Here is a 55898-nt window from a genome sequence, read left to right as displayed (position 1 = left end):
ATTGTGATGTTCTAAATTCCGACGCCCTCATCCCTGTGCTTGTCACAGGGATCCAGCCGACGCGCATCTGCGCGACGGGGAAAGTCCTTTCAGCCCAAGGACTTGGGCTGGCCGGATTCCTGTGACAAGCACAGGAATGAGGGGGCAGGGACCAGGGACCAGGCCACTAGCCTTGGCAATTACTCCGCCACGGTCGTTTCAGTCCGCTCCGCCGCCTTCACCGTCGCCGTGATCTCCTTCGGGTCGCGGCCGGACTTCTTGTCGTAGCTTACCTTCACCGAATAGTCGCCGGGATGCAGGGTTTCCTGATGTTTCGTGCCGTAGCGGCCGGAAATCTCCTTCTGTGTTCCCTGAAGGTCTTTGGTCGTCTCAACGATATCGATCCGTTCCGCGCCGGGGGCGGTGATGGCGAGAACGCCCGCATCCAGATTGACGGTGATTTCCGTGCGTTTTCCGGGCGTCACGGTGAAGGGCTGTTCCACCGTCACCTTGCCGAGACGGGCGCGCATGACGAAGTCCCCGGCCGGCATTTCCATCATCTTGCCGGTGCCGTAAATGCCGTTGATGGTCTGGCGCGTGCCATCGAGTGTTTCCTTGGCCGACATCGCCTCGAAGCGGATATCGTCTGTTTCCACCGCCCTGCCGCCTTCCGCATAAACGGCCTTGGCGATCACCACACCGCTCGGAATGACCAGCTCATGGCTGATCTTGTCTCCGGCCTTGATGGCAAGTGTCTCCTGCGCCCGCGCCGGGCCTATGCTGCCGGTAAGGACAATCTCGCCCGCCGGCACGAAGACCGTGTTCTGCCCATAGACGCTGTCCTTGAAATCGCCCTTGGTGATTTCGGTTTTCGCCTGTGTTTCCACATCGCCGCCGGCGCTGCGTTTCGGCACGACAGTCAATTCCGCCGCGTCGAAATTCACCTTCGGCCGCGCGATGCTTCCATCCTTCACCTCGAAGGGCACGTCGCGGCTCACATTGCCGAGCGCCGCCACGCCGACATAGCGGCCTGCCGGCAGCTTCGCCTCGAAGGTCGCATCATAGGAGCCGCCGGCATTCACGTCGGTACGCGCGCCTGTCCGGTCGGCCTTGTAGAAATCCCACCGAAGCCTGTCGCTATTGCCAAGCGAGGGACCGCCATCGAAGAGCACGGCGTCGGTGACGACGTTATATTGCGGGGTCGCTTCCTGCGCCTGCGACAGCGCCGGAAGCGCCGTTGCGAAAAGAGCGGCGCAAACGACATTCACGGAAAAAGAAGCCATTTTCATCACGGACCCCATTGCGGATTACCCCCTGCCAGAACCGGTCCTCCCGCAGCCCGCAATGCGCGGAACAGGAGAACCCGTTGTGCACAACGTTTTTGCCGCACTTCGGGTTCCCCGCCTGCCGCCGTAAATCCGGCCGGCTCGCCGCAACAGCCATTTATTTCGCATTTTCCGTGACTTGTTCAGGCTTTGATAACCATCTTCGGTAACCATAAGCGTCAGTTAAAGAGTAAGCGTATGGAGCGAGTACCAATGGCAGCAGTTTTTCCGCTGGCCGATTTTCGGCGTGCCGGTTTTGATCGTGCGGGCGAGAGCGACGCCTGGAAAGACAGCATCATCAAAGGTGATTGTGTCGCTGCCTTGGATGCCCTCCCGAGCCAGTCGGTCGATGCGATTTTCGCCGATCCGCCCTATAATCTCCAGCTTGGCGGCACGCTGCACCGGCCCGATCAATCGCTGGTCGATGCCGTCGATGACGAATGGGATCAATTCGCCTCCTTCGAGGCTTATGACGCCTTCACCCGCGCCTGGCTGCTCGCCTGCCGCCGTGTCCTGAAGCCGAACGGCACCATCTGGGTCATCGGTTCCTACCACAATATCTTCCGCGTCGGCGCCATGCTCCAGAACCTCGATTTCTGGATCCTGAACGACATCGTCTGGCGCAAGACCAACCCCATGCCCAATTTCAAGGGCCGCCGTTTCCAGAACGCCCATGAGACCATGATCTGGGCGAGCCGCGATCCGAAAGCCAAGAGCTATACCTTCAACTACGACGCGCTGAAGGCCTCCAATGACGACGTGCAGATGCGTTCCGACTGGCTGTTTCCGATCTGCAGCGGTAACGAGCGGCTGAAGGGCGACGACGGCAAGAAGGTGCATCCCACCCAGAAGCCTGAAGCCCTGCTGGCGCGCATCATCATGGCATCGACCAAGCCGGGCGATATCGTGCTCGACCCGTTCTTCGGCTCCGGCACCACGGGTGCGGTTGCAAAACGCCTTGGCCGCTACTTCGTCGGCATCGAGCGCGAACAGGATTATATCGACGCGGCATCCGCCCGCATCGCCGCCGTCGAACCGCTCGGCAAGGCGGAACTGACCGTGATGACCGGCAAGAAGGCCGAGCCGCGCGTTGCCTTCAACACGCTGGTGGAAAGCGGCCTCGTCCGCCCCGGCCAGGTGCTGACGGATGTGAGGCGCCGTTATAGTGCCATTATTCGTGCCGATGGTACGCTTGCATCCGGTGGGACCGCCGGCTCCATTCACCGCCTCGGCGCGAAGGTGCAGGGTCTCGACGCATGCAACGGATGGATGTTCTGGCATTTCGAGGATGGCGACGCGCTGAAGCCGATCGATGATCTGAGAACAATCATCCGCAGTGAAATGGCAAAGGCCGAATAGTCGAAAGCCCGAAAGGCTGAAGACGGACGATCCACCGCCCGCCCTTGCCAGAATACGTCTCTGTCCGGTTTAGTACCTTCAGTCCCGGATGGAGAACGACCAACGCCCGGCACTTCGGTGTCGGGCGTTGGTATTTTCGAGTATCCTATTTTAGCCAGACAAGTTTCGCGCAAGAGATGGGCAATACTGTCTCAATCAAAGCAGTGGTTGTGAAATCCGCTCAGGACAAGTCACAAAAACATTGCGTCCGATGCCGCTTGCGGCAGGACTGGCGCAGGCCGGAGACCGCCATTTCCGCCTGCGCCAATTTCTTTTCCGGTTGCCCGCGCGGCCAGAACTGGTTTTCAATCCTTAACGATAGATGTCCTGCGAGTTACGGAAGATTAACGTGACGCTATACAAGGCCGGGAGTACATATTTCCCTAGGCTGAGTGTCGCCGGCGACCGAAAAAGATCGCGACGCGACGATGCGAGACAGCCGGATTCGCGGGCCGTTGCCTGCGATGAATAAGGAGGCGTGCCATGCGCTCGCTTTTCAAGACAGTCACAATAGCATCCTTCATTCTGGCGGCCGCCACCGGCGGTGCTTTCGCGGCCGGACATTCCCATGGCGAGCATTCCGGCTCCGGCGGAATGCATAGCGAACGATCCCATGATTTCGACCGGGGCGGCAGGCATTTCTTCCGCCATAACGATGACGACCTGTTCATGAACGACACATACATGGGCTATGCCAGCCCCGTCGTTTACGGGCAGAGACCACATCTGGTGCGTGTTCTCCATGAGCTGCGTGTCGCCGATCACAGGATCGATTTCGAACGCCAGCAGGGTAAGCTGAGCGCCAGCGCGTTCAACAGGCTTGAAAATGAATCGTCCGCAATCCGTAACCAGGCGTTGAAAACCGCCGACATGCATCGAGGCTATATTCCCATGAAGGTGTTTGCCACCCTTCAGGGAGAAGTGCGCCAGCTTGACCGGAACATCGTCCGCATGAGCTGACCGGGGCTTTCCGTCCTCACGTGGACGAGGATCGGTCATGCCGCCACAAGGTCGTGCCGGAGAGCGGTGACAGGACAACTGCCCGCCCTCCGGTCTTCAGGACAAGCATTTCCAGCAAAACCGAGGAGCGGTTTACGCCTGGATAATACGAGAAAACAAAGCGTTGGATCGTTTTGGCGATTCAGGGAAAAGCCGGAGCGGTCCAATCCCCCACGGGGTTGCGCGGATTTCGAAAGAAACGATTGGAAATTCAATAGCCATGCGCCGGGCCGGATGCATGGGGCGCGGCTGAGCCCGTTCTCCTGACGGCCGAGGCCGCAAGCATGTCCTCGAAAGGAGAAAGACCATGAGCAATATTCTTCGCAGATATCGCATCGCAGCTTTGCTTGGCGCAGCCTTCGTCGCCGCACCGCTCGCAATGCCCGTCTTTCTGCACAACACGCCCGCTTTCGCCCAGGCCGGATTATCGGCCGTTCCCGGTCCCGTAACCTCGGGCGGCTCCTTTGCCGGGATCGTCGCGGCCGACAAACCGGCAGTGGTGACCGTCACCACCGAAATGAAAACGCAGGAGCAGGCGAGCGATGACACCACGCCGTTCGACCAGCAGTTTCGCCAGTTCTTCGGTGAGCAGGGCATTCCCCTGCCGCAACAGCAGCCGCAGCAACGCCAATCCCAGACCGCGGAAGCGCTGGGTTCCGGCTTCATCATCTCGCCGGACGGCTATATCGTCACCAATAATCACGTCATCGACAACGCCACCGCCATCAAGGTGACGCTGGATGACGGCACCGAGCTTCCCGCCACGCTTGTCGGCGCTGATCCGAAATCAGACCTTGCCGTCCTCAAGATTACCTCTCCCAAGCCGCTTGCGGTGATTTCCTGGGGAGATTCCGACAAGCTGAAGGCCGGCGATCAGATATTGGCGATCGGCAATCCGTTCGGTATCGGAACCACGGTCACGGCCGGCATCGTCTCGGCCCGCGGCCGCGATCTGCACAGCGGACCCTATGACGATTTCATCCAGATCGACGCGCCGATCAATCACGGCAATTCCGGCGGTCCGCTGGTCGATGTCGAAGGCAAGGTCGTTGGCATCAACACGGCGATCTATTCGCCGAATGGCGGCAGCGTCGGTGTCGGTTTTGCCATTCCCTCCGATCAGGCCCAGAACGTCGTTGTCCGTCTCATGAAGGATGGGTCGATCCGGCACGGCTTCATCGGTGTCCAGATACAGCCGGTAACGCCTGACGTTGCCAATGCCATCGGCCTTGCCACGGCGGAAGGCGCGCTGGTCGCCAAGGTGGAAGCCGGCACTCCGGCGGGCCGCGCCGGCATCAGGACCGGCGACGTGATCACCGCGCTCGGCGGACAGGCGATCAAGTCCCCGCGCGACCTGTCGCGCATGGTCGCCGATCTGTCGCCGGGCCAGAAGGAACATGTCACGGTCTGGCGCCAGGGCGAGACGAAGGACGTGCTTCTCACCGTGGGTGGCAATGACGGCCAGAACGCGCAGACATCGTCTGACAACGGCCAGCAGAAGGGCGACGCCTCATCGCAATCCCTGCCGATGATCGGTGTCGGACTGGCGGATATCACCCCGGCGATCCGTGAAGCCCTCAATCTCCCGCAGGATGAGAAGGGCGCGATCGTCGAAAGTGTGACGCCCTCGAAGCCCGCTGCCGAGGCCGGTTTGCAGGCGGGGGATGTGATCGTTTCGGTCAATCAGACCGCGGTAAAATCGGCAGCCAATGCCAAGGCGGCCATCGCCCAGGCCGGCAAGGCCGGTCGTAAATCCGTTCTGCTGCTCGTCCAGCGCGGCGATTCGCAAACCTACGTCGCCGTGCCCTTCGCACAGGGCTGAACGCGGGTTCTCCTGTAAAACCTCAGGGAACGGGCGGCTCCATCGGGGCCGCCCGTTCCGTCATTTTTCAGACATTCACCCCATGGTCCCGCAAATCCTGCCGCAGCTTGTCCGCGCCGGTAAAATGCACCGCCTGCCAGCCGGCAGCCTTCGCGCCCTCCACATTGATGAGCGTATCATCGATGAAGAGGGTAGCGGCGGGGTTGAGGCCGAAGTCCCGGGCGTGAAGCTCGTAAATGGCCACATCGGGCTTGATCAGCTTGATGTCGCCGGAGACTGTCACGCCGCGCGGCAGGGTGAGGAAGGGGAACATCTTCTGCGCCTCGCGAAAAGTGTCGGAGGCGAAGTTCGTCAGCATCGTCACATCGTGGCCGCTGTCGATCAGGCCGGTCATGATCGCGACGCTGTCCTCATAGGAATGCGAGACCATCTCGTGCCAGAATTTGCGGAAGGAGCGGATATGGTCTTCCCGCTCGGGGAATTTCTCCACCAGCAAGGCCTCGGCATCTTCCCAGCGGCGGCCGCGATCCTGCTCGAGATTCCAGTCGTGGGTGCAGACATTCTCGAAGAACCACTTGCGCTCGTCGGCATCGGGAATGAGACGGCTATAGGGAATATGCGGATCGTAATGGATCAGCACCTTGCCGATGTCGAATACAATATGGTCAATCTTGGTCATCGAATTTTCCTGCTTTTATCGAATGCGGATGGAATAGCCGCTGCAATGACTTTTTTCATCACCGTTGGCAGCGCCTGCGCGTCAAGATTTGTAACCGGCTCCCACCATCCGTCATCCGGTCCGGTTTGAAGGCCATCCGGAACCTGCGCGCGATAGACGGTGAGCCGCAGTTCGAAATGGGTGAAGACATGCACGATCACGCCCGCCATCTGCCAGCCGGCGGCAAAGGGCGCGTGGCCCGCCTCCGTGCCGCCGTCCAAACGGGCGGTCCATGCGGTTGTCGGCACCTCGGTCATGCCGCCAAGCAACCCGCTGTCGATGCGCCGCCGCAGCAGAATCTCGCCCTCGGTATTCACCGCCACGAAGGCGGCGCCAAGCCGCACGGGCTTTGCCTTTTTCGCCGCCTTGACCGGAAAACGTTCGGGTTCGTCATGGGCAAGCGCAAGACAGGCGCCATTGAAAGGACAGAGTGCGCAGGCCGGCCGTTTGGGCGTGCAGATCGTTGCACCGAGATCCATCATCGCCTGCGCAAAATCGCCGGGTCGGTCTGCGGGCGTCAGTTCTGCCACCTTCGCTTTCATGGCGGGCTTTGAGCCGGGCAGGGGGGCGTCGATGGAAAAGAGGCGCGAAATCACGCGCTCCACATTGCCGTCCATCACCGCCGCCTGTCGGTTAAACGCGATGGCCGCCACGGCAGCGGCCGTATAATCGCCGATGCCGGGCAGTTCCTTCAGGCCTGCTTCGCTGTCCGGAAATATACCGCCATGCGCGCGCGCCACGGCTTCCGCGCATTTCTTCAGGTTGCGGGCGCGTGCATAATAACCAAGCCCCGCCCATGCCGCCATGACATCCTCGACCGGCGCCGCCGCCAGATCGCTGACGCTTGGCCATGCGGCGAGAAACTTCAGGAAATAGGGTTTGACCGCCTGCACCGTCGTCTGCTGCAGCATCACCTCGGACAGCCAGACGTGATAGGGATCGGCGCGTTTTCCCCGCGCCGCCATGGCGGGAGACGTGCGCCAGGGCAGTTCGCGATGGTGCCGGTCGTACCATGCGAGAAGCTGCTGCGCCGTCGGATGTGATATGGGTTGCCGCGTATGTGTGTTCATCGCCGCTGAACATAGACACGGCACGGCAATCTGCAACAGCAGCCTGTCGTGGCGGCGTGGAAAACCGTGTCCGGTGACGAATGCCATGACATCGAAACCCATGATCCGATTTATTTTGAAGGAAGAGCCCATGCTGAATGCGCTGCTGGATAATATACCCCAACCGCTGCTTTACGTTATCGGGGTTCTGTTGGCCCTGTGCCTGATTGGAGGCCTGTTGAACCATATTGGCCGGCTGTATTTCGGACGGCAAAACAGCGTGGCGTTTGTGGTTTCCCGCCTCATCGGCGAAGTCCGTGAACTGGAGAGGATGAGAGGCAGGCCATCGCGCCGCTTTCGAATTGTCGAAACCGGCTTCTGGGCGATTTTCTGCCATGGCCTGTGGATATATCTCTGCGTCGTGCTGACCCTCATGTTGGCGATCGCCCTTATCTCGGATAAGCCGGGAATATCGCATCTGAAGTTTTTGGCCGTGGGCTATTTCCTCTTTGGATGTTTGGCGGTGAGAATGATACGCTTGGGCGCCTGCCGCGACTGGCGACGGTTCCGCACATTGTTGCGCGGAGAAGAAGATGACGATGGCGCGACCGCTTGAGGTCGTTTGGCCTCTGTCGAGGAGAGCATGAAGAAACCTGCCGATTCATTCCGCAAAGGCGTCGTGCAGATCGCCGAAGTCGCCAATGGCATCATGGACCCCGTGCTGTCGAAGCGGGCGGGCATCAACACCGCATTGCTCGGCTCCTGGGACGAGATCGCCGGCGATGATTTCGCCGATTGCACGCGGCCGGAAAAAATCACCTGGCCGCGCCGCGACGAAGGCCCGGATCGCGGCGGTTATCAGCCCGGCGTGCTGACGATCGCCTGCGAAGGCGCGCGCGCTTTGTTTCTCACCCATGCCCAGGGCGAACTCATCGCCCGCATCAACGGCTTTTTCGGTTTTCCGGCCGTGCGCCAGATCAGGATCGTGCAGAAGCCGGTGTCGCAGACCGTCAACCGCCGGCGCAAACCCCAGCCCCTGCGCGGCGATGCGGCAAAACGTCTCGATGACATGATGGAAGGCATCGAGAGCGAGGCGTTGCGCAAGGCGGTGGAACGGCTTGGCACGGCGGTCTTGCAGAAGAAGCGCCGCTAGCCGAGCTGCATCGCTATTCGGTTCCGAAATAAATGGAAATTATACATCAACGAGATATATTGAGGCATAGTGGTATTAATTTTATATAGTTGAATATTATTAATGATAAAAAATATAAAATTAGTATCGTCGTATGTCGTGGTGATATCGGCTTGCTTGTTCACCATATTCCTTCTTGAGCCGGATCCGCATGGAAAAGACACGTTATTAGTCGATTTATTCGGCGTTACGGGTGTGAAGTGGTTCTTTCGCCTGGTCGCGCTCGCCTTTCTCGTGTTCGTCATCTGCACGATATTTTGCGGTAAGAAGGTTGATCGGATGCTTGACCGCTCAGTAGCACAGCGACACGCTCTCGATAGAGCCATTCGCTATGAGGATAAATCCCGCGAGTTGGATTAGGCGGTGCGGTTCAAGATTGTATCGTCCAGTATAGCCGCCATTTCCATGTCACGATTGTTTGACAAGGAAGTTTGAGAGCCCGCTTGTCGCGCTGCCGGTCCTGATGATATCGGGTTAGCGAATTGCGCATCAGGCAGTTTCAAACCAACACGGGTGTTTCCATGCCGATTTCCGAACTGAATATTACCAGACGCAGCCTTCTCGGCGGTGTTGCCCTTGCCGCCATTGCCACGGCCCTGCCGTTTGCCTTCACGCCCGGTATTGCCGAGGCGCAGGAATTGCCTGAATCCACCGGCGATGTGGACATGGCTGCGGTGATGAAGCCCGGCCCGCTGCCGGAAGCGGCGCTCGGCGATGCCAACGCACCCGTCAAGATCGTCGAATATATGTCGATGACCTGCCCGCACTGCGCCAACTTCCACAACAAGACCTTCGAAGAAATCAAGAAGAAGTACATCGATACCGGCAAGGTCTATTTCGTGCTGCGCGAATTCCCGTTCGATCCGCGCGCCGCTGCCGCCTTCATGCTGGCGCGCTGCGCACCGGAAGGACAGTATTTCCCCTTCGTTTCCATGCTGTTCAAGCAGCAGCAGAGCTGGGCTGTCGCCCAGGATGCGCGTGCCGCCCTGCTGCAAATGTCGAAAATGGCCGGTTTCTCACAGGAGTCTTTCGAGGCCTGCTTGACGAACCAGAAACTTCTGGATGATGTGAACGCAACCATGCAACGCGGTGCGACGGAATTCGGCGTCAACTCCACGCCGACTTTCATCATCAACGGCAAGAAATACGCAGGAGACATGTCGGTTGAAACCATGTCGGCTGTCATCGACAAGCTGCTCTGATCGCCGGACCCTGAAAGCAACGGGCGGCGGATATGTCCGCACGCCCGTTTTTTATTGCCCGTCTTCTTGCCGGGGCGTGACGGCATGAAGTTCAACAAGCTCCGCCTCATCGGTTTCAAGTCCTTCGTCGAGCCTTCCGAATTCATCATCGAGCCCGGTCTGACCGGCGTCGTTGGTCCGAATGGCTGCGGCAAGTCCAATCTGGTCGAAGCGCTGCGCTGGGTGATGGGGGAAAACTCCTACAAGAACATGCGCGCCTCCGGCATGGATGACGTCATCTTCTCCGGCTCCGGCAATCGCCCGGCCCGCAACACCGCCGAAGTCGGCCTTTATCTCGACAATTCCGACCGCACCGCGCCCGCCGCCTTCAACGATGCCGATGAAATTCAGGTGACGCGCCGCATCGAGCGTGAAAACGGCTCCGTCTACCGCATCAACGGCAAGGAAGCCCGCGCCAAGGATGTGCAGCTGCTGTTTGCCGATGCCTCCACCGGCGCCCGTTCGCCCTCCATGGTGGGGCAGGGGCGTATCGGCGAGCTCATCAACGCCAAGCCGCAGGCCCGCCGCCAGTTGCTGGAAGAGGCGGCCGGCATTTCCGGCCTGCATTCGCGCCGCCACGAGGCCGAGCTTCGCCTGCGCGCCGCCGAGACCAATCTGGAGCGGCTGGAGGATGTGACCGCCCAGCTCGAAAGCCAGATCGAAAGCCTGAAGCGCCAGGCGCGCCAGGCCAACCGCTTCAAGATGCTGTCCGCCGATATCCGCGCCCGCGAGGCCACCCTTCTGCACATCCGCTGGGTGGAGGCGAAGGAAGCGGAAGGCGAGGCGGAAAGCGCGCTCAATCAGGCCACCAACATCGTCGCCGAAAAGGCGCAAGGCCAGATGGAAGCGGCCAAGCAACAGGGCATTGCCAGCCTGAAACTGCCGGAACTGCGCGAGGACGAGGCCCGCGTTGCCGCCGCCCTGCAACGCCTGCAGATTGCCCGCACCCAGCTTGATGACGAGGCGAACCGCCTGCTGCGCCGCCGCGACGAGCTGGCGCGCCGTTTGTCGCAGCTTGGCGAGGATATCGTCCGCGAGGAACGGCTTGTATCCGACAATGCCCAGATACTCGCACGGCTCGATGAGGAAGAGGCCGAACTCCTCGAAATCCTGTCCGATTCCGGCCGCCATGCCGACGAAATGCGCGAAGCCTTCGAAGCTGCCGCCGTCAAACTGGCGGAAAGTGAAGCCATCTTCACAGCCATCACCGCCGAGCGCGCCGAAGCCGCTGCCGGCCGTCAGCAGCTGGAGCGGGCGATCCGTGATCTTTCCGATCGCAAGCTGAGGCTGGAGCGGCAGTCGCAGGAGGCATCCGCCGAGATCGAGGCCATCGACGAAAAACTCTCCGGTCTTCCAGACCCCGCAGAACGGCGTGAAGCGGTCGAGGCAGCCGAGATCGCCGTCGAGGACGCGTTGATCGTGGCGGAAGAGGCCGAGGCTGCCGTTGCCGAGGCACGTTCCGCCGAAGCACTGGCGCGCGGGCCGCTGGAAACCGCGAAGAACCGGCTGAACGCGCTGGATACGGAAGCGCGCACCATCACCAAGATTCTCGCCTCCAGCGCCGCCGCCAATGGCAGTTTCACGCCGGTGGCGGAAGAAATGACGGTGGAACGCGGTTATGAGGCCGCCCTTGGCGCGGCGCTCGGCGATGATCTCGAAAGCCCGCTCGATGCCGCAGCACCTGCCTATTGGGGCGGCAATGGTGACGGCGCTGGCGATCCCGCCCTGCCGCAAGGCGCGAAACCGCTTCTGGATTACGCGCAGGCGCCGGATGCGCTTAGACGTGCCCTTGCGCAGATCGGCGTCGTCGCCGATGTTTCGGAGGCTCGCCGCCTTCTGCCTTCACTCAAAGCCGGCCAGCGGCTGGTCACGCGCGACGGCGCCCTGTTCCGCTGGGACGGTCATATCGCCGGCGCCGATGCGCCGGGTGCTGCGGCGCTGCGCCTGTCGCAGAAGAACCGTCTTGCTGAAATCGAGACTGAACTGGATGAGGCCCGCTCCATTCTGGACGAGGCCGAAGACCAGCTTGCCGCGAAAACCGAAGACATCAGAAGCAGCGAATTGCGGCTTTCGGAAGTGCGCGACCGGAGCCGGCTCGCGACCCGTCAGCTTGCCGAGGCGCGAGAGGCTCTGACATCAGCCGAGCGCGCTTCGGGCGATCTGCTGCGCCGCCGGGATGTCGTTTCCGAAGCACTGAACCAGATCGGCGCGCAGATCGACGAGATCGCCGTTCAGGAGGAAAATGCCCGCATCGAAATGGAAGATGTGCCTGATCTATCCGTGCTTGATCTCAAGCTGCGTGAAAGCCAGCTGGAAGTCGCGACTGACCGCGGCCTTCTGGCGGAGGCCCGCGCCCGCCATGAGGGCGTGAGCCGCGAGGCGGAAAGCCGCCAGCGCCGAATTCAGGCGATAGGGCAGGAGCGCTCCACCTGGCAGTCACGGGCGGCAAGTGCGGCCGATCACATCGCCACGCTGCGCGAGCGTGAGGAAGTGGCGCGCGAGGAAATCGCTGAACTCGATATAGCGCCCGAGGAGTTCGACGAGAAACGCCGCAACCTCCTCAATGAATTGCAGAAGACCGAGGACGCCCGCCGCGCGGCCACCGACCGGCTGGCCGAGGCCGAAAACCTGCAGCGTGCCGCTGACCGGGTGGCGGCAACGGCGCTTTCCGAACTGGCCGAAGCCCGCGAAAAGCGCGGCCGCGCCGAAGAGCGGCTGGTTTCCGCCCGCGAGAAACGGCAGGAAACCGAACACCGCATCCGCGAAACGCTGAATACCGAGCCGCATATGGCGTTTCGCCTGACCGGCCTCGGCCCCGACCAGCCAAAGCCCGATATTCGCGATGTCGAGCGCGATCTCGACCGGCTGAAGATTGAGCGCGAGCGGCTTGGCGCGGTCAATCTGCGCGCCGAGGAAGAGCAGGCCGAGCTTTCCGCCAAGCTCGAAGCGCTGATCAAGGAACGCGACGACATCATCGATGCCGTGCGCAAGCTGCGCGCCGGTATCCAGAACCTCAACCGCGAAGGCCGCGAGAGGCTGATCGCCGCTTTCGACGTGGTCAATTCGCAGTTCCAGCGGTTGTTCACTCATCTTTTCGGTGGCGGTACGGCGGAATTGCAGCTGATCGAATCCGACGACCCGCTGGAAGCCGGCCTCGAAATCCTCGCCCGCCCGCCGGGCAAGAAGCCACAGACCATGACGCTGCTTTCGGGCGGCGAGCAGGCGCTGACGGCCATGGCGCTGATCTTCGCGGTCTTCCTCACCAATCCCGCGCCGATCTGCGTGCTGGACGAGGTGGACGCGCCGCTCGACGACCACAATGTCGAGCGTTATTGCAACCTGATGGATGAAATGGTGGCCTCCACCGAAACCCGCTTCGTCATCATCACCCACAATCCCATCACCATGGCGCGCATGAACCGCCTGTTCGGGGTCACCATGGCCGAACAGGGCGTGTCGCAACTCGTCTCCGTGGATTTGCAGACCGCCGAGCAGCTGCGCGAAGCCGTCTGAGGCTTCTTTTCCGCTTTGCCCCCCATTGTGAATTTATCTGGCCGTATCACCCATTCGGGTGAGCGACAATGCGCGGCATTTTGCTATCTTCTGCCCATGAGCTAGGGCTCTCTCCAGACCCCACCATCCGGTTTCCTGTACCGGATGGAATGCCTTGCGAGGCCGCTGCCGTGGCCTCGCAAGGCTTTCTTTTTAGGGGCCATGCGCCCCTTTTTCCCTTATTCCTGTTCCCCGGAACAAGCCCGAGGACGTCACAGGAATCCAGCTGGCGCGCGTCTGCGCGGCGAGAGGAGTCCTCCCAGCCCAAAGACTTGGGCTGGCTAGATTCCTGTGACGTCCTCGGGCTTGTTCCGGGGAACAGGAATAAGGGAATGCGGATGCTGTGCTTTGCGGAATTCGAACGATATGGCGCAGGCTTTCTCGGCATCTACTCGCCGCAAAATTAAAGCCTCAAACCTCACCCCGGCACAAGCCGCAGCCGGGTGCCCCAGGGGTCGATCGCCTCGACCACATCGTTCTCCATTTCCACCAGCACATAACCGGCGGCCCGCAGCCGCTCCTTCTGCGCCTCGATATCAGCGGGATTTCGAATGGTGAGTGAAAACCAGTCGAGACCGGTCTCCATGGCGTTGCGTTGCTTCGCGCCGCGGCTGTTCCATGTATTCACCGCCAGATGGTGATGATACCCGCCGGAGGAGAGGAAGGATGCATCCGAACGCGCGTCCTGCGTGGGTTGCAGGCCGACGGCCGTTTCGTAAAAGGCGCGCGCGCTGGCAATGTCGCCAACCCGCAGGTGAACATGCCCGATGCGCATCCCCGGTGGAGCGGCCTCATAATCGCTTCTTTTGGTGTCGGTCAGCGTCACCAGGTCATCGATATCGAGCGGTTCGGTGCCCATTTTCACCACGTTACCGCTCCAGACCCACGTGTCCTTCGGTCGGTCGCTGTAAACCTCGATGCCGTTGCCCTCGGGATCGTTGAGATAGATCGCCTCGCTGACATTGTGATCGGCAAAACCCGTTAGCGGCACCTGCTTCAGCGCCGCATGCACCAGCCAGCGGGCGAGATCCTTGCGGCTCGGCATCAGATAGGCGATGTGAAACAGCCCGGCGGAGGTGGGGCTTTCAAAATCCGCCGCCGGCTTGTGCACGAGATCGAGCAACGGCACGGCGCCGACGCCCAGCGTCACGCCTCTTGCCGTGCGCTCCACCTCGTTCAAACCCAGAACCGAACGGTAATACTCGATCATCGGATCAAGCTCGCGCACGCGCAGCGCGGCCTGGCCGATATGCATCGGCGTCGTCAGTGCGAAGGGAAGGGCGGAGGCGGCACCTGCGACGGGTACTGCCCCCTCGGCTCTGAGCGCCCCGGCAAGCGCGCTGGCGGCACAGGAAATTCCGGCAAATTTAAGCGTATGGCGGCGGGTAAATTGCATGAATAATCTCTTTGTCGGCGATTTGAATGGCTTAGGCAACACTCCGTTTCAGCGCACTACACGAATGCGTCAATCATGGCGTTATTCGGCCTTTGCGGCAATTCTTGCGCGCAATTTGCCGCAATTATGCTGCACTGCGATGTAAACTGCACGTTGCGGCGTTTCCAACATGCTGCCAATGCTGTAGATGATAGAAAAATGACAACGCTTCTGGGTGGAGAGCGTGGAATGAAAAAATGGGTTTATACCTTCGGCAATGGTGCTGCCGAAGGCAGGGCAGGTGACGTTGCGATATTGGGCGGCAAGGGCGCGAACCTTGCCGAAATGGCAAGTCTCGGCCTTCCCGTTCCCCCCGGCCTTACCATCATAACCGATGCCTGCGCGCTTTATCACAAGAACGGCCGCGATCTTCCCGAAGAGCTGAAGCTGCAGGTCATGGCCGGCCTGCACGGCATGGAAACCGTGACCGGCAAGACCTTTGGCGGCAGCCACTCGCCGCTGCTCATTTCCGTCCGCTCCGGCGCGCGCGCCTCCATGCCCGGCATGATGGATACCGTGCTGAACCTCGGCCTCAACGACCGAACCGTCGAGGCGCTGGGCCACGATGCGGGCGACGCCCGTTTTGCCTGGGACAGCTATCGCCGCTTCATCCAGATGTACGCCGATGTCGTCATGGGCCTCGACCACGAATTGTTCGAGGAAATTCTCGAGGACGAGAAAGGCCGTCTCGGCCACGAATACGATACCGACATGTCGGCGGTCGAATGGCAGCATGTCGTTTCGCTTTATAAGAAGCTGATCGAGGATGAGCTGGACGAAGCTTTTCCGCAGGACTGTCATGTCCAGCTCTGGGGCGCCATCGGCGCGGTCTTCGCCAGCTGGACCAACCACCGCGCTGTCACCTATCGCCACCTGCACAATATTCCGGGCGATTGGGGCACGGCCGTCAATGTGCAGGCCATGGTCTTTGGCAACCTTGGCTCTTCTTCGGCAACCGGCGTTGCCTTCACCCGCAATCCCTCCACCGGCGAGGCGGAACTGTACGGCGAATTCCTCGTCAATGCTCAAGGGGAAGACGTGGTTGCGGGCATCCGCACGCCGCAGTCGATCACCGAGGCCGCCCGGCTCGCATCGGGTTCCGACAAGCCGTCGATGGAAAAGTTGATGCCGGAGGCCTTTTCCGAATTTCTGGCGATCTGCAAGCGGCTGGAAAACCACTATCGCGACATGCAGGATCTGGAATTTACCATCGAGCGCGGCAAGCTCTGGATGCTGCAGACCCGCTCCGGCAAGCGCACCACCCGCGCCGCCATGAAGATCGCCGTCGATATGGTGGAAGAGGGGCTGATCTCGCGAGAGGAGGCCGTCTGCCGCATCGAGCCTTCGTCGCTCGACCAGCTGCTGCACCCGACCATCGATCCCGGCATTTCCCGTCCCATCATCGGCTCCGGCCTGCCGGCTTCACCGGGTGCGGCAACCGGCGAGATTGTTTTTACGGCGGAAGAGGCGGTGGCGGCGGAAGCCGAAGGCCGCCGCGTCATTCTGGTCCGCATCGAAACCAGCCCGGAAGACATTCACGGCATGCACGCTGCCGAAGGCATTCTGACCACGCGTGGCGGCATGACCAGCCACGCCGCCGTGGTGGCGCGCGGCATGGGCATTCCCTGCGTCACCGGCGCCGGCTCCATGCGCGTCGACATGCGCAACAGGGTGCTGATCGGCGTTGGTTGCATGCTGAAGCGCGGCGATGTCATTACCATCGATGGCTCTTCCGGCCGGGTGCTGAAGGGCGAAGTGCCGATGACGCAGCCGGAACTGTCAGGCGATTTCGGCAAGCTGATGGACTGGGCAGACAATCTACGCAGGATGACGGTGCGCACCAATGCCGATACGCCGGCCGACGCCCGCGCCGCCCGCGCCTTCGGTGCGGAAGGTATTGGGCTGTGCCGCACCGAACATATGTTCTTCGAGGGCGACCGTATCCATGTGATGCGCGAGATGATCCTTGCCGAAAGCGAAAAGGGCAGGCGGGCAGCGCTGGACGAGCTCCTGCCGATGCAGCGCTCGGATTTCACCGAACTGTTCCAGATCATGCATGGCCTGCCGGTAACGATCCGCCTGCTCGATCCGCCGCTGCACGAATTCCTGCCGAAGACAGACGGCGAGATTGTCGAGGTGGCGGCCGCCATGGGCATGCCGCAGACGGTGTTTCGCCAGCGGCTGGATGCGTTGCACGAGTTCAACCCCATGCTCGGCCATCGCGGCTGCCGTCTCGCCATTTCCTATCCGGAAATCGCCGAAATGCAGGCCCGCGCCATTTTCGAAGCCGCCGTTGCGGCGGCGCGCATCACCGGCGCGCCCGTCGTGCCTGAAATCATGGTGCCGCTGGTCGGGCTTCGCTCGGAACTGGATTATGTCACCGATGTCATCGACGGCGTCGCCGCCGCGGTGGCAGAGGAAACCGGCATGGAGATCGAATATCTGACCGGCACCATGATCGAGCTGCCGCGTGCGGCGCTGCGCGCCCATGTCATCGCGGAAGCGGCGGAGTTCTTCTCCTTCGGCACCAACGACCTGACACAGACCACCTTCGGCATTTCGCGTGACGATGCGGCGCGTTTCATCAATACCTATCAGCGCAAGGGCATCATCGAGCGCGACCCGTTCATCTCGCTCGATTTCGACGGTGTCGGAGAACTGATCCGCATCGCCGCCGAACGCGGGCGCCAGACACGGCCGGAACTCAAGCTCGGCATCTGCGGCGAACATGGCGGCGACCCGGCCTCGATCCACTTCTGCGAGGATGCCGATCTCGACTACGTGTCGTGCTCGCCGTTCCGCGTACCCATCGCCCGCCTCGCCGCGGCGCAGGCAACGCTTGCGGCGAAGAGGGATGAGGGCAGGGTGGCGAGCAATGTCGCCTTCATTCCCGTCAGGGGTTCTGTTGGACGATGATGCGCCGCTCCACCACCACGGGGCGGTAGAACATGTCGCGGTTCATCTGCGCCTGCCAGGCGCGGTTGTCGGCGCGGCGGTCCATTTCCAGATCGAGAAGGCAACCGGCCATCGGGTCGGTGCCGGGGCGGAAACCATAACCCCGGCATGTCGCCTCATCCCGCGCCCGGCGCTCTTCCGGCGTCAGCGTCTGGCAGGCGGTGAGCGCCGTGATGGCGGCAAGCGCACTGAAGACGATGGAAACACGCATTTTGTTTCTCCCTTAACATGACAGCCGTACGGCACTTTTATTGCCGCGATTGATACGCCTGTTTTCATACGGGGAAAAGCCGCGTTGGGGTGGAAAGTTGCGTTTGGTCCAAGAACATATAAGTCGTCAAGCCGACTTGGAGGTCGCCATTTCAGCGCGCATCCAGCTCGAATCCCCCCATGTCGAGAGCCAGATCATCAGGTCGGTGAGAAAGGCGATAATCGGCAGAAGAAGCCTGTAACCCAAGCCGCGTGCTGTCTGGTTTTTTTCGGCTTCCTGTAGATGCGCCAATTCCTGCTCCTGAATTGACGCGATAAGCTTGTGAAGCTCGGAATCTTTTGTTTGCAGGAAGGCCAATTGATCTTCCAGATGGCGGTGAACGGTGCTTTCAACGGCTTCGGTGCAAATCCATATCATGTTGCGTCCGCCGAGCGCGGTCAGAAAACCCAGCAGGAAACCTCCAAGGCTCCAAAACGCCATGACGCGACAAGGCTTTGCGTTTCTGGCTGGCATGGCTTCTTTGAACAGCCGGCAATGATCGATCTCATCCTCCCGCATCTCTTGAAGAGCGGGCACGATATCCGGAAACAGCCAGCGAGCCACCCATATCTGCGCTCCGTAGATACGAACAGCGCCAAACTCACCGGCGTGATTGACCTTGAGAATACGCCGAACGGTGAGAGCTGGATCGTCTTTACCGGAACGGCCGGACATTCGAAGCATTACCACAGCGCGTTCCAGTCCAACCGGATGTAGCAGGTTTCACCGCCGCTATGCGAGCAGTTGTCGTCGCCATTTATAAGTCGCTTCTTGTGCGCCGAAAAGGTCCGGCATGATGGAAGATGCGGGTCTGCGAGCTTCCGTCGATCACGAAACCAAATGCCCTGATTCCGTTCAATGGTTGGGAAGAAAAGAGGGTGGGAAAAAACCCTGCAGAATGAGCCAGTCGCCTAATAGAAGCGTAAGGATCGCGGCGAGAAGGATACCGCCCATGAAGGCGATGAGGCCAAGCGTGGCGTATGTCCACCGTCGCGTCTGGTAGAGATAGATGGCAAGACCGACCGGCGCGAGCATAATGGTCGCGACTTTGGCGGCAGAGCTACGCCTGGCATCCCGCTTTTCGGCATCCTCTATCTGCCACCAGGCAAACAGCGTGATGATCCCGATCATCTGCACCAGATCATTTGCGGTAAAGGAACTCGGAGGCCCGGCAGGCCAGATGGCGGCGTCTATGAGAAGACCAAGTGATATGAAGGCGAGCAGGCCGACATAAATCCAGTTACGTTTCGCCATGCACAGGTTCCGCTGAAAGATGCGCTATTGTCTGTGCCGCTATCGCTATCGATGAAATCATTGCCGTCAACTCCAAACTCTTATGGAATAACGGAAACGATTTTCGCGGGGCGTCTCCTTTCCTGGCGGAAACGCCCCGCGATCAGTGTTATCAGGCTGCGGCCACTTCCCGGTCATCGAGCGCATCGATGTCCTTGGCGTTGTTGTAGACGGCCTCATTGAGAATACCCTCGCGCTTGGCGACAAGGGTCGGCACCAGCGCCTGACCGGCAACGTTGACCGCCGTGCGGCCCATGTCGAGGATCGGATCGATGGCGAGCAACAGGCCCACACCTTCGAGTGGCAGTCCGAGCGTGGAGAGTGTCAGCGTCAGCATCACCACCGCACCCGTGAGGCCGGCCGTGGCGGCGGAACCGAGCACGGAGACGAAGACGATCAGCACATAGTCCTGAATGCCGAGCGGCACCTGGAAGAACTGCGCGATGAAGATCGCCGAAATCGCCGGATAGATGGCGGCGCAGCCGTCCATCTTGGTGGTGGCGCCGAGCGGCACAGAGAAGGCGGCATATTCGCGCGGCACGCCAAGGCTCTTTTCCGTCACGGTTTCGGTGACGGGCAGGGTGCCGATGGAGGAACGCGACACGAAGGCGAGCTGAATGGCCGGCCACGCACCCGCAAAGAACCGCGACGGCTTCAGGCCATGGGCGAGAAGCAGGGCCGGATAGACCACGAAGAGCACCAGCGCCAGACCGATATAAACGGCGGCCGCATACCAGCCGAGCTGCGACAGCGTCGTCCAGCCATATTGGTCGACGGCGCGGCCGAGCAGGCCGATGGTGCCGATGGGGGTGAGGCGGATGACCCACCACAGGATTTTGCGCACGATGGCAAGCAGCGACTGGTTGAAGGCAAGGAACGGTTCCGCCGCCTTGCCGGCCTTCAGGGCCGCGACGCCAAAGGCAATCGAGACGACGAGCAGCTGCAGAACGTTGAAGTTCAGCGAGGTGCTGGCCGCGCCATTGTTGATTTTGGTCGAGGCTTCGAGGCCGAACACATTGGCGGGAACCAGACCTTTAAGGAAATCCAGCCACGAACCGGTGGAGGATGGTGCTGCCGCTGCCGTATTGGCAATTGCCGTGTTGACGCCGGGCTGGATGACGAGACCCAGGACGATGCCGATGACGACGGCGATCAGCGCGGTGATGGCAAACCACAGAAGCGTCTGCCAGACAAGCTTTGCCGCATTGCTGAGGTTCTTCAGATTGGCGATGGAGGCGACGATGGCCGTGAAGATCAGCGGCGGCACGAGCGCGCGCAAAAGCTGCACGAAAATGCTGCCGATGGTCTGCAGCGTTACCGAAAGCCAGTTCGGGCTGCCGGCCGCATCGGGGCCGATGTTGCGCGCAAGCAGGCCGAGCAGCAGGCCGATGACCATGGCGATCAGAACCTGAAAGCCGAAATTGCGATAAAAGGGTTTAGGCCCGGAGGGGCCGGCGGACGTCGTTGCCTGTGACATGACATGTCTCTTTATTGTGCAAGAAAACGAGAATGTTGCACTTTTTACACGCATTCTCGAGGGAGATCGCCGAGGATACGCCGATTTCCTCAGCAATTAAGGGATGGACTTGCGTATTTGTTGCTTCGCCGGGGAATTATTCCCTTGATCGGTCGCGATGCGGAAAATTATTCCGCCCTCTCGTCATCGTAGCGCAGATCGCCATTGTCCTTTGTTTTCCTCGCCGCAAATCCGGTCTATGACATCATATGCAGGTGATTCCCTGCCAGAATTCGGGTGCAACGCTTTTTAGCCAATGCGATCTAACGGATATCCGCTTTCATGACTGTGCGTTTCGTCCGGCCTTTTTCGGTTGCAGCCTATCTTTCCCGTTATCTGGGTCTTGCGGCGCTGGCGCTTTTTCTCATCGCCGCCGGCATCCATCGTTTCGGGCCGCTGACGACGCCTGATCTCGTCGGCCTGCTCATCATCGCCGCCGGCATCGCGCTGGCGGCCGTGCTTCTGGCGCTGATCGGCCTTGAGCGGCTGTGGACCAGGGGCGCGCGCGGTGGCCTTTCGGCGCTTTCGGCGCTGCTTCTCTCGGCGCTGCCGCTCGGCGTCGTCGGTTACGGCGCTTTTCTTTATTGGCAGCAGCCGAAGATTTACGACATCTCCACCGATCTGGCCGATGTGCCGGAATGGCTGGTGACGCCCGTGGCCAATCAGCAATGGCTGACACGATCCGCGACCATTGCCAGGCAAGACCGCGACGCGCAGGCCGCAGCCTATGCCAGCCTCGCCGGCCGCCGTTATGAAGGCGCGATCGACCGCATCTATGCCGCCGCCAAAAAGATGGCCGCAGCCCAGAATATCCGCATCACCCATACGAAAGGTGTGATCGGGGCGGAAGATGTGCCCTCTGTCGGTGTTCCGGAGCAGGACAGGACACAGCCCGCCGAAGATGCGCCGGTGGAAGACCTGCCCTCCATCGTGCCCGTGCCCATGGCCCGCCCGGCTGAAGCGCCTTTGCCGACCTTCTTTAACGGCAGCGGCGTGGTGCTGATGCAGGGTGAGACACGCACGCGCATCTGGGGCCTGCGTTTCGATATCCTCATTCGCCTGAAGGAAGAGGCGGAAACCACCATCGTCGATGTCCGCGTCGCCTCCCGCTACGGCCCGCACGATCTCGGCATGGGTGCTGCGATTGCGGAGGCCTATCTCGATGCGCTGGATGCGGAAATGCAGGGGTTGAACGACAATTGAGGCCTTGACGCCAGAAGGCTGGGCGGCGGGCTCCGCTTCGGGGTGATTTGATCGCGACTTCGCCGCTTGTTTCTTCTCCCCGAGGGGGAGAAGGTGGCCCGAAGGGCCGGATGAGGGGGCAACCTCTCGGTCTATCGCTGACGTCGCCCCCTCATCCCGCTGCCGCGGACTTCTCCCCCTCGGGGGAGAAGAAACAAGCGGCAGACGCTCGCTCCGTCAACAGAAGAGCGATGTTCAGGTGACAGCAAGGCTTGAAATCCCGCGCCTCAAAAATCGCATCAGGCCGGAAAATATTCGCCCGAGAGCGAAGGCGCTCCATCCGTCCGCACCTCGCCCTTTTCGATCAGATCCTCGATATGCGCCAGCACGGAAAGTGCCGCCGCGCCGTGCAGGCGCTTGTCGGTGCTGGCGTAGATCACCTTCACCATGTCGGCGATCAGCCTGTCACCTTCGCGGATACGCTTCAGAACGGCCTTTTCCCGCATGCGGCGGTGGGCGCGCAAGCCCCGCATGAAGGCGGCGGGATCGGTGACCGGGCCGCCGTGGCCGGGCAGGAACAGCCGGTCGTCGCGGGTGAGCAGCCGCTCCAGCGAGGCCATGTAATCGCTCATCGCCCCATCCGGCGGCGCGACGATGGTGGTGGCCCACGCCATGACGTGATCGGCGGAAAAGACGATGCCGCTGCCATCAAGCGCGAAGGCGGCGTGATTGGCGGTGTGTCCGGGCGTATGCAGCGCGGTAAGCGCCCAGCCGTCGCCGGAAAGGCTCTGGCCGTCGCCAAGCGCGATATCGGGCACGAAAGCCGTGTCGGAGCTCTCGGCAAAGGGGTTCGTCTCGCCCGCATGCAATGGGCGCGCCGCGCGGTGCGGGCCTTCCGCCACCGTCAACGCCCCGGTCGCCTGCTTCAGCCGCCGGGCCAGCGGCGAATGATCGCGGTGGGTGTGGCTGACGAAGATATGCGTCACCTCGCGGCCCTCAAGCGCGGCCATCAGCGCCTGAAAATGTGCCTCATCCTCCGGGCCGGGATCGATCACCGCAACGGAGCGGTCGCCGACGATATAGGAGTTGGTGCCATGGAAGGTGAAGGCGGAGGGATTGTTGACGGTGATGCGCTGGATCAGCGGGGCGACAGGAACCGCCTCGCCATAGGCCGGCTGAAAATCGAGATCGAATGCCGGGTCCGCCATCGAGACCTCCTGAATAAATGCGATGCCGAAAGTGCCGGCGGTGTCCGCCGCACAATCGCCAAGCCCTATCATGACCACCCACGGCCGGGCACCCAAAAAGCTTGGATTTTGTGAAAAAATTGCTCGCCGGGTCATTGCCGCGTCGGGCAGGCTTTGATAATCAGGCGCGGTTCGGGCAGCGGCGTTTCGCTTTCACTGCCCTGTTGGGGCGTCGCCAAGCGGTAAGGCACCGGTTTTTGGTACCGGCATTCCCAGGTTCGAATCCTGGCGCCCCAGCCATTTTGTTTCACAAACAAATAATCTGCTGCTCCACGTTTGGAAAGTAAAGTGTATCGATGCGATATCCGCTCGCGAACCGTTTGTGAGGTGCCCATAGAGCGTGCTGGAATTTATCCATCATAGGATGCGCTAGCATCTTGCAAATTTGACGTGATTTGCCAAAGTGTATTCCCGCAATAAGTGCGGATGGGAGGACTGTAATGGCAAATGGTTATGAATTTGAGCTTAGCGATGGGCGAACACTGGCACTGGTCCCGAGTAATGATAAGGACTGCGCGATAAGTCACGGCGACGTGATGGTCACGCTTAGTCCAAGCACTGGTAAATTCACAGTTACAGCGCGCCCAGGCGTGAAGATATCCAACGTCGCCGCAGTTGTTAGGTTCGAGCGCAAGGAATTCAACTTGGAGAATATGGTGGCCGGTGACCCAGCCGCCAAAAGTGATTTCGAAATCATGCGGACATGCCACATCTGCAACGGGCGAGATTGTTGCGTAACGAATGCTTGTGGCAGTTGTGGTTGCGGATGGATTTGCGATTGAACAAGGGTTGCGTTTAACATGAATGCCGCGGGTGCTAATACGCGCGGCATTCATGTCGAAATCGCAACCAAGCCTTAAAGCGCGATATCCGGCACCTTCTTCACCGGTGCACCCGCTGGCGCCGCACCGGTACCCTTCAGCGCCTCAAGATCGATCTGCGGCGGGGTCGGCAGCTGCAGGTGCTCAGCGGTATAGGCCCATTCCTCACGCACCTTTTCCGGGTCGTCATTGAGCTTGGTACCGTAGCTCGGCACGATCTGGCGGATCTTGGCCTGCCATTCCGGCGTCGCCACCTTGTCCTTGAAGACCTTTTCCAAGACGCTGAGCATGATCGGTGCCGCAGTCGAGGCGCCCGGCGAAGCGCCGAGCAGGCCGGCGATGCTGCCATCCTTGGCGGCGACGACTTCGGTGCCGAGCCGCAGCACGCCGCCCTTTTCTTCGTCGCGCTTGATGATCTGCACACGCTGGCCGGCCTGCCACAGGCGCCATTCGCCCTGCTTGGCATTCGGGAAATATTCCTTCAGCGCAGCAAAGCGGTCGTCATCCGACATCATCAGCTGGCCGGCGAGATATTCCACCAGCGGATATTCATCGATGCCCACGCGCACCATCGGCCAGGCGTTGCTGGTCGTGACGGAGGAGACGAGATCGAAATAGGAGCCTTCCTTCAGGAACTTGGTGGAGAAGGTGGCGAAAGGCCCGAACAGGATGACACGCTTGCCACCCAGCACGCGGGTATCGAGATGCGGCACCGACATGGGCGGCGAGCCGACCGAGGCCTTGCCATAGGCCTTGGCCAGATGCTGCATCGTCACATCGGGGTTCTCGTTGATCAGGAACGAGCCGCCCACCGGGAAGCCGGCATAGTCATCGGCTTCGGGAATGCCGGACATCTGCAGCAGATGCAGCGCGCCGCCGCCGGCGCCGATGAATACGAATTTCGCATCCACCACCTGTTCGGCATCGGTCTTGGTGTTGGTGTAGGTCACGCGCCAGCTGCCATCGGTATTGCGCTGGATGTCGGAGACTTCGCTATTGACCTGCAGGTCGAAATTCTGGTCGCCCTGCAGATGCGATACGAATTGGCGGGTGATTTCGCCGAATTCCATGTCGGTGCCGAGCGGCGACCAGGTCGCGCCGATCTTCTGGGAAGGATCGCGGCCTTCCATCATCAGCGGCACCCACTTCTTGATCTGCTCGCGATCGGTGGAGAATTCCATGCCGGCGAAAAGCGGGCTGGTTTTGAGCGCCTGATAGCGCTTTTCCAGATAGGCGACGTTCTCGTCACCCCAGACGAAGCTCATATGCGGCGTGTGGTTGATGAAGGAGCGCGGGTTCTTCAAAACGCCATTGCGCACCTGCCATGCCCAGAACTGCCGGGAAATCTGGAAGGATTCATTGATGTTGACGGCTTGGCTGATCTTGATGTTGCCGTTGTCGTCTTCCGGCGTGTAGTTCAGTTCGGCAAGCGCCGAGTGGCCGGTACCGGCATTGTTCCAGCCGTTCGAGCTTTCAAGCGCCACGCCATCCAGCCGCTCCAGCATCTGCATGGACCAGGTGGGCTCCAGTTCGCGCAGCCACACACCGAGCGTCGCGCTCATGATGCCGCCACCGATCAAAAGCACGTCTACCTTCTTGGCGGCAGTATCAGCGAGAAGCGGAGAAGAGGGCAGCGCCGCTGCGGCAATTCCGGCGAGCGCACCGCCCAGAACCTGTCGACGGTTCATCGGAAGCGCGTGGGAAAGGGAGTTGTCCTGGGAGAGATCAGTGAGCTGGGATTTGTCTTGATCGATGGGAGTCACGGCCATACCTGATTCTTGTTTTGTGTTAAAAACATTCCTCCCACTCGCCCCGTTACAGCAAAGTGCAAACCGGCACAACCCGGACTCTTCCACTCCAGTTCAAGCAGTTTTGCAGGAATTTTGCAGGGACATATGGTCGCAACGGCCAATTTTGCGGTTTTGCCGATCGTCATTTTTGTGACGGCGAAGATTAGCCGGCGCTTTCAAACGGTTGAAAGGGTTCTGCGAACGGGATATCGCAAAAAGGCGGATATGACGCTGTTTCGGGAGCGTTACGGGTCGCAGGGTGCGGCTATAGGCAAAATTTTTTTCAGAAAAATGACAATAATCCCGAAAAAGTGAAAAGGCCCGCCGTTTCGGGCGGGCCCTGGGGCATTCGGTTTATGGCCGAAGATCAATCTGCGGCGAGGAATTCCGCGCAATAGCTCGGGCCGTTGATGCCGGGGCGGTCGGAGACCGTGCGCACGGCGGTAATCTTGTAATCGCTGGAAACGACGAGCTGCACCGTGCAGGAGAGCGAGGCGGTGCGGGCGGGCGATATCTGGCGCCCCTTCTTGCCGTCCTTGCCTTCTTCGAACTTGGCCGGAATGGTGGCCTTCCTGTAGCCGCCGCGCCAGTTATAGACGGTGGAGCTGCCGGTCTCCGTATCGCTCAGCGGCGGGCCGAATTTTGCGAAGAAAATACCTGCGGACTGGCCGACCCAGCGGGTCTCAACGGGGCTCTTCTGGGTAAAAGAGGGAGTGGAGCCGCCCGTGGAAGTGGTGCAGGCCGAGAGCGCAATGGCAAACGCTGCGAGCGTTACGCTGCGAGATAGCATGGTGAAATGTCCTTTGTGCCGTGTCCGGCTTCCCGCCGGTCATTCCGTTCCCCTAGCAGATTTGGCGGCTACGGGCAGGGGAGGTGTGCGGCCCGATGAAAATTTCCTGCCACAATTGCTTTTTTGTAACGTTTTGAGGCCTTCCGCCCGGTGCCGCAGGCGCTGGGCGGGGCTGTTTCAACAGATGGAAAAAACTTGTCATAAAAAATGCAATAAGCCGCTTGTCGAATGCCGGAGGCTGGTCTATAGAAGCGCCGCTGGTCACGGAGTGTAGCGCAGTCTGGTAGCGCACCACGTTCGGGACGTGGGGGTCGGAGGTTCGAATCCTCTCACTCCGACCAGCTTGAAGCCTGATCCCGGCGGCTTTTTTTCCAAAATTTCCGACACTTTCCCAGCTTCAGTCGTTGGGATCGATAGCGCTTGTCGCCGTCCGTGGTGGAAAAGCCATCATCACATTTTCACAATTTCTGGTTTATTCTCCCCGCGTGATATTTCAAGCCGCCAGTGAAAAAACCTTGATATTCGCTTCCATTGAATATTTTTAGATTAATAATATAAATTGCAATTGCTATTATCATCATTAAGTATATATCTTGCATTAAAGACTTTCCTTAGGTTATTTTGTATTTTTTGAGTTTTTAAACTTCTGTTTTCGGCCTGATTTTTTCATTATGCTATTTTTAGGGATCGGATATGAACCCATTGACCGCTATTGCCATTGCATTGGTTCCGGATTTGGTCCGCTTGATTGCGGGAGACAAGGCCGGGGCGTTTTCGGAAAAAGTTGCCGCGGTTGTTAAACAAGAGACCGCGACCGACGACGAAGGGGTGGCGCAAGCCAAGGTTGATGCCGACCCGCAGGTAAAAGCGCAATTGCAGAAGGCGCTTGTGGATGCCGCGTTGAGTGAGACCAAAGAGCAGAATCGCGCCGACGAGGTAAAGCGTGAAGTCGAATTTGAGGCGCTAAAGGAGCAATTCGCGGAAGCGGCCCGCGAACGCGAGCATGCGATGGTGCGGTTCCGCGAGGAATTGCAAAGCATCCAGAATGCACGGAGTTTCTATGCCGATCTTGCAAAGTCCGGCAATCCGGCGGCCTGGATCAATCCCTTGCTCTCGGTCGTCATCACGCTCGGATTTTTGGCGCTTGTCTATCTGCTGCTTTACGCTCCGGCCCAGGATGTCGAAAAGAATCAGGTCTTTAATATCGCTCTCGGCGCACTGGCAACCGCTTTCGCGACCGTCATCGGTTTTCACTTCGGTTCGTCTTCGGGCTCGAAGCAGAAGGACAATGTAAATGCGGCAATAATGGCCGAACAGGTCGCAAAGTTGGAAGAACAGCAAGGTGCCGCTGTTTCGAGAGATAAAGCAAGCGCGGGCGAAGCAGCCGAGCGCCGTGATGAAGTCGCCAAATCGATGGCCTCTGGTTCGGGTGATCTTTTCAACCAGAAAACCCCCGGAATTATGATGGATTTGATGAAGGATGTCGGGATCACTGATTTTCAGGCCGGCGGCATATTGGGCAATATCGGGCACGAATGTGCCGGATTTAAGCATTTCCAGGAGATCGGTATAAAGCCGCCAAAGGGCGGTTGGGGCTGGTGCCAATGGACCGGTGTGCGCCGTACCGCCTTTACGCAATGGATCGTGCAGCGGGGTTACGCCCCCGAATCCGACGAGGCCAATTACGGTTTTCTCGTGCATGAATTGAATGGCGATGAGCAAAGTGCTCTCGCGCATCTCAAAAAGACCCGGAGTCTGGAAGAGGCGACCAAAAGCTTCATGGAAAAGTTCGAGCGGCCCGGTGCTCCCCACCTCAATAGCCGTCTGGCCTGGGCAAAACGGGCGATGAAAGCTTACGGGGAGGGTGTGTAGAAATGCCTGGTTTTGTCACCGGTGTCGATATTTTCTTCAAGATCGCGCTCGCAGCGATCGCCGCTTATATCAGCTATCAGTTTGGAGCTTTCAAACAGCAGAACGAGGACATCAAGCTCGTTGTCGAGCTGGCTTTTGCTAAGGAGGACCGTACCGCGGCGGCAGGTGTCAGTCTGGCGACACACTATTTTGCGCAGAAACGCATCCCCGAAGAGTTTTATAAGTCGATATTTGAGTCCATCGGTACAAACGGCAATAAGGCTCTTGTGCTGGCGGCCAGCAGCAGCGCCAATGGGATTGTCCAGACTAACCCGGAAGTCGCCCAGCAGGTCGCAACAGCTTCGAATGCTCTTCCCGCCCGAGTATTTTTTCAGATCAGCCGCGAGGTGGATCGGGCAAAAGCCAGGACGATAGAAGAGGCGCTGGAGGCGCGGGCGGTAGCGCCAAGCCCGCAGGCTGTTTTCGTGCCCGGCATCGAGTTCGTGAACACGCCAATACGTCAAACCGAGGTCAGGTGTTTTAAAAAGGAAGAGTGTGAAGCTCTGGGTAATGGATTGGTTGAATTCCTGAAAGAAAATGCCATTCCGGCAAAATTGAAAGATATGAGCGGCACTTACGGAAATTCAAAAAAAATTCTTCCCAATACTTTTGAAGTGTGGTTCTCCCCGCTCTCTTGAATTTTTGGCAAAGTCTTTCATTTTCATTCGAAGCGCTGGCGCTCTTAACCAGGCATCATGATGTTAAAATCGATGTTTGTTTGCGCGCGAGCACTGGGCTTTTATACGAGGTGACCTGAAATCCTCGCTTTGCGGAGGGGAACGCAACTGCCCCTCAGCCGTTATCTATCCATAACAACGATGGAGGATAACATGCTGAAGGGTATTGCGTTGTGGGCTATGGGCGTTCCGATCTTCGTGATCATTCTGCTTTATATGTTCGTGTTCTAAGTCGTCTCTGACGACAGGCCCAAACAAAAAAGGCGACCACATCGTGGTCGCCTTTTGTCGTTCATGCCGGCATTTTCAGTCGAGATCGCCGATGAGCCGCGAGGCTGTCGCAGCATCCGTCCGGCGGATGTCGATCTCGTCGCGATGCTTGGCAAGCAGTTCCCCGGCCAGCAGCTTTTCCGCAAGAGCGGCGGGCAGGGAGAGGATGACGCGGTCGCCCTGTTCCTCTGTCGCACCCGTGCTGCGCTTGGCCGATATCATGCCGCCCGCCACCGTATTGTTGGTGTCGGGGTCGATCAGGATGAAGGAACCGGTCGCGCGGTTCTGTTCATAGGGATCGAAGATCGCCGTCTCGTCGAAAGAGAGGCGCACCTTGCCGATGGCGTTCATCGGCAGCGATGTCTCATGCGCCTGCCATTCGCCTTCCTTCAGGTTGAGCTGGCTGACGGGCTGGACGCTGACGCGCTGGCGGCGGCTGCCGCTTTTGAGCCAGTAGCGCTTGCCGGCCTCGATGCCGCCCGGCTGCAGGGCGACGATCTGCGCGTCAAAAGCAAGTCCCGTGAGCGGCTGCGCCTCGATGGAGACGATCATGTCGCCGCGCGAGACATCCACCTGACGGTCGAGTACGAGGGTGACGGCATCACCCGCCACGGCGGCATTGCGCACCAGATCGAAGGTGACGATCTGCTTGACATTGGCGACCATGCCGGACGGCAAAACCACGACGCTGTCGCCCGGCTTTACCGAACCGCCGGCAACCGTGCCCTGATAACCGCGGAAGCTTTCACCCGGCCGCGAGACACGCTGCACCGGCAGACGGAAGCCGCCGGACTGCGTGGAGCGGACGGTGGCGAGCTCCAGCGTCTCCACCAGTGTCGGGCCTTCATACCAGGGCATGGAGGCCTTGCCTGACAGCACGACGTTTTCACCCTTCAGTGCCGACATCGGAATGGCGGTGATCTGCTTGATGCCGAGATCGGAGGCGAAATCGCGGAACTCGTGGGCGATCAGTTCAAAACCGGCCTTGTCGTAATTCGTCAGGTCGATCTTGTTCACCGCCAGCACGAATTGCCGGATGCCCATCAGCGCGGCGATGGTGGCGTGGCGGCGGGTCTGCTCGAGAATGCCGGTGCGCGCATCGACCAGCAGCACGGCGAGATCGGCCGTGGAAGCGCCGGTCGCCATGTTGCGGGTATATTGCTCATGGCCGGGCGTATCAGCGACGATGAAGGCGCGCCGGTCGGTGGCGAAATAACGATAGGCGACATCGATGGTGATGCCCTGTTCGCGCTCCGCCTGAAGACCGTCCAGCAGCAGCGCGAAATCGGGCAGGCCGAGATCGTTCTGCTTGCCGCTGTCGCGATGCAGGGTGGCGGCCTGGTCTTCCTTGACGGCCTTGGTGTCCCAGAGAAGACGGCCGATCAGGGTCGATTTGCCGTCATCGACGCTGCCGCAGGTGATGAGGCGGAGCGGACGTGTGTCGCGCGCCACCTTCGAATGTTCCGCAAAGGGCAGAATGGTGGCGGAAGAGGATGGGGTGTTGGCGGCGGCAGCGCTCATCAGAAATACCCCTCGCGCTTCTTTTTCTCCATGGAGCCGGACTGGTCGCGGTCAATCGCGCGGCCCTGCCGTTCGGAAACGGTGGCGATTTCCAGCTCGGCGATGACGTCCTGAAGCGTCGCCGCCTCGGAACGGATGGCGCCGGTCAGCGGGAAGCAGCCGAGCGTGCGGAAGCGGATCGAGCCGTGCTTGATCTCTTCGCCGGGCAACAGTTCCAGCCGCTCGTCTTCGGCAAGGATCATCATGCCGTCACGCTCGATATAGGGGCGCTCGGCCGCATAATAGAGCGGCACCAGCGGAATGTTTTCCGCCTCGATGTAACGCCAGATGTCGACCTCGGTCCAGTTGGAGAGCGGGAAGGCGCGCACGCTTTCGCCCTTGCGGACCATGCCGTTATAGATGTTCCACAGTTCCGGGCGCTGGTTGCGCGGGTCCCATTTATGATCAGGCGTGCGGAAGGAATAGATGCGTTCCTTGGCGCGGCTCGCCTCCTCATCACGGCGTGCGCCGCCGAAGGCCGCATCGAACTGGCCGGCGTCGAGCGCCTGGCGCAGCGCTTCGGTCTTCATGATGTCGGTGTAAAGCGCCGAACCGTGGGTGAAGGGCGTGACGTTTTCGCTCGCACCGCGCGGGTTGGTGTAGGAAATCAGGTCGAGATCGTATTCCTTGACGATATTGTCGCGGAACTCGATCATTTCCTTGAACTTCCAGCCGGTATTGACATGCAGCAGCGGGAAGGGAATGCGGCCGGGGAAAAACGCCTTGCGCGCCAGGTGCAGCAGCACGGACGAATCCTTGCCGATGGAATAGAGCATCACGGGCTTGTCGAATTCGGCGGCGACTTCGCGGAAGATGTGAATGGCTTCGTTTTCAAGCGCCTTCAGATGGGGATCGAGCGGCGGCTTGGATGCGACAGTATTCTTGCTGTCCGTCTCGTGGACTGCGTTGGACATTGTGAACTCCGGGAATGTACTGAATGATTATCGTTGCGGGATGGCAGAAACGGCGGATGTCTGCTCCGCACCGGCGACGTGAAGACCGCATTCGCGCTTCTCGTCGTTTTCCCACCACCATCGTCCGGCGCGCTCAGGCTCGCCGGGCTTGATGGCGCGCGTACACGGCTCGCAGCCGATGGAGGGGTAACCGCGCTGATGCAACGGATTGACGGGAATGTTCTCTTGGGCGACATGCGCCCGGATGAGGTCGATATCCCAGTCAGCCAGGGGATTGATCTTGATGAGATTGCGCTCCGCATCGAACTCGGCGAACGGCGTCGTGGCGCGATTGCCCGACTGGCCGCGGCGGAGCCCGGTGATCCAGAAAGCTGCACCCTCCAGCGCCTTGCCGAGCGGGATCAGCTTTCTGACATGACAGCAGGCGTGACGGGCTTCGACACTCTCGTAAAAACCGTTCAGGCCGTATTTTGCGGCATAGGCGTCGATATCGTCCTGCTCCGGGCGGAAGCGGCGAATTTCAATGCCGAAACGGTCTTCGGTTTCATCGATGAGATCGACGGTTTCCTTGAACAGCCGGCCGGTCTCCAGCGTCACGACGTCGATCGGCAGGCGATGTGTGCCGATGGCGGCGGTGATGACCTGATCCTCGATGCCGAGGCTGGTGGTGAAGACCGCCCGCCCGCCAAGGCCGGCGACAAACGAAAGCCGACCCGCCAGATCGAGCCCGGCAAGCGTGGCGTCGAGGGAAGCGGCATCGGCAGGGGCATTTGCTGAATTGATCGTCATTGTCACGTCCGGGATTTCCATGGCCGATTATTGTTGAAATCCGGCTATCGGAACAGAAATGACAGTCTTTGTGCGCTGCGCTTGAGAGCAAAAATGCCTCTCGCGCGCGTAGTATGAGCAAAAGATACCCGTTCACCATCTTCGCAGCTTGGATTTGAATTGTGACAACTTCTGCGTTAAGCCGGAATTGCCGGGTTCCCGGGCTTGTGGTCTACTGGTTTTACGATGATTTCGCAGAAGGCAAAATACGCGCTGAGGGCGCTTCTTTCGCTGGCAAAGGCCGACGGCGGCTGTCCTGTGCAGATTTCCGACATTGCCCGCGAACAGGCCATTCCGAAAAAATTTCTGGAGCAGATCCTTCTCGAAATGAAGAAGGAACGGATTGTCGAAAGCCGGCGTGGCAAACAGGGCGGTTATCTTCTGGCGCGCCCGGCTTCGGACATCACTTTCGGCGAGGTGCTGCGCCTCATCGACGGGCCGCTCGCGCCCTTGCCCTGCCTGTCGCAGACCGCCTATCGCCGCTGCGAGGATTGTGACGGCGAGAAGCAGTGCGAGATCCGCCACGTCTTTGCCCGCGTGGCCGATGCGACGCGCAACATTCTTTTCAACACGACTATTGCCGATGCGGTGGCGGGGGTGGACGTGCCCGAGCTTTTGACGGCCTGACCAACCGGCGGTAATTGGCTTGCGCCAACCTCTCCCCCCTCATTCCTGTGCTTGTCACAGGAATCCAGTCAGCCCAAGTCCTTGGGCTGGTAGGGCTCTCTCGCCGCGCAGACGCGCGTCTGCTGGATTCCTGTGACGAGCACAGGAATGAGGGCGGGGGCGGTGCTGCGGACATTCCAAACGAAAAAATCGTCTAAAACCCCATAATATTTTTTGTCATCGAGGCAAAAAATCGGCAAAAATGTGAAACGCTTTTGCATTCAGCAAAGTTTTACACGACGCTTGTTGCGCCTTTCGCTTATGCTGCGCTGTATTTGTTGCCCGGGAAAACGCTCTCGGGAAACACTTTTTCGATCGTATTCGGCCTCATTGACCAACTCTACTCAACCGGTAGAGTTAAGCCATCGCAATCAGGAGGGAATACCGATGTCCAAGCTTCTGTCCGGTTTGAGCGTTGTCGCGCTTGGCCTTTCACTGGCACTTGGCGGCGCTGGCTCGGCCGCCGCGCAGACCAAGCTGCTTAACGTGTCCTACGATCCGACCCGTGAGCTCTACAAGGATTTCAACGAGGCCTTCGCCAAGAAGTGGAAGGCCGATACCGGTGAAGATGTCACGATCCAGCAGTCGCATGGCGGTTCCGGCAAGCAGGCGCGTTCGGTCATCGACGGTCTGGAAGCGGATGTGGTCACGCTCGCATTGCAGAGCGATATCGACGCCATCGTCCAGAATTCCGGCAAGATCAACAAGGACTGGCGCACCCGTCTGCCGCACAATTCCTCGCCTTACACCTCCACCATCGTTTTCCTGGTGCGCAAGGGCAACCCGAAGGGCATCCATAACTGGGGCGATCTGGTGAAGGGCGACGTGCAGATCGTGACGCCGAACCCGAAGACCTCCGGCGGTGCCCGCTGGAACTATCTTGCCGCCTGGGCCTGGGCGAATGAAGAGTTCAAGGGCGATCAGGACAAGATCAAGGCTTATGTCGGCGAGCTTTACAAGCGCGCCCCGGTTCTCGACACCGGCGCCCGTGGCTCCACGGTGACTTTCGCACAGCGCCAGATCGGCGACGTGCTGCTGGCCTGGGAAAACGAAGCCTATCTGGCCGGCCAGGAATTTGGCGCTGACGCCTTCGATATCGTCGTGCCGCCGATCTCGATCCTCGCCGAACCGCCGGTCGCCGTGGTGGACGCCAATGTCGACGCCAAGGGCACCCGCAAGGCAGCGGAAGCCTATCTGCAATATCTCTATTCCGACGAGGGCCAGAATATTGCGGCAAAGCACTTCTACCGCCCGTCCAACCCGGCCGTGGTTTCCAAGGATCTGCTCAAGCAGCTGCCTGACATCAAGCTCGTCACCATTGACGACCCGCAGTTTGGCGGCTGGGCCAAGGCGCAGCCTGAACATTTTGGTGACGGCGGCATCTTCGACCAGATTTACAAGCCCTCGAAGTAAGCGGATGATGGGCTGAAAAGAGATCGCCCGCGTCCGCACGGACAACAGAAAACAAAAACCGATCGACCGGACACCGTGCCGGTCGATCCTTTATAATAAACGCCGGGGAACACCGGCTCCCAGAGAGCATTTCCAGGAAAAGCGGACCCCGGTTTCCTGTCCGGAAATGCGCCAAACTAAAGATTATCCGGAGCCTTGATGAGCAATAATATATCCGGAAACAGGTGGAAATGGCGGCAGTCGAGCGTCATACCGGGCTTCGGCCTGACGCTTGGTTACACAGTGACCTATCTGTTTCTCATCATTCTTATTCCGCTGGGCGGCCTCATCTGGTCCACGGCGAAACTGGGTTTTTCAGATTTTATCGCGATTGCCACGGATAGCCGCACGCTGAATGCGCTGCGCGTCAGCTTCGGCACCGCCTTCATCGCCGCTCTGGTCAACGCCGTTTTCGGCGTCATCGTCGCCTGGGTGCTGACACGGTATCGTTTCCCCGGTCGCCGCTTCGTCGATGCCATCGTCGATCTGCCCTTTGCCCTGCCGACGGCGGTGGCCGGTATCGCGCTCACCACGCTTTACGCCAATCGCGGCTGGGTCGGCTCGCTGTTCGAACCCTTCGGTATCAAGATCGCGTTCACGCCGACCGGCATCGTCATCGCGCTGATCTTCATCGGCCTGCCCTTTGTGGTGCGCACGGTGCAGCCGGTCATGGAAGAGATCGACCGGCAGGTGGAAGAAGTGGCGGCGACGCTCGGCGCCAACCGTTTCCAGACCATCACCCGCGTTCTGCTGCCGAGCCTGACGCCCGCGATCCTCACGGGTTTCGCGCTCGCCTTCGCACGCGGTGTCGGGGAATATGGCTCGGTCATCTTCATCGCCGGCAATATTCCGTATGTCTCGGAAATCGCACCGCTCCTCATCGTCATCCGGCTGGAGGAGTTCAACTATGCGGCCGCGACCGGCATCGCCACCATCATGCTGATCATCTCGTTTGCCATGTTGTTCCTCATCAATCTCATTCAGGCCTGGAGCCGCAAGAGGTACGGTTATGTCTGAAACCGCTTCCCGCACCTCGCCCCGACCGTTTCGCGATCCCGCCAGCGAAAGCCTGCCTGCGCGGCTGGCGCTGATCGCCGTCGCCTTCCTGTTCCTTGCGGCCTTCCTCGTGTTGCCGCTGGTCTCGGTGTTCTTCGAAGCTTTCCGCAAGGGCGCAGACGCCTTCTGGGAGGCAATCGTTGAACCCGATGCGCTCTCCGCCATCCGCCTCACGCTGCTCGTCGCCGCCATTTCCGTGCCGCTCAACCTCATCTTCGGGGTCGCAGCCGCCTGGGCGATCGCGAAATTCGAGTTCAAGGGCAAGGCCTTCCTGATCACGCTCATCGACCTGCCGTTCTCGATCTCGCCGGTCATTTCGGGCCTGGTCTATGTCATCCTGTTCTCATCCCACAGCGTGCTCGGGCCATGGCTGAAGAGTTACGGCATCGAAATCCTCTTCGCGGTACCGGGCATCGTGCTCGCCACCATCTTCGTCACCTTTCCTTTCGTCGCGCGTGAATTGATCCCGCTGATGCAGGATCAGGGCAATGGCGACGAGGAGGCGGCGATTTCGCTTGGTGCTTCCGGCTGGCAGACCTTCTGGTATGTCACACTGCCCAATATCAAATGGGGCCTACTTTACGGCGTGCTGCTCTGCAACGCCCGCGCCATGGGCGAGTTCGGCGCCGTCTCTGTGGTGTCAGGCCATATTCGCGGCGAGACCAACACCATGCCGCTGCATGTGGAAATCCTCTATAATGAGTACAATATCGGCGCGGCCTTCGCGGTGGCGACGCTGCTCGCAGGTCTGGCGCTCGTGACGCTCGTTCTCAAAACCATTCTCGAACTACGCTTTGGCGCGGGCAACGCAGCCGGCAAGCATTGAAAGGCATCTTCATGGAAGTGAAAGTTTCCGGCATCACCAAGCAGTTCGACCGCTTTCCGGCGCTGAACGACGTGTCGCTCGACATTCGTTCCGGCGAGCTGATCGCACTGCTCGGTCCTTCCGGTTCCGGCAAGACGACGCTGCTGCGTCTGATCGCCGGTCTCGAACAGCCAACGCAGGGCCAGATTTTCTTCGGCAACGAGGATGCCTCGCACCGCACGGTGCAGGAGCGCAATGTCGGTTTCGTGTTCCAGCACTACGCTTTGTTCCGTCACATGACGGTGGCCGACAATATCGCCTTCGGCCTGAAGGTGCGCCCCGCCGGCAAACGGCCGCCAAAGGCGGAAATCCGCAGGCGCGTGTCCGAACTTCTCGACATGGTGCATCTCTCCGGTCTTGAAAAGCGCTATCCGACCCAGCTTTCCGGCGGCCAGCGCCAGCGCGTGGCGCTTGCCCGCGCCGTCGCCATCGAGCCGAAAGTGCTGCTGCTCGACGAACCCTTCGGCGCGCTCGATGCCAAGGTGCGCAAGGAGCTGCGCCGCTGGCTGCGCGAATTCCACGACCGCACCGGCCACACCACCGTCTTCGTTACCCACGATCAGGAAGAGGCGCTGGAACTGGCCGACCGGGTCGTCGTCATGAGCCAGGGCAAGATCGAGCAGGTCGGCACGGCGGACGATGTCTACGACACGCCGAACTCCCCCTTCGTTTTCTCCTTCATCGGCGAATCCTCCAGCCTGCCGGTGACGATCCGCGACGGCCATGTGCTGTTCCAGGGCGAAAGCATCGGCATTGATGAAAGCGGTTCTGGTGAGGGCGAACTTTTCTTCCGTCCCGAGGACGTGGTGTTGACCCAGGAGAAAGACGCGCTTTACGGCAAGGTCACCACCTGTCGCCGCCTCGCGGGCACCCGCATCGCCGAAATCGACATCGCCAATAACGGCCATGAACCCTATCATCTCGAAATTGAGGTGCCGCTCAACGCCGCCGTTTCCGTGGGCGCGGAACTGCGGTTCAGGCCGACGCGGTGGAAGGTTTTTGGGAAAAAGTGAGACAGGTTGCGGCGGTGGCAGCCGCCCGCCCATTGCTGTTCATAGCTTGCCGTCATTCCGGGCTTGAGCCGGAATCCAGCCAGCCCAAGTCCTTGGGCTGAAAGGAGTCCTCTTGTCGCGCAGACGCGCGACAGCTGGATGCCGGATCATCCTCGGGCTTGTTCCGGGGACCGGCATAACGGAAGAGAGGTGTCGCGAGCAACACAAGACGCTGAATTTACAGCGCTAGCATATCTCACACCCTCATTCCTGTGCTTGTCACAGGAATCCAGCCGACGCGCGTCTGCGCGGCGAAAAGACTCCTTCCAGCCCAAAGACTTGGTCTGGCTGGATCTCTGTGACAAGCACAGAGATGAGGGAGGAGGGTGAGGCACACAGATGAGGGAGAAGCTACACGGAGATGAGCCAAGCATACGTACCCGCCCATAAATCCAGAAATGGAAAAGGGCCGCCAAAGCGACCCTTCCATGAGTTTGGTCCTGTTTACAGACCCGGGACTGTTTCTCAACGTTCCGAAGGTAAGGCTGTTTACGCCGAGGGCTGCCCCGTCGCAAAACCACCCTTTCCATTGCCTGCACCAGAGACCGAAATCTCACTAGACATTGGATCACCTCCTTCCGATACGTTGAACATAATTAGAAGGTAGTACGATTCGTCAGTAATGCAAGAGGGATTACTTTTAGCGGGCACGGCCGTCACGCCACCCGCATCACGATCTTGCCGATATGATTGCTGCTTTCCATCAGCCGATGGGCCTCCACGACCTCATCCAGCGTGAAGACCCGGTTGATAACCGGTGCGAGCTGACCGCTTTCGATCAGCGGCCAGACCTGTTCGACAAGATCGTCGCGGATGGCGCGTTTTTCGTCCGCCGTGCGGGGGCGCATGGTGGAGCCGGTGACGGTGAGGCGTTTGACCATGATGGGGGTGAGGTTGACCTTCTCGGCCACGGCTCCGCCCAGAAAGGCGATGATGGACAGGCAACCGTCCTTGGCGAGTGCCGCAAGGTTCTTTTCGAAATAGGCCGCACCGATCATGTCGAGAACGACATCCACACCCTTGCCGCCGGTTTCGGCCTTGATGACGGTGGCGAAATCCTCCTCGCGGTAATTGATCGCGCGCTTGGCGCCGAGCTTCACGCAGGCCTCGCATTTTTCCGCTGAGCCCGCCGTGGCATAGACTTCCGCGCCAAAGGCTTTGGCAAGCTGGATCGCCGTCGTGCCGATGCCGCTGGTGCCGCCGTGGATGAGCACGCTTTCGCCTTCGGTGAGGCCCGCCATCTGGAAGAGATTGGCCCAGACGGTGAAGAAGGTTTCCGGCAAAGCGGCGGCTTTGACGGCGTCGTATCCCTTGGGGAAGGGCAGCGCCTGCCCGGCCGGTACGGTGCAATATTGCGCATAACCGCCGCCATTGGCGAGTGCGCAGACCTTGTCGCCCAATTTGAAGTCATCCACGCCTTCGCCCAGCGCAACCACCTCGCCGGCGATTTCGAGGCCGAGGATCGGGCTTGCATCCCTTGGCGGCGGATAGGTGCCCTGCCGCTGCGCGACATCGGGGCGGTTGACCCCCGCCGCCTCGACCTTCACCAGAATCTCGCCTTTCGCGGGCTTCGGCAAAGGCGCTTGTGAAAGGCGCATCACCTCCGGACCGCCATGCGAGGGAAGGTCGATGAAGCGCATTTGTTCGGGCTGGATCTTGGTGTCGGGCATGGTCAGGGGCAACTCCTCACGTGTCGGCGTCGCCTGAAGATGTAGGTCAGATGCGCCGCTTAGGGAAGGAGGCCGTTTGTCACTGGTGTCAATTTGTCTCGCCGAAGACCCGCACGACGAGACCGCCTTCATTTTCCTTCGCGGCCGCCTTCACACCGGCGATCTCGCTGCCGATCCGCTCGGGATTGGCGATGATCAGCCCCTTCGGCAGGGTGAGGACACCGATGGAGCAGCGCAGCAGCGCGAAGTCCCGCTCATTGCCGTGGCGGTCCTGGCCTTTCATGCATCCGGCGGCGCGGTCCTCATCCGAATAGAGTTCGGCGACATCGTCGTGAAAATCGCTGAGCAGCCGCTCGAGGATTTCCGTCAGTTCTTCCACCGTCCAGTCGCGTACGCCGATGAAGAAATCGTCGCCACCGATATGGCCGAGGAAGCAGTCACCGGCAAAGAAATAACGGCGCATCAGCGCCGAAAACAGGGTGATGGCGTGATCGCCGGCGTTGAAGCCGTATTTGTCGTTGAAGGGTTTGAAATTATCGAAGTCGCAATAGCAGAAGAAACGCGTCTCATCGCCATCGCTGCAGCGGTCGGCAATGAAGCCGCCAATCGCGCGGTTGCCGGGCAGCGCCGTCAGCGGGTTCTGGTCCTGCGCCATCTTGAGCTGTTTTTCATTGATGACCTTGATCAGCGAAGCGGCCGAGACGATGCCGGCGTAACGCATGTTTTCGGTCAGGATGATGCAGGCGCTGCCACCCATGCTGGCGAACATGTTCATCAGCTGGTCGGCATCCGCATCGAGACCGACAATCGGGGCGGGATCGACGAAATGGGCAATGGTGCGCTCATAGATCTTGTTCTTGAGCAGATCGCGGCCGAAGGGCCGGTAGATATATTCCTTGAGATGATATTCGTTGATGACGCCGCGCGGCTCGCCATTGGCGTTGAGAACCGGGAAAAACGCCTGCTGCGGATTTCGGCGGAAGAGTTCGAAGACGCTGTCGACGCTGTCATGCTCGAAGACGGTGGGAAGGCGCTCTATTTCCCGGCGGATGAGAATTTCATCCAGCGTCTGGCTGCTGCGCCGCGCCACGCCGATGCGGTTAATGTGGGGAAAGCTCTCCGGCAATTCGCTGGTGAAGACCGTGGGCCTCGCGATCAGCCAGCCCTGCACCAGATCGACGCCGAATTCGCGGCAGGTCAGGAATTCCGCTTCCGTTTCGATGCCTTCCGCAATGACCCGCACACCGAGAACATGGGCGATGTTGACGATGTTGCGTACAAGATGCTGCTTGCGCGGCAATTGGTCGACGCCGGTGATGAAATGCCGGTCGATCTTCAGGTAATCCAGCGGGAAATCGCAGAGCAGCTTCATTTCGCCGTGACCGGCGCCGAAATCGTCGATCGCGAGCTTGAAACCTTCCTTGCGCATGCGGGCGATCAGCGCCGTGAATTCCGGCACGCTGGTATTGTCGAAACGTTCGGAAAGTTCAAAGCAGATGGAAGAGGCCGGAATGCCCGCCCGCGCCAGATGGCCGACGAGTTTGTCGAGAATGGCGTCGCCATGCGGGATCAGCCGCACATCCAGATTGAGGAAAAGCGTGGCGGAGGAAAAGTCGGGCAGGGTGGAGAATTTCGCCAGCGCCCGGCTCGCCAGCATCTGCTCGAAGGCCTTCAACTCGCCATCCGCGGCAGCCTGGTCGAGAAGCGCCAGCGGATTGGAGAAACCGAGCCGGTCATGGCCGCGCATCAGCGATTCATAACCGAAGATCGTGCCCGTCGTCGCCTCGACAATCGGCTGAAACGCCGTTTCGAGCACAAGCTTCGCCATGGGAAACATGTGCCCGGAGGCAAAACGCCTGACGACATCGTTCTCCAGGGTGACGGCCTGCATTTCTGTTCTCCGCTATTGCCGGTCCCTTTTGTGGCGCGCCGTAATGGAATGCGCCATCAGGAACCCGTCTCTTTTGCGGTGAACAATCGCAGATGACAGGTCAACAAAAGCTTTCACGACTGTGAAGCTTTGATGAACGTTTTGTTACAACCCCATCAGCATGCAGGGTTGTTTGCGCCGGGCCTTATGCCCGGCGGATATGCCCGGTATGTGCGGCATAAAGTTCCGCAACGTTCATGCGTTCCCGGTCCGCTTCGACAGGCTCCGTGGACTTCGCGCCCACGCCCTGTGCGGCGGAGGCCGCCCATAGTCTCAGCGCTGCCCTGACGACCTCGCTGCCGGATGCGTAAGCGCCGCAATTCACGGCCTCGCGCATTCTTGCTGCCTGCTCCGGGGAAATCGATACTGTCACCATTGGCATGATATCACTCCCTTCTTTCCATGGCCGCCATGCGAACCCGATGAATGCCCGTTTCACGGACGGGGCGGGGGCGGTCTTTTATGGGTGGTCGTTTTTAAGAGCTTTCGTCTGGACGCCGCATCCAGCGAAATTGGTATCATTGCTTATCTTACCACGAAACGCGTTCCATACCCAATTTGCAGTATATAGGGGTTTAGTTTTTCCCCGATCGGCATGGATCCGATACGGGGCCGCACACTCCCCCTATCCACGCATGGCCATGGCCAGAGCGATCGTTGCAAAACCCTGCATGATAAGGTCTATCGCCAGAAACAGGCCCAGCACCCAGAGGCTGTTGACCGGCCAGCCGGCGGCAATCACCAGACCCGCCAGCGTCGTCACCGCACCCGCCACGGCAACCCAGCCCCAGCCCGTCGCCGGTTTCAGCCGGAAGCCGACGACGAGGCGGAAAATGCCGGCGACAATGAGCGAAATTGCCATCAGCAAGGTCAGCACGGCCGCCGTCAGATCGGGGTTCTGGAAAGCGATGACGCCGGCAATGGCGTAAAGCAGACCGCTCAGTGTCCAGAACAGCGCGCTTTCCCAGCCCTTGACCTGAAAGGCATGAAAAAGCTGCAGCACGCCGCCCATCAACATCATGACGCCGACATAAAAGACCGAGGCGACGGTGGCGACCAGAAGATTGCCGAGCGCGATGATGCCAAAGGCCAGGAGAACGAGGCCAAGGGCCAGCAGCCAGCCCCACTTTGCTTTCAGCGGTGAAAATCCAGATGCATTGAGACTCTGCGTCATGTCGCTGTCTCCCTGAATGGTCGGGGTAACGCTATCACGATTGCACCGTAGCGCAATGCGCCTATCGAAGATTTGATCCAGATCATGAGCCGGAAGACGGGAAAACCGCTTTAGTTTTCTCCCCTGCCGCGAAGAGGCCGATCCGCGACATAAAATGGCGCGTTTTTTATTGATTGATCAATCAATCAAGAATATTTTGCCCGGCATCAAGGAGACCCCTATGCCCAAGATCGGAATGGAGCCGTTGCGCCGCAAGGCGCTGGTGGATGCGGCGCTACGCACCATAGGCCACCATGGTTCGCTGAATGTGACAATGTCCGATATCGCCCGGGAAGCGGGTGTGTCGGCGGCCCTCGCGCATCATTATTTCGGCAGCAAGCAGCAGCTTCTGCTGGAAACCATCCGCAGCCTGCTGCGCGATCTCAGGCGCGATGCGGTGGCGGCTTTGATCCGCGCTTCCGGCCCGCGCGAGAGGCTGAGCGCCATCGTGCATGTCTCCTTCCAGAGCGACCAGTTCACGCCCGAAACGGTGGCGGCATGGCTTGCCTTTTATGTCGAGGCGCAGCGCTCGGAAGAAACCCGGCGTTTGCTCGTGCTTTATTCCCGCCGCCTCAGATACAACCTCATGGCGAGCCTCAACCGGCTTTGCCCGCCCGATGATGCCGCACGCATCGCGGAAGGGGCCGCGGCCCTGATCGACGGGCTTTATATCAGGCACAGCCTGCGCTCGGCACCGCTCGGCCTTGCCTCCGCACCGGCGCTTGTCGAGGATTATTTCGACATGCAGCTCAAATCTTTTCCCGATGGACAGCGCCAAAAGCCGTCCATCCGCGTTCTTTAAGGAGACTTCGACATGACCACGCTCAAGGCGCAGCCGAAAGCCTCGCATTTCATCGACGGGGTGTATGTCGAAGACACCGCCGGCACTGTCATCGAAAGCATTTTCCCGGCCACCGGTGAAGTGATCGCAAGACTGCATGCGGCAACGCCCGCCATCGTCGAGCGCGCCATCGCCTCGGCCAAACGCGCCCAGAAGGAATGGGCGGCGATGAGCCCCATGGCGCGCGGCCGCATCCTCAAACGCGCCGCCGATATCATGCGCGAGCGCAACGATGCGCTTTCGACGCTGGAAACGCTGGATACCGGCAAGCCCATTCAGGAAACCATCGTCGCCGACCCGACATCAGGCGCGGATGCCTTCGAGTTTTTTGGTGGCATCGCGCCTTCGGCTTTGAATGGCGACTATATCCCGCTCGGTGGCGATTTCGCCTATACCAAGCGCGTGCCGCTCGGTGTCTGCGTCGGCATCGGCGCGTGGAACTATCCGCAGCAGATCGCCTGCTGGAAGGCGGCACCCGCGCTGGTCGCCGGCAACGCCATGGTCTTCAAGCCCTCGGAAAACACCCCGCTCGGCGCCTTGAAGATTGCCGAAATCCTGATCGAGGCCGGCCTGCCCAAAGGCCTGTTCAACGTCATTCAGGGTGATCGCGATACCGGGCCGCTGCTCGTCAACCACCCGGATGTGGCGAAGGTCTCGCTTACCGGCTCGGTCCCGACCGGCCGCAAGGTGGCCGCCGCCGCTGCCGGACATCTGAAGCATGTGACCATGGAACTCGGCGGCAAGTCGCCGCTGATCGTTTTCGACGACGCCGATATCGAAAGCGCTGTCGGCGGGGCGATGCTCGGTAACTTCTATTCCTCCGGTCAGGTCTGCTCCAACGGCACCCGTGTCTTCGTGCAGAAAAAGGCCAAGGACCGTTTCCTCGACAACCTGAAGCGCCGCACCGAAGCGATGATCCTTGGCGATCCGCTCGACTACGCCACCCATCTCGGCCCGCTGGTCTCCAAGGCCCAGCAGGAGAAGGTTCTTGCCTATATCGAAAAGGGCAAGGCGGAGGGTGCGACGCTGGTGACCGGCGGCGGCATTCCCAACAATGTCTCGGGTGAGGGCGCCTATGTGCAGCCGACCGTTTTTGCGGATGTGACGGACGGGATGACCATAGCCCGCGAGGAAATCTTCGGGCCGGTCATGTGCGTGCTGGATTTCGACGATGAGGACGAGGTTCTCGCCCGCGCCAACGCCACCGAATTCGGGCTGGCCGGCGGCGTCTTCACCGCCGATCTCGCCCGCGCCCATCGCGTGGTCGATCAGTTGGAGGCGGGCACGCTTTGGATCAACACCTATAATCTCTGCCCGGTGGAAATCCCCTTTGGCGGCTCCAAGCAGTCCGGCTTCGGGCGGGAGAATTCGGCGGCGGCGCTGGAGCATTATAGCGAGCTGAAGACGGTTTATGTGAGCACGGGGAAGGTGGACGCACCTTATTGACGGATGGTGCGTGGGGCGCACCCCCTCTGCCCTGCCGGGCATCTCCCCCTCAAGGGGGGAGATCGATCTGCGGCAAGGTCTCGCCCATCTCAATGTCAGCGAATGAAGCGGTGGTAGTGCCGCTTGATGATCTCCCCCCTTGAGGGGGAGATGCCCGGCAGGGCAGAGGGGGGTAAGCCCCACCCGCCAGCAATCAATCGGAACCAACGCTCATCGGAGAGAGCAGATCATGCAAGCAGATTACGTCATCGTCGGTTCGGGTTCCGCAGGTTCCGCCATCGCCTATCGCCTGTCGGAAGACGGTCGTTATTCTGTCATCGTCATCGAGGCGGGCGGTTCGGATTTTGGCCCCTTCATCCAGATGCCGGCCGCACTCGCATGGCCGATGAGCATGAAGCGCTACAATTGGGGTTATCTCTCCGAGCCCGAGCCGAACCTCGACAACCGCAGGATTACGGCACCGCGCGGAAAAGTCATCGGCGGTTCGTCCTCCATCAACGGCCTCGTTTACGTGCGCGGCCATGCGGAAGATTTCAACCGCTGGGAAGAGCTTGGCGCCCATGGCTGGGCCTATGCGGATGTGCTGCCCTACTTCAAGCGCATGGAACACAGCCATGGCGGCGAGGAGGGCTGGCGCGGGACGGATGGGCCGCTGCATGTGCAGCGCGGCCCGGTCAACAACCCGCTGTTCCACGCCTTCATTCAGGCCGGCGCTGAGGCCGGTTTCGAACTGACCGATGATTATAACGGCTCCAAGCAGGAGGGTTTCGGCCTGATGGAGCAGACCATCCACAATGGCCGCCGCTGGTCCGCCGCCAATGCCTATCTGAAACCGGCGCTGAAGCGCGGCAATGTCACGCTGGTCAACGGTTTCGCCCGCAAGGTCGTCATCGAGAACGGCCGCGCGGTTGGTGTCGAGATCGAGCGCAAGGGCGTGGTGGAAACGATCGCGGCCAATCGCGAGGTCATCGTCTCGGCATCCTCCTTCAATTCGCCGAAGCTGCTGATGCTGTCAGGCATCGGGCCTGCCGCCCATCTGCAAAAAATGGGCATCGAGGTGAAGGCGGATCGCCCGGGTGTGGGTGAAAACCTTCAGGACCATATGGAGTTTTATTTCCAGCAGGTCTCCACCAAGCCGGTGTCGCTTTATTCCTGGTTGCCGTGGTTCTGGCAGGGGGTAGCGGGTGCGCAATGGCTGCTGTCGAAAGGCGGGCTCGGTGCCTCCAACCAGTTCGAGGCCTGCGCTTTCCTGCGCTCAGCGCCCGGTCTGAAGCAGCCTGATATCCAGTATCATTTCCTGCCGGTCGCCATTTCCTATGATGGCAAGGCGGCGGCGAAAAGCCATGGTTTTCAGGTGCATGTCGGCTACAACCTGTCGAAATCGCGCGGCAACGTCACGCTCCGCTCGGCCGATCCGAAGGACGACCCCATCATCCGCTTCAACTATATGAGCCACCCGGAAGACTGGGAAAAATTCCGCCATTGCGTGCGCCTGACGCGTGACATCTTCAGCCAGAAAGCCTTTGACGATTTTCGCGGGCCGGAAATCCAGCCGGGTGAAAAAGTGGCGAGCGACGATGAGATCGACGCCTTTTTGCGGGAGCATCTGGAAAGCGCCTATCACCCCTGCGGCACCTGCCGGATGGGCGACAGGGACGACCCGATGGCCGTCGTCGATCCCGAATGCCGGGTGATCGGGGTAGAGGGTTTGCGGGTCGCCGACAGCTCGATCTTCCCGCATGTGACCTATGGCAACCTCAACGGCCCATCGATCATGACCGGCGAAAAGGCGGCCGATCATATTCTCGGCAAAACCCCGCTGCCGCGCTCCAATCAGGAACCGTGGGTGAACCCGCGCGCGGCCGTCAGCGACCGGTGAGGGTCAATGGTAATCGTCCTCGCGCTGATGGCGGATCGCGAGGATGGAGACCGTTTCAGCATCTTCGATTTGAATGAGGACGATGTAACCCGAGAATCCGAACGGAATGAGCAGTTCCCGTAGGAGTGCGTTCTCACCGGGTGCCTTGCGTGAGGCGAAGGGAAACTCACTCAGTCCTTCAACGGTGGCAATAATCCGATCGACAGCTTTCTCCGCCGTCGAAAAATCCTTCTCCAGTAGAAAATTATATAGCCTTGTTATGTCTGCTCTGGCTGCAATCGTGTACCTGAGCTTGAATGTCATCCGTTGCGCTCTGCTTTTTTGGCCGCCAGCATAGCGCGCAATTCCGCATGCACTTCCTCAGCAGAGTAAAAAGTCCCCGTGCGTTTGGATTCCTCAAGTGACGCCAGCCCACGCGCAATGAACTCCGCCTGCGATTTACGGATTTCAACTTCCCGCCTTACAGAGTTTTCAACGAAGGACGACAGCGTTTCACCATCCTTCAGCACACTTTCTGCAGCTTCACGAAAATCGGCGGTAACACGCAGTGAAGGCAATGTTGCGGTTTTCATCTCGTCTCTCCATGCGTCGCATTTGCGATGCGAATCTTCTCCCACCTCTTGAAAAGAGTCAAATGCAAAACTTGCAAAGGTGGGTGGGCTGGCAGATAAAAGGCCGTCCGACCCGCCTCCACCGAAATCACCGATCTGGACCGCCATGCCCGTCGACTACAAAAAGCTGAAGATGCTCCGCCGTTCCCGCGTCGTGTGGGGTTCGTGGCGGGTGTGGAGGCCGAGGGCGGTTTTCTGGATCGGCGCGATTGCCGTCGGCCTTATCAGCGTCGGTTTCGCCTGGGCGGCCGATCGCGCCCAGCACCTTTTCTTTTCGGTGACCTCATCGGGCGAATGGGCGTTTCTGCTGCCGCTCATCATCACGCCGCTCGGCTTCACGCTCTGCGCCTGGCTCGCGATCACGGTTTTCCCCAATGCCGGCGGCAGCGGCATTCCGCAGGCGATCGCCGCGCGGCACCTGCGCGATGATGCGGACCGTTCGCGGCTTCTGTCGCTGAAACTCGCTTTCGGCAAGGTGGTGCTGACGGTGGCCGGGCTTTTGTCCGGAGCTTCCATCGGCCGTGAAGGCCCGACCGTTCAGGTTGGCGCCTCGATCATGCTGCAGGCCGCCCGCTGGGGCGGCATGGCGCAGGCGAAGGGTCTCATTCTTGCTGGCTCGGCGGCGGGTATTGCGGCGGCTTTCAATACGCCGCTGGCGGGCATCGTCTTCGCCATCGAGGAAATGAGCAAGACCTATGAATCCCGCGCCAATGGCCTCGTTCTCACCGCCGTCATCCTATCCGGCCTCGCCTCGCTGGCGCTGGTCGGCAGCTATACCTATTTCGGCACCAGTTCGGTGATGGCGAAAACGACGATGGACTGGCTGCTGGTTCTGGTCTGCGGCATCGGCGGCGGCGCCTTTGGCGCGCTGTTCAGCGCCGGGGCCTTGCGACTGTCTGCCCGCATCCGGCGCTTCGCGCAGACCATGCCGCTGAAGCGGATGCTGGCGGTCGCCTCCGCCTGCGGCCTTGCTTCCGCCGCCCTCGGCATCGCAACGGGCGGCGCGACCTTCGGAACCGGTTACGAACAGGCGCGCGCGGCAATCGAGGGCGAGGCCGCACCGGCATTCTTCTTCATCGAAAAACTGGCGGCGACGTTCCTTGCCATGATGTCGGGCATTCCCGGCGGCATCTTCGCGCCGTCGCTGTCGGTGGGTGCGGGTTTCGGCAGCACCATGGCAAGCCTGCTCGGCACCAGCATCGGCCTTGGCGCAATCGTCGGCATGGCGGGTTATTTTGCGGGCGTGGTGCAGGCGCCGATGACGGCCTTTGTCATCATCCTCGAAATGACCGGCAATCATGAAGGCGTCATGCCCATCATGGCCGCATCGATGCTGGGATATCTGACGTCGCGGCTTTTCTCCCGTGAGCCGCTGTATCACGGCCTGTCGCGGGTCTTCATCGCCCAGAGCATCCGCGCCAGACGCGCCGCTCAGGCCAGCGAAATGTAACCGTTTAAGCTCGGATACCCGCCACCCCGAAGTAACCGAGCCCCGGTATCTTCACGCCCGGCCGGCCGAAATCGATGCCGGCAACAAGACCGAGAAAATTGATTTCGAAACCGCTGCGCGCACCCGCCGAAATGCCGAACAGGCCGCCGAGCGAAAGGCTCGCATCCTTCCAGTCATCAGCGATGTGGTAAAACGCGCCGTCCGGCAGATAATCGCGGCCGACCGCATCGGGCGGCAATACCACGCCGAGTTCCGGCACGCTGCGCAGCACATGGGCAACGAAGGTGTTGGAGTTCGGGCCGGGATAGATGCGGTAACCACCCGGCCGGCCATAGGGGTAATCGGCAATCGCCTTTTCGATCTTCGGGATCAGTTTTTCCGCTTCCGCACCGTGAATGGCCACCACCTGGCGCGGCATGTTGGAATACCAGTAGGCATCCGCCGCATAACCATTGTGGCGGATCGGCGTGCCCCAGCCCACCTTGTCATAACGGTCATAGCTCGCAGCGCCGGGCTTTTTCAGCACGACCCAGGCATGGCTGGCGACCGAGCCCTTGAAACCGCCGGTCATGGCGGAAAAGACATAGATGGCGGCTTCTCCGTTGCGGGACGCGGCCGGCAGCATGCCGGATGACGACCATCTTGCGGCGTTCCAGCCGCGCGGATGGTCCTTCATGGCCCAGAGCCCGGCAGATGCCAGCGCGGGTAGCAGGTAGATAACGGTTATCGCCAGCAGCAGACGTTTTGCAAATTTCACCGATAACCCCGTGCATCGAAAAATCAATTGCGGTATCAACCACATGAAATCAGAATTTTTTGAGGCTGCGAAAATGAACAATTCCGTTACCGTCGAAGTCACCCGCGGCAACCTCGTGGAAAGCCGCCATCATGGCCTTGCCGTAGTGGTGGACGGCGATGGCGGCGTGCTGTTTTCGGCCGGCGATATCGAGCGCGGCATCTTCCCGCGTTCCGCTTGCAAGGCCATGCAGGCGCTGCCGCTGGTGGAAAGCGGTGCTGCGGATGCCTATCAATTCGGCAACCGCGAACTCGCACTCGCCTGCTCTTCGCATTCCGGTGAGGACGCGCATGTGGAGCTTGCTGCTTCAATGCTTGCGAAGGCGGGCAGGGATGTGGATACGCTGGAATGCGGCGCGCATTGGTCTTCCGATCAGAAAACCATCATCCATCAGGCCCGCACGCTGGAAAAGCCGACGGCGCTTCACAATAATTGCTCCGGCAAACATTCCGGCTTCATCTGCGCCTGCTGCCATACCGGCACGGATCCGAAGGGCTATGTCGGATACGATCATCCGCTGCAGCGGGAAATCCGCGCCACGATGGCAAGTCTGACGGGTGCTGCTCTTGGTCAGGACAATTGCGGCGTGGATGGCTGCTCCATCCCCACCTATGCCGTTCCGCTCAAAGGGCTGGCGCATGGTTTCGCGAAGATGGCGACGGGCAGCGGGCTGGAAACGGGCCGTGCGAAAGCTTCGCGCCGTCTCGTCGAGGCCTGCATGGCGGAACCCTTTTACGTGGCGGGCACCGGCCGCGCCTGCACGAAACTGATGCAGATCGCGCCGGGAAAAATCTTCGCAAAGACCGGCGCGGAGGGCGTTTTTGTTGCCGCCCTGCCGGAAAAGGGCATTGCCATGGCGGTGAAATGCGAAGACGGCACGACGCGTGCGGCGGAAGCCATGGTCGCGGCATTGCTCGCCCGCTATTTCGATGAAGGCAGCGCCGAGCAGCAGGCGCTGAGCGGCATGGCGAACCGGCAGATGCGCAACTGGAACGGCATTCACGTCGGCGATGTCAGAGTCGTCGGTCTGTAAATCACGATAAAACCTTTGACGCGGCCGAAGGCGGGCGTGATGATGGCGTGCCACTTGCGCGTCATGGCCATCTCACGGCCGCCAGCCAAGGGCCGGCGTCCGCATGAGGAACAGGCGGGCGCTTCATTGCTTTGGAGGTAGCATACCCATGTTCACACTGTTTTTCTCCCCCGGTTCCTGCTCCCGCGCCAGCCATATCGTGCTTGAGGAATCCGGCCTGCCTTACAAGGCCCACCGCGTCAATTTCGCGGAGGGTGAGCAACGCTCCGAGGCATTTTTAAAGATCAATCCCAAGGGCCGCGTGCCGGCACTCGCCACCGCAAGCGGCGTGCTGACGGAGACACCCGCCATCCTCGCCTTCATCGCCCAGATGGCGCCGGAAAAGAAGCTCGCGCCGCTCGACGATCCCTTCGAATTTGCGCTGATGCAGTCCTTCAATGCCTTCATTTCCTCCACCGTTCATGTCGCCCACGCGCATGGCCGGCGCGGCAGCCGCTGGGCGAATGAGGATAGCTCGTTTGCGGATATGAAAGCCAAGGTGCCGCAGACCATGGGCGAGTGCTTCGAGTTGATCGAACACGGCATGCTGCACGGCCCATGGGTTCTGGGCACGGCCTATTCGGTTGCCGATCCCTATCTCTTCGTCATGTCCGGCTGGCTGGAAAGCGATGGCGTGGATATTGCCCGCTTCCCTAGGGTACACGACCACTTCCGCCGCATGAACGACCGCCCGGCGGTGCAGCGGGCGCTCGCGGGCGAGAGGGGCTGAGTGGCTCGGTATTTCCGTCATGCCGGACTTGATCCGGCATCCAGCCGACGCGCGTCTGCGCGGCGAGAAGAGTCCTTTCAGCCCAAGGACTTGGGCTGGCTGGATGCCGGATCAGGTCCGGCATGACGGAAGGAAAGGGGGCTTGACGCTCAGGCCGCCTCGGCCGCGCGCGTATCCCACATGGTCTTGAACGCCGTGCGGGCCTGGCAACGATCCAGCCAGGCTTTCAGCGCCGGATGGGCATCGAACAGCGGCTTGTGGCCCTGTGCGTAACGAACGATTTCCGCCGCGTTGAGATCGGCGACGGTGAAACGATCGCCCACCAGATAGTCATGGCTGGAAAGATGTTGCTCCAGCACCCGGAAGGGGCGTTTCAGCAAGCGGGCAGCGACATCGATCACGGCCCTGCCGCTATCGCTCTCCGACAGGCCTTCGGCAATGGCCGAGGAAATCTTCAGCGAATTGGTCTCGATCTCGGTCGCGGCAAAGAAGGACCATTGCAGCATCGCCGCGTCTTCCTTCAGATCGACGGGTGCGAGCGGCCCGCCATATTTGCGGGCAAGGTAAAGATTGATGGCCATGGATTCGTAAAGCACCATGCCGTCATCCTCAATGCAGGGAATGGTGCCCATCGGGTTGACGGCGAGAAAGGCGGGCGAAAGCGTGTTGAGCGGCGCATCTACTGCCAGCGGATCGGCAAGGCGGCGGGCCTGTATCACAGGTACGTGCCTGAATTCTATGCCCAGTTCACCCGCAAGCCACAGCGTGCGCGTGGCGCGGGAACGGTAGACACCGTAGATCGTCAACATCGAAGTTACCCCTTGACCAGTTCGATGCGCCGCACGTTACGGTTTCGTCGCTTTAAAGTGAAGTTGCAGACCTCCGGGCCAACTATGATTTTTTCTGATCCGTGAAGAAGTCCGTATCCGGCGACAGCCGATATTCGAACCGGTCGATAAAGCGTTCGAACAGGCGGGCGAATGTCTCCACATCTTCCGCCGGCCATCCATCCATCACATCCTCGATGACGCTCATCTTGGTCCGGCGCATTTCCTGCAAAAGGCTGGTGCCGAGCGGCGTGATCTCGACGATGCTGCGGCGGCCGTCTTCCTGGGAAACACCGCGCTTCAGCAGGCCGCGCCCCACCATGTCGGCCACAACCCGGCTGCCGCGGGAAGGATCGATGCGCATGCCCTCGGCAATCGCACCCACGGTAACATCGCCTTCCGCCCGGCGCAGAATATCGAGAACGTCGATATGCGAGAGTTCAAGACCCGGAGCGAGCTTGGCAAGCGCCATGCGGCCGATGATGCGGCGGCCAATCATGATGCGCATGCGCGTCATCGTATTGCCGATCCGCTTGATGTCCTCGGGCAAATCCTCGTTCCAGTTTTCCTCAGTCGCCACGCTTTGCCGTTCCTTCCTTGCCGGTTTGCGATCACATCTAGCGCGAATAGCAGAGATGTCAAAAACTTGCCATTGACATATATGTGCTGATAGCACACAAATTGTCGCAGCAAACGTGCCGGAACTCAACGAGATTTTTCATGGATATGTCCGCAGCCCCCGTGGCGCCGCTTGTGTCGGATCACCGGCGCAGGCTCATCGTCTTTCTGTTTCTGATGCTGGCCATGTTCATGGCGACCCTCGACAACCAGATCGTGTCGACAGCACTTCCCACCATCGTCGGCGAGTTCGGCGCGCTGGAGCGTTTCGGCTGGATCGGCTCGGCCTATCTGCTGGCGACCAGCGCGGTCATGCCCGTTTATGGCAAGCTCGGCGATCTCTTCGGGCGCAAATATGTGATGATCGCGGCGGTCGTCATCTTCACGCTCGGCTCGCTCGCCTGCGGCCTGGCATGGTCGATGGACTCGCTCATTGCTGCCCGCGTTCTGCAGGGGCTTGGCGGCGGCGGCATCATGGTGTCGATCTTCTCCGTCAATGCGGATCTGTTCGAACCGCGCGAACGCGCCCGCTACCAGAGCTATTCCAGCCTCACCATCATGGCGTCGGGCAGCGTCGGCCCGATCCTTGGCGGCACCATGAGCGATCTCTTCGGCTGGCGGTCGATCTTCCTCATCAATCTGCCGCTCGGCATTATCGTCATTGCAGGCCTGGCGCTGATGCTGCCCTATCGCCGTCCTGCACGCCAGCCGAAGATCGATTATCTCGGTGCGGTGCTGCTTGCGGCCACCATTGCGAGCGTGGTCTTCTGGGCCGATAGCAGCGAATTGTTCGGTTCGCTGATCGCGGCCCCAAGCCTTGGTATCATCGCCTTCGCCGTCATTGCCGCTTTCCTCTGGGTGCAGGTGGAGCGCCGGGCGCCGGAACCCGTCGTGCCGCTCAGGCTGTTCAAGGACAGTACCTTTCCGCTGTTGATGATCGTTTCGCTGACCAGCGGCGGCATCGGCATCGGCATGGTCAATTATTATGCCCTGTTCCTGCAAACCACGACCGGGCTTTCGCCCTCCCATGCCGGCCTGTTCTTCATCGCCGTTACCGGCGGCATCGTCATGGGCTCGCTTTCGGCGGGACGGCTGATTTCGATCACCGGCGTCTACAAGCCCTTCTCGGTGGCGGGTCTCTCCATCAACCTCGTCGCCATGCTGCTCTTCACGCAGATGCATGCCGGAACGCCGCTTCCCCTGATCGCCGCGCTGATGCTGGCGCAGGGCTTCGCCGTCGGCCTCGGCCAGCAGGCGCCGATCATCGGCGTGCAGAATTCCGCTCCCAAGGCGGATATCGGCGCTGCCAGCGGCGCGGTGACGCTGACCCGCATGGGTGGTGCTGCCATTGCCATTTCGGTCTATGGCGCCATCGTGTCATCGAGTCTGAAAGGTGTCGCAGTCGATATTCCCGGCGTCGGCAAGATCGAGGAGCTGACGCCGAAAATGCTCTCGGAACTCCCCGCCGCCTCCCAGGCCGCCGTCGCCTCGCTCTATTCGGATGCGTTTACGCCGCTCTTCTTCGCGGCTGCCGCAACCGCCGCCATCGGCCTTGCCGCGGCGCTGATGCTGAAGCCGGTTCGGTTGCCGGCGGCGGTTGAAGCGAAGCCGGCGGAAGCGGCGGGGGAATAAGAGCTGTCACCTAGGACGGTGCGATGGGATTGACGCACCTTGTTCACGTTGCTCATGATGCCCTCATCCCTGTGCTTGTCACAGGGATCCAGCCAGCCCAAGTCCTTGGGCTGAAAAGACTCTTCCCACCGCGCGGACGCGCGTTGGCTGGATTCCTGTGACGAGCACAGGAATGAGGGAAAGGAGGGGCCGTGCAATGTGTCTCACCACCATGCTCCCGCAAAACAAAAATGCCCTCACTGGAAATTTAGCGCCCGTTCCGCGTTATGCTCGCAGCACTTTACATTCGCGCGGGCGGCCCTATCTCAATGAATATGAAGCCGGAACAGCTCCTGAATTCCACGCCCAAGGGCCTTTATTGTCCGGCGGGCGATTTTTATATCGATCCCGTGCGCCCGGTGGCGCGGGCGCTCATCACCCATGGCCATTCCGATCACGCCCGTGCCGGCCATGGCGCGGTGCTGGCCACGCGCCAGACGCTCGATATCATGCGCATCCGTTATGGCGAGGATTTCTGCGGCAGCGAGCAGGCGGTCGCATTCGGCGAGACGGTGGAGGTGAACGGCGTCACCGTCGGTTTCCATCCCGCCGGCCATGTGCTGGGTTCGGCGCAAATCTCGGTGGAAATGAACGGCCTGCGCATCGTCGCATCTGGCGATTACAAGCGCGGCGTCGATCCCACCTGCGCGCCTTTCGAGACCGTTCCCTGCGATGTCTTCATCACCGAGGCCACGTTTGGATTGCCGGTATTTCACCACCCGCTGCCGCGCGTGGAAATCGGCAAGCTGCTGACCTCCATCCGGCAATTTTCGGAACGTACGCATCTCGTCGGGGCCTATTCGCTCGGCAAGGCGCAACGCGTCATCAGGCTATTGCGCGACAATGGTTATGCCGATCCCATCTATATTCACGGCGCGCTTGCGCGGCTTTGCGATTATTATGTCTCGCAGGGCATTGATCTCGGCGATCTGCGCCCCGCGACGCTCGAAAAAAGCGATCCTTCCGCCTTCAAGGGCGCGATCGTCGTCGGCCCGCCCTCGGCCTTTCAGGAACGCTGGGCGCGGCGCTTCAACGAACCGCTCATCGCCTTCGCCTCCGGCTGGATGATGGTGCGGCAGCGGGCCAAGCAGGGCGGCGTGGAGCTGCCGCTGGTGATATCAGATCATTGCGACTGGCCGGAACTTCTCGAGACGATCAAGGAAATCGGCCCGCAGGCCGTCTGGGTCACCCATGGCCGTGAGGAGGCGCTGGTGCGTTGGTGCGAATTGCAGGGCATTGCCGCAAAGCCGCTGCATCTTGTCGGTTACGAGGATGAGGGGGATTGAAATGAAAGCCTTCGCCACGCTCCTCGACCGCCTCGTTCTCACCCCCTCGCGCA

Annotated in this window: 51 protein-coding genes and 2 tRNA genes (2 of these 53 cut by a window edge); 30 read left to right on the top strand and 23 right to left on the bottom strand. The window is 60.3% G+C overall.

Annotated elements, in window-relative coordinates; genetic code table 11:
• A protein-coding gene (locus AC5YUO_RS03905) for a DUF1284 domain-containing protein (RefSeq protein ID WP_496154800.1) crosses the window boundary here: on the top strand, positions 1 to 7 show its 3' end. The gene continues 467 nt to the left of window position 1, outside the view; 7 of the gene's 474 nt are visible here — the last part of the coding sequence; its start codon lies off the left edge, out of view; the stop codon is at positions 5 to 7.
• Between the two features lie 172 nt (positions 8 to 179).
• On the opposite strand, the gene AC5YUO_RS03900 is transcribed toward AC5YUO_RS03905, so the two are convergent.
• Entirely contained in the window at positions 180 to 1280 is a 1101-nt protein-coding gene (locus tag AC5YUO_RS03900; protein ID WP_496154328.1) for a hypothetical protein, read from the bottom strand.
• Positions 1281 to 1517: 237 nt separating this feature from the next.
• On the opposite strand from AC5YUO_RS03900, the gene AC5YUO_RS03895 reads away from it, so the two are divergent.
• From AC5YUO_RS03895 to AC5YUO_RS03885, 3 genes are all read left to right on the top strand, one after another.
• A complete protein-coding gene (locus AC5YUO_RS03895) occupies positions 1518 to 2663 on the top strand; it encodes a site-specific DNA-methyltransferase (RefSeq protein WP_496154327.1) in 1146 nt (381 codons plus the stop codon).
• Between the two features lie 522 nt (positions 2664 to 3185).
• The gene (locus AC5YUO_RS03890) at positions 3186 to 3662 is read left to right on the top strand and encodes a hypothetical protein (protein ID WP_496154326.1); all 477 of its coding nucleotides are present in this window, start codon (positions 3186 to 3188) and stop codon (positions 3660 to 3662) included.
• Positions 3663 to 4008: 346 nt separating this feature from the next.
• Complete coding sequence (locus tag AC5YUO_RS03885; protein ID WP_496154325.1) at positions 4009 to 5523, top strand: DegQ family serine endoprotease; 1515 nt, start codon at positions 4009 to 4011, stop codon at positions 5521 to 5523.
• 67 nt (positions 5524 to 5590) lie between these two features.
• Here AC5YUO_RS03885 and AC5YUO_RS03880 read toward each other — a convergent pair whose 3' ends face one another.
• Positions 5591 to 6202 (bottom strand): HAD family hydrolase, encoded by a 612-nt coding sequence (locus tag AC5YUO_RS03880; RefSeq protein ID WP_496154324.1) that lies wholly within the window; start codon positions 6200 to 6202, stop codon positions 5591 to 5593.
• Complete coding sequence (gene mutY, locus AC5YUO_RS03875; RefSeq protein ID WP_496154799.1) at positions 6199 to 7311, bottom strand: A/G-specific adenine glycosylase; 1113 nt, start codon at positions 7309 to 7311, stop codon at positions 6199 to 6201. The genes AC5YUO_RS03880 and mutY overlap by 4 nt, the downstream gene beginning before the upstream one ends.
• Before the next feature lie 130 nt (positions 7312 to 7441).
• On the opposite strand from mutY, the gene AC5YUO_RS03870 reads away from it, so the two are divergent.
• The 4 genes from AC5YUO_RS03870 to AC5YUO_RS03855 all read left to right on the top strand — a co-directional run bounded on the left by AC5YUO_RS03870 (position 7442) and on the right by AC5YUO_RS03855 (position 13236).
• The gene (locus AC5YUO_RS03870) at positions 7442 to 7906 is read left to right on the top strand and encodes a hypothetical protein (protein ID WP_496154323.1); all 465 of its coding nucleotides are present in this window, start codon (positions 7442 to 7444) and stop codon (positions 7904 to 7906) included.
• Positions 7907 to 7933: 27 nt separating this feature from the next.
• Positions 7934 to 8443, top strand: coding sequence for a DUF721 domain-containing protein (locus tag AC5YUO_RS03865; protein ID WP_496154322.1), 510 nt, complete (start codon positions 7934 to 7936; stop codon positions 8441 to 8443).
• A 560-nt stretch (positions 8444 to 9003) separates the two neighbouring features.
• Positions 9004 to 9684, top strand: coding sequence for a DsbA family protein (locus AC5YUO_RS03860; RefSeq protein WP_496154321.1), 681 nt, complete (start codon positions 9004 to 9006; stop codon positions 9682 to 9684).
• A gap of 84 nt (positions 9685 to 9768) precedes the next feature.
• The gene (locus AC5YUO_RS03855) at positions 9769 to 13236 is read left to right on the top strand and encodes a chromosome segregation SMC family protein (protein WP_496154320.1); all 3468 of its coding nucleotides are present in this window, start codon (positions 9769 to 9771) and stop codon (positions 13234 to 13236) included.
• A 457-nt stretch (positions 13237 to 13693) separates the two neighbouring features.
• On the opposite strand, the gene AC5YUO_RS03850 is transcribed toward AC5YUO_RS03855, so the two are convergent.
• Positions 13694 to 14671, bottom strand: coding sequence for a VOC family protein (locus AC5YUO_RS03850; protein ID WP_496154319.1), 978 nt, complete (start codon positions 14669 to 14671; stop codon positions 13694 to 13696).
• 228 nt (positions 14672 to 14899) lie between these two features.
• On the opposite strand from AC5YUO_RS03850, the gene ppdK reads away from it, so the two are divergent.
• Positions 14900 to 17626 (top strand): pyruvate, phosphate dikinase, encoded by a 2727-nt coding sequence (gene ppdK, locus AC5YUO_RS03845; protein ID WP_496154318.1) that lies wholly within the window; start codon positions 14900 to 14902, stop codon positions 17624 to 17626.
• On the opposite strand, the gene AC5YUO_RS03840 is transcribed toward ppdK, so the two are convergent.
• The 4 genes from AC5YUO_RS03840 to AC5YUO_RS03825 form a co-directional block, all read right to left on the bottom strand.
• Entirely contained in the window at positions 17604 to 17876 is a 273-nt protein-coding gene (locus AC5YUO_RS03840; RefSeq protein ID WP_400820177.1) for a hypothetical protein, read from the bottom strand. The two genes, ppdK and AC5YUO_RS03840, sit on opposite strands and share 23 nt — an antisense overlap.
• A gap of 126 nt (positions 17877 to 18002) precedes the next feature.
• A complete protein-coding gene (locus AC5YUO_RS03835) occupies positions 18003 to 18599 on the bottom strand; it encodes a demethoxyubiquinone hydroxylase family protein (protein WP_496154317.1) in 597 nt (198 codons plus the stop codon).
• A gap of 171 nt (positions 18600 to 18770) precedes the next feature.
• Positions 18771 to 19169: a hypothetical protein gene (locus AC5YUO_RS03830; protein ID WP_496154316.1), complete on the bottom strand. Its 399-nt coding sequence runs from the start codon at positions 19167 to 19169 to the stop codon at positions 18771 to 18773.
• Positions 19170 to 19320: 151 nt separating this feature from the next.
• Entirely contained in the window at positions 19321 to 20685 is a 1365-nt protein-coding gene (locus tag AC5YUO_RS03825) for a dicarboxylate/amino acid:cation symporter (RefSeq protein WP_496154315.1), read from the bottom strand.
• A 321-nt stretch (positions 20686 to 21006) separates the two neighbouring features.
• Between AC5YUO_RS03825 and AC5YUO_RS03820 the strand changes: the two genes are divergently transcribed.
• Positions 21007 to 21927, top strand: a complete 921-nt coding sequence (locus tag AC5YUO_RS03820) for a DUF1499 domain-containing protein (RefSeq protein WP_496154314.1) — start codon at positions 21007 to 21009, stop codon at positions 21925 to 21927.
• A gap of 278 nt (positions 21928 to 22205) precedes the next feature.
• On the opposite strand, the gene AC5YUO_RS03815 is transcribed toward AC5YUO_RS03820, so the two are convergent.
• Positions 22206 to 23114, bottom strand: a complete 909-nt coding sequence (locus tag AC5YUO_RS03815) for an MBL fold metallo-hydrolase (RefSeq protein ID WP_496154313.1) — start codon at positions 23112 to 23114, stop codon at positions 22206 to 22208.
• A gap of 204 nt (positions 23115 to 23318) precedes the next feature.
• Here AC5YUO_RS03815 and AC5YUO_RS03810 point away from each other — a divergent pair.
• Together AC5YUO_RS03810 and AC5YUO_RS03805 are read left to right on the top strand one after the other, a co-directional pair.
• Positions 23319 to 23393: transfer RNA gene (locus AC5YUO_RS03810), tRNA-Gln, on the top strand.
• Positions 23394 to 23593: 200 nt separating this feature from the next.
• The gene (locus tag AC5YUO_RS03805; RefSeq protein ID WP_496154312.1) at positions 23594 to 23935 is read left to right on the top strand and encodes a hypothetical protein; all 342 of its coding nucleotides are present in this window, start codon (positions 23594 to 23596) and stop codon (positions 23933 to 23935) included.
• Between the two features lie 74 nt (positions 23936 to 24009).
• On the opposite strand, the gene mqo is transcribed toward AC5YUO_RS03805, so the two are convergent.
• Entirely contained in the window at positions 24010 to 25743 is a 1734-nt protein-coding gene (gene mqo / locus AC5YUO_RS03800; protein ID WP_496154311.1) for a malate dehydrogenase (quinone), read from the bottom strand.
• 126 nt (positions 25744 to 25869) lie between these two features.
• On the opposite strand from mqo, the gene AC5YUO_RS03795 reads away from it, so the two are divergent.
• Positions 25870 to 26079 (top strand): hypothetical protein, encoded by a 210-nt coding sequence (locus AC5YUO_RS03795; RefSeq protein ID WP_400820156.1) that lies wholly within the window; start codon positions 25870 to 25872, stop codon positions 26077 to 26079.
• A 52-nt stretch (positions 26080 to 26131) separates the two neighbouring features.
• Here AC5YUO_RS03795 and AC5YUO_RS03790 read toward each other — a convergent pair whose 3' ends face one another.
• On the bottom strand, positions 26132 to 26554 hold the full coding sequence (locus AC5YUO_RS03790; RefSeq protein WP_400820154.1) for a hypothetical protein: 423 nt from the start codon (positions 26552 to 26554) through the stop codon (positions 26132 to 26134).
• A 264-nt stretch (positions 26555 to 26818) separates the two neighbouring features.
• Here AC5YUO_RS03790 and AC5YUO_RS03785 point away from each other — a divergent pair.
• From AC5YUO_RS03785 to AC5YUO_RS03775, 3 genes are all read left to right on the top strand, one after another.
• Positions 26819 to 26895: transfer RNA gene (locus AC5YUO_RS03785), tRNA-Pro, on the top strand.
• 352 nt (positions 26896 to 27247) lie between these two features.
• Complete coding sequence (locus AC5YUO_RS03780) at positions 27248 to 28426, top strand: phage tail tip lysozyme (RefSeq protein ID WP_496154310.1); 1179 nt, start codon at positions 27248 to 27250, stop codon at positions 28424 to 28426.
• Positions 28427 to 28428: 2 nt separating this feature from the next.
• A complete protein-coding gene (locus tag AC5YUO_RS03775) occupies positions 28429 to 29103 on the top strand; it encodes a hypothetical protein (protein ID WP_496154309.1) in 675 nt (224 codons plus the stop codon).
• Between the two features lie 345 nt (positions 29104 to 29448).
• On the opposite strand, the gene cysN is transcribed toward AC5YUO_RS03775, so the two are convergent.
• Genes cysN through AC5YUO_RS03760 form a run of 3 tightly spaced genes read right to left on the bottom strand, consistent with a single transcriptional unit; the run spans position 29449 to position 32696 of the window.
• Positions 29449 to 30933, bottom strand: coding sequence for a sulfate adenylyltransferase subunit CysN (gene cysN, locus AC5YUO_RS03770; RefSeq protein ID WP_496154308.1), 1485 nt, complete (start codon positions 30931 to 30933; stop codon positions 29449 to 29451).
• Complete coding sequence (gene cysD, locus AC5YUO_RS03765) at positions 30933 to 31886, bottom strand: sulfate adenylyltransferase subunit CysD (RefSeq protein WP_496154307.1); 954 nt, start codon at positions 31884 to 31886, stop codon at positions 30933 to 30935. The genes cysN and cysD overlap by 1 nt, the downstream gene beginning before the upstream one ends.
• Before the next feature lie 27 nt (positions 31887 to 31913).
• Complete coding sequence (locus AC5YUO_RS03760) at positions 31914 to 32696, bottom strand: phosphoadenylyl-sulfate reductase (protein WP_496154306.1); 783 nt, start codon at positions 32694 to 32696, stop codon at positions 31914 to 31916.
• 204 nt (positions 32697 to 32900) lie between these two features.
• On the opposite strand from AC5YUO_RS03760, the gene AC5YUO_RS03755 reads away from it, so the two are divergent.
• The 5 genes from AC5YUO_RS03755 (at position 32901) to AC5YUO_RS03735 (ending at position 37766) form a co-directional block, all read left to right on the top strand.
• On the top strand, positions 32901 to 33341 hold the full coding sequence (locus AC5YUO_RS03755; RefSeq protein WP_496154305.1) for an RrF2 family transcriptional regulator: 441 nt from the start codon (positions 32901 to 32903) through the stop codon (positions 33339 to 33341).
• 426 nt (positions 33342 to 33767) lie between these two features.
• Positions 33768 to 34793 (top strand): sulfate ABC transporter substrate-binding protein, encoded by a 1026-nt coding sequence (locus tag AC5YUO_RS03750; RefSeq protein WP_496154304.1) that lies wholly within the window; start codon positions 33768 to 33770, stop codon positions 34791 to 34793.
• A gap of 198 nt (positions 34794 to 34991) precedes the next feature.
• The gene (cysT, locus tag AC5YUO_RS03745) at positions 34992 to 35849 is read left to right on the top strand and encodes a sulfate ABC transporter permease subunit CysT (RefSeq protein ID WP_496154303.1); all 858 of its coding nucleotides are present in this window, start codon (positions 34992 to 34994) and stop codon (positions 35847 to 35849) included.
• Positions 35842 to 36714 (top strand): sulfate ABC transporter permease subunit CysW, encoded by an 873-nt coding sequence (cysW, locus tag AC5YUO_RS03740; protein WP_496154302.1) that lies wholly within the window; start codon positions 35842 to 35844, stop codon positions 36712 to 36714. The genes cysT and cysW overlap by 8 nt, the downstream gene beginning before the upstream one ends.
• An 11-nt stretch (positions 36715 to 36725) precedes the next feature.
• Entirely contained in the window at positions 36726 to 37766 is a 1041-nt protein-coding gene (locus AC5YUO_RS03735; protein WP_496154301.1) for a sulfate/molybdate ABC transporter ATP-binding protein, read from the top strand.
• A gap of 695 nt (positions 37767 to 38461) precedes the next feature.
• Here AC5YUO_RS03735 and AC5YUO_RS03730 read toward each other — a convergent pair.
• The 4 genes from AC5YUO_RS03730 to AC5YUO_RS03715 all read right to left on the bottom strand — a co-directional run bounded on the left by AC5YUO_RS03730 (position 38462) and on the right by AC5YUO_RS03715 (position 42579).
• Entirely contained in the window at positions 38462 to 39475 is a 1014-nt protein-coding gene (locus tag AC5YUO_RS03730; protein ID WP_496154300.1) for an NAD(P)H-quinone oxidoreductase, read from the bottom strand.
• An 88-nt stretch (positions 39476 to 39563) separates the two neighbouring features.
• Positions 39564 to 41366, bottom strand: a complete 1803-nt coding sequence (locus AC5YUO_RS03725; protein ID WP_400820127.1) for a GGDEF domain-containing protein — start codon at positions 41364 to 41366, stop codon at positions 39564 to 39566.
• Positions 41367 to 41550: 184 nt separating this feature from the next.
• Entirely contained in the window at positions 41551 to 41787 is a 237-nt protein-coding gene (locus AC5YUO_RS03720) for a ribbon-helix-helix domain-containing protein (RefSeq protein WP_496154299.1), read from the bottom strand.
• Between the two features lie 243 nt (positions 41788 to 42030).
• Positions 42031 to 42579: an HdeD family acid-resistance protein gene (locus AC5YUO_RS03715; RefSeq protein WP_496154298.1), complete on the bottom strand. Its 549-nt coding sequence runs from the start codon at positions 42577 to 42579 to the stop codon at positions 42031 to 42033.
• Positions 42580 to 42799: 220 nt separating this feature from the next.
• Between AC5YUO_RS03715 and betI the strand changes: the two genes are divergently transcribed.
• From betI to betA, 3 genes are all read left to right on the top strand, one after another.
• A complete protein-coding gene (gene betI / locus AC5YUO_RS03710; RefSeq protein ID WP_496154297.1) occupies positions 42800 to 43420 on the top strand; it encodes a choline-binding transcriptional repressor BetI in 621 nt (206 codons plus the stop codon).
• 12 nt (positions 43421 to 43432) lie between these two features.
• Positions 43433 to 44905, top strand: coding sequence for a betaine-aldehyde dehydrogenase (betB, locus tag AC5YUO_RS03705; RefSeq protein ID WP_496154296.1), 1473 nt, complete (start codon positions 43433 to 43435; stop codon positions 44903 to 44905).
• A gap of 229 nt (positions 44906 to 45134) precedes the next feature.
• Complete coding sequence (betA, locus tag AC5YUO_RS03700; RefSeq protein ID WP_496154295.1) at positions 45135 to 46784, top strand: choline dehydrogenase; 1650 nt, start codon at positions 45135 to 45137, stop codon at positions 46782 to 46784.
• Positions 46785 to 46787: 3 nt separating this feature from the next.
• Here the strand turns inward: betA and AC5YUO_RS03695 are convergent, their stop codons facing one another.
• Positions 46788 to 47087 (bottom strand): type II toxin-antitoxin system RelE/ParE family toxin, encoded by a 300-nt coding sequence (locus tag AC5YUO_RS03695; protein WP_496154294.1) that lies wholly within the window; start codon positions 47085 to 47087, stop codon positions 46788 to 46790.
• The gene (locus tag AC5YUO_RS03690) at positions 47084 to 47356 is read right to left on the bottom strand and encodes a YlcI/YnfO family protein (RefSeq protein ID WP_496154798.1); all 273 of its coding nucleotides are present in this window, start codon (positions 47354 to 47356) and stop codon (positions 47084 to 47086) included. The genes AC5YUO_RS03695 and AC5YUO_RS03690 overlap by 4 nt, the downstream gene beginning before the upstream one ends.
• Before the next feature lie 145 nt (positions 47357 to 47501).
• Here AC5YUO_RS03690 and AC5YUO_RS03685 point away from each other — a divergent pair, with 145 nt between their 5' ends.
• A complete protein-coding gene (locus tag AC5YUO_RS03685; protein ID WP_496154293.1) occupies positions 47502 to 48845 on the top strand; it encodes a chloride channel protein in 1344 nt (447 codons plus the stop codon).
• A 4-nt stretch (positions 48846 to 48849) separates the two neighbouring features.
• Here AC5YUO_RS03685 and AC5YUO_RS03680 read toward each other — a convergent pair whose 3' ends face one another.
• Positions 48850 to 49602: a DUF3750 domain-containing protein gene (locus AC5YUO_RS03680; protein ID WP_496154292.1), complete on the bottom strand. Its 753-nt coding sequence runs from the start codon at positions 49600 to 49602 to the stop codon at positions 48850 to 48852.
• Between the two features lie 73 nt (positions 49603 to 49675).
• Here AC5YUO_RS03680 and AC5YUO_RS03675 point away from each other — a divergent pair, with 73 nt between their 5' ends.
• Together AC5YUO_RS03675 and AC5YUO_RS03670 are read left to right on the top strand one after the other, a co-directional pair.
• Positions 49676 to 50674 carry an asparaginase gene (locus tag AC5YUO_RS03675; RefSeq protein WP_496154291.1) on the top strand — a complete coding sequence of 333 codons (999 nt, stop codon included), beginning with the start codon at positions 49676 to 49678 and terminating at the stop codon, positions 50672 to 50674.
• Positions 50675 to 50822: 148 nt separating this feature from the next.
• The gene (locus tag AC5YUO_RS03670; protein ID WP_400820104.1) at positions 50823 to 51443 is read left to right on the top strand and encodes a glutathione S-transferase family protein; all 621 of its coding nucleotides are present in this window, start codon (positions 50823 to 50825) and stop codon (positions 51441 to 51443) included.
• A gap of 149 nt (positions 51444 to 51592) precedes the next feature.
• Here the strand turns inward: AC5YUO_RS03670 and AC5YUO_RS03665 are convergent, their stop codons facing one another.
• Positions 51593 to 52252 carry a glutathione S-transferase family protein gene (locus AC5YUO_RS03665; protein ID WP_496154290.1) on the bottom strand — a complete coding sequence of 220 codons (660 nt, stop codon included), beginning with the start codon at positions 52250 to 52252 and terminating at the stop codon, positions 51593 to 51595.
• A gap of 82 nt (positions 52253 to 52334) precedes the next feature.
• Positions 52335 to 52850 carry a MarR family winged helix-turn-helix transcriptional regulator gene (locus AC5YUO_RS03660; RefSeq protein WP_003522221.1) on the bottom strand — a complete coding sequence of 172 codons (516 nt, stop codon included), beginning with the start codon at positions 52848 to 52850 and terminating at the stop codon, positions 52335 to 52337.
• A 140-nt stretch (positions 52851 to 52990) separates the two neighbouring features.
• Here AC5YUO_RS03660 and AC5YUO_RS03655 point away from each other — a divergent pair, with 140 nt between their 5' ends.
• The 3 genes from AC5YUO_RS03655 to AC5YUO_RS03645 all read left to right on the top strand — a co-directional run.
• Entirely contained in the window at positions 52991 to 54520 is a 1530-nt protein-coding gene (locus AC5YUO_RS03655; RefSeq protein WP_496154289.1) for an MDR family MFS transporter, read from the top strand.
• A gap of 314 nt (positions 54521 to 54834) precedes the next feature.
• Positions 54835 to 55845: a ligase-associated DNA damage response exonuclease gene (locus AC5YUO_RS03650; RefSeq protein WP_496154797.1), complete on the top strand. Its 1011-nt coding sequence runs from the start codon at positions 54835 to 54837 to the stop codon at positions 55843 to 55845.
• Between the two features lies 1 nt (position 55846).
• Positions 55847 to 55898 carry the 5' portion of a cisplatin damage response ATP-dependent DNA ligase gene (locus AC5YUO_RS03645; protein ID WP_496154288.1) on the top strand. 1574 nt of this gene lie beyond the right edge of the window, so the window shows 52 of its 1626 coding nt (coding positions 1–52); it begins with the start codon at positions 55847 to 55849; its stop codon lies beyond the right edge, outside the window.

This window comes from Agrobacterium sp. LEGMi-208b (genome assembly GCF_059511785.1).
The sequence above is the reverse complement of the archived record's forward strand: the minus strand, read 5'-3'. Positions and strand labels throughout refer to the sequence as shown.

What these genes read in the sequence shown, in the direction of transcription:
- AC5YUO_RS03650 (WP_496154797.1), top strand. Translation starts at nt 54,835, where the DNA reads ATGAAGCCGGAACAGCTCCTGAATTCCACGCCCAAGGGCCTTTATTGT.
- AC5YUO_RS03825 (WP_496154315.1), bottom strand. Translation starts at nt 20,685, where the DNA reads ATGTCACAGGCAACGACGTCCGCCGGCCCCTCCGGGCCTAAACCCTTT.
- AC5YUO_RS03695 (WP_496154294.1), bottom strand. Translation starts at nt 47,087, where the DNA reads ATGACATTCAAGCTCAGGTACACGATTGCAGCCAGAGCAGACATAACA.
- mutY (WP_496154799.1), bottom strand. Translation starts at nt 7,311, where the DNA reads ATGAACACACATACGCGGCAACCCATATCACATCCGACGGCGCAGCAG.
- AC5YUO_RS03840 (WP_400820177.1), bottom strand. Translation starts at nt 17,876, where the DNA reads ATGCGTGTTTCCATCGTCTTCAGTGCGCTTGCCGCCATCACGGCGCTC.
- AC5YUO_RS03885 (WP_496154325.1), top strand. Translation starts at nt 4,009, where the DNA reads ATGAGCAATATTCTTCGCAGATATCGCATCGCAGCTTTGCTTGGCGCA.
- betA (WP_496154295.1), top strand. Translation starts at nt 45,135, where the DNA reads ATGCAAGCAGATTACGTCATCGTCGGTTCGGGTTCCGCAGGTTCCGCC.
- AC5YUO_RS03750 (WP_496154304.1), top strand. Translation starts at nt 33,768, where the DNA reads ATGTCCAAGCTTCTGTCCGGTTTGAGCGTTGTCGCGCTTGGCCTTTCA.
- AC5YUO_RS03815 (WP_496154313.1), bottom strand. Translation starts at nt 23,114, where the DNA reads ATGGCGGACCCGGCATTCGATCTCGATTTTCAGCCGGCCTATGGCGAG.
- AC5YUO_RS03850 (WP_496154319.1), bottom strand. Translation starts at nt 14,671, where the DNA reads ATGCAATTTACCCGCCGCCATACGCTTAAATTTGCCGGAATTTCCTGT.
- betI (WP_496154297.1), top strand. Translation starts at nt 42,800, where the DNA reads ATGCCCAAGATCGGAATGGAGCCGTTGCGCCGCAAGGCGCTGGTGGAT.
- AC5YUO_RS03890 (WP_496154326.1), top strand. Translation starts at nt 3,186, where the DNA reads ATGCGCTCGCTTTTCAAGACAGTCACAATAGCATCCTTCATTCTGGCG.
- cysD (WP_496154307.1), bottom strand. Translation starts at nt 31,886, where the DNA reads ATGTCCAACGCAGTCCACGAGACGGACAGCAAGAATACTGTCGCATCC.
- AC5YUO_RS03855 (WP_496154320.1), top strand. Translation starts at nt 9,769, where the DNA reads ATGAAGTTCAACAAGCTCCGCCTCATCGGTTTCAAGTCCTTCGTCGAG.
- AC5YUO_RS03760 (WP_496154306.1), bottom strand. Translation starts at nt 32,696, where the DNA reads ATGGAAATCCCGGACGTGACAATGACGATCAATTCAGCAAATGCCCCT.
- AC5YUO_RS03780 (WP_496154310.1), top strand. Translation starts at nt 27,248, where the DNA reads ATGAACCCATTGACCGCTATTGCCATTGCATTGGTTCCGGATTTGGTC.
- AC5YUO_RS03775 (WP_496154309.1), top strand. Translation starts at nt 28,429, where the DNA reads ATGCCTGGTTTTGTCACCGGTGTCGATATTTTCTTCAAGATCGCGCTC.
- betB (WP_496154296.1), top strand. Translation starts at nt 43,433, where the DNA reads ATGACCACGCTCAAGGCGCAGCCGAAAGCCTCGCATTTCATCGACGGG.
- ppdK (WP_496154318.1), top strand. Translation starts at nt 14,900, where the DNA reads ATGAAAAAATGGGTTTATACCTTCGGCAATGGTGCTGCCGAAGGCAGG.
- AC5YUO_RS03725 (WP_400820127.1), bottom strand. Translation starts at nt 41,366, where the DNA reads ATGCAGGCCGTCACCCTGGAGAACGATGTCGTCAGGCGTTTTGCCTCC.
- AC5YUO_RS03685 (WP_496154293.1), top strand. Translation starts at nt 47,502, where the DNA reads ATGCCCGTCGACTACAAAAAGCTGAAGATGCTCCGCCGTTCCCGCGTC.
- AC5YUO_RS03805 (WP_496154312.1), top strand. Translation starts at nt 23,594, where the DNA reads ATGGCAAATGGTTATGAATTTGAGCTTAGCGATGGGCGAACACTGGCA.
- AC5YUO_RS03755 (WP_496154305.1), top strand. Translation starts at nt 32,901, where the DNA reads ATGATTTCGCAGAAGGCAAAATACGCGCTGAGGGCGCTTCTTTCGCTG.
- AC5YUO_RS03670 (WP_400820104.1), top strand. Translation starts at nt 50,823, where the DNA reads ATGTTCACACTGTTTTTCTCCCCCGGTTCCTGCTCCCGCGCCAGCCAT.
- AC5YUO_RS03895 (WP_496154327.1), top strand. Translation starts at nt 1,518, where the DNA reads ATGGCAGCAGTTTTTCCGCTGGCCGATTTTCGGCGTGCCGGTTTTGAT.
- AC5YUO_RS03790 (WP_400820154.1), bottom strand. Translation starts at nt 26,554, where the DNA reads ATGCTATCTCGCAGCGTAACGCTCGCAGCGTTTGCCATTGCGCTCTCG.
- AC5YUO_RS03720 (WP_496154299.1), bottom strand. Translation starts at nt 41,787, where the DNA reads ATGCCAATGGTGACAGTATCGATTTCCCCGGAGCAGGCAGCAAGAATG.
- AC5YUO_RS03730 (WP_496154300.1), bottom strand. Translation starts at nt 39,475, where the DNA reads ATGCCCGACACCAAGATCCAGCCCGAACAAATGCGCTTCATCGACCTT.
- AC5YUO_RS03690 (WP_496154798.1), bottom strand. Translation starts at nt 47,356, where the DNA reads ATGAAAACCGCAACATTGCCTTCACTGCGTGTTACCGCCGATTTTCGT.
- AC5YUO_RS03830 (WP_496154316.1), bottom strand. Translation starts at nt 19,169, where the DNA reads ATGGCGAAACGTAACTGGATTTATGTCGGCCTGCTCGCCTTCATATCA.
- AC5YUO_RS03835 (WP_496154317.1), bottom strand. Translation starts at nt 18,599, where the DNA reads ATGCTTCGAATGTCCGGCCGTTCCGGTAAAGACGATCCAGCTCTCACC.
- cysT (WP_496154303.1), top strand. Translation starts at nt 34,992, where the DNA reads ATGAGCAATAATATATCCGGAAACAGGTGGAAATGGCGGCAGTCGAGC.
- AC5YUO_RS03795 (WP_400820156.1), top strand. Translation starts at nt 25,870, where the DNA reads ATGGTCGCAACGGCCAATTTTGCGGTTTTGCCGATCGTCATTTTTGTG.
- mqo (WP_496154311.1), bottom strand. Translation starts at nt 25,743, where the DNA reads ATGGCCGTGACTCCCATCGATCAAGACAAATCCCAGCTCACTGATCTC.
- cysN (WP_496154308.1), bottom strand. Translation starts at nt 30,933, where the DNA reads ATGAGCGCTGCCGCCGCCAACACCCCATCCTCTTCCGCCACCATTCTG.
- AC5YUO_RS03880 (WP_496154324.1), bottom strand. Translation starts at nt 6,202, where the DNA reads ATGACCAAGATTGACCATATTGTATTCGACATCGGCAAGGTGCTGATC.
- AC5YUO_RS03735 (WP_496154301.1), top strand. Translation starts at nt 36,726, where the DNA reads ATGGAAGTGAAAGTTTCCGGCATCACCAAGCAGTTCGACCGCTTTCCG.
- AC5YUO_RS03715 (WP_496154298.1), bottom strand. Translation starts at nt 42,579, where the DNA reads ATGACGCAGAGTCTCAATGCATCTGGATTTTCACCGCTGAAAGCAAAG.
- AC5YUO_RS03655 (WP_496154289.1), top strand. Translation starts at nt 52,991, where the DNA reads ATGGATATGTCCGCAGCCCCCGTGGCGCCGCTTGTGTCGGATCACCGG.
- AC5YUO_RS03900 (WP_496154328.1), bottom strand. Translation starts at nt 1,280, where the DNA reads ATGGGGTCCGTGATGAAAATGGCTTCTTTTTCCGTGAATGTCGTTTGC.
- AC5YUO_RS03865 (WP_496154322.1), top strand. Translation starts at nt 7,934, where the DNA reads ATGAAGAAACCTGCCGATTCATTCCGCAAAGGCGTCGTGCAGATCGCC.
- AC5YUO_RS03665 (WP_496154290.1), bottom strand. Translation starts at nt 52,252, where the DNA reads ATGTTGACGATCTACGGTGTCTACCGTTCCCGCGCCACGCGCACGCTG.
- AC5YUO_RS03675 (WP_496154291.1), top strand. Translation starts at nt 49,676, where the DNA reads ATGAACAATTCCGTTACCGTCGAAGTCACCCGCGGCAACCTCGTGGAA.
- AC5YUO_RS03870 (WP_496154323.1), top strand. Translation starts at nt 7,442, where the DNA reads ATGCTGAATGCGCTGCTGGATAATATACCCCAACCGCTGCTTTACGTT.
- AC5YUO_RS03820 (WP_496154314.1), top strand. Translation starts at nt 21,007, where the DNA reads ATGACTGTGCGTTTCGTCCGGCCTTTTTCGGTTGCAGCCTATCTTTCC.
- AC5YUO_RS03860 (WP_496154321.1), top strand. Translation starts at nt 9,004, where the DNA reads ATGCCGATTTCCGAACTGAATATTACCAGACGCAGCCTTCTCGGCGGT.
- cysW (WP_496154302.1), top strand. Translation starts at nt 35,842, where the DNA reads ATGTCTGAAACCGCTTCCCGCACCTCGCCCCGACCGTTTCGCGATCCC.